52 protein-coding genes, 1 tRNA gene and 1 pseudogene (1 of these 54 running past the window's edge) are annotated in these 56,929 nt (G+C 64.3%); 32 read left to right on the top strand and 22 right to left on the bottom strand.

Annotated elements, in window-relative coordinates; translation table 11 throughout:
- Nucleotides 1–944: the 5' portion of a carboxyl transferase domain-containing protein gene (locus TSA1_RS33980; protein WP_100180117.1), read on the bottom strand. It extends 661 nt beyond the left edge of the window; only the first 944 of its 1,605 coding nucleotides appear in the window; the start codon lies at nucleotides 942–944; the stop codon falls past the left edge of the window.
- 24 nt (nucleotides 945–968) lie between these two features.
- Nucleotides 969–2,141 (bottom strand): isovaleryl-CoA dehydrogenase, encoded by a 1,173-nt coding sequence (locus TSA1_RS33975; protein ID WP_174719194.1) that lies wholly within the window; start codon nucleotides 2,139–2,141, stop codon nucleotides 969–971.
- Between the two features lie 123 nt (nucleotides 2,142–2,264).
- On the opposite strand from TSA1_RS33975, the gene TSA1_RS33970 reads away from it, so the two are divergent.
- Complete coding sequence (locus TSA1_RS33970; protein ID WP_100180116.1) at nucleotides 2,265–3,293, top strand: AraC family transcriptional regulator; 1,029 nt, start codon at nucleotides 2,265–2,267, stop codon at nucleotides 3,291–3,293.
- A gap of 99 nt (nucleotides 3,294–3,392) precedes the next feature.
- Here the strand turns inward: TSA1_RS33970 and TSA1_RS33965 are convergent, their stop codons facing one another.
- The 3 genes from TSA1_RS33965 to TSA1_RS33955 all read right to left on the bottom strand — a co-directional run bounded on the left by TSA1_RS33965 (nucleotide 3,393) and on the right by TSA1_RS33955 (nucleotide 5,244).
- Nucleotides 3,393–3,689, bottom strand: coding sequence for a DUF3551 domain-containing protein (locus tag TSA1_RS33965; protein WP_100180115.1), 297 nt, complete (start codon nucleotides 3,687–3,689; stop codon nucleotides 3,393–3,395).
- Between the two features lie 275 nt (nucleotides 3,690–3,964).
- Nucleotides 3,965–4,456: an Lrp/AsnC family transcriptional regulator gene (locus tag TSA1_RS33960; RefSeq protein WP_100180114.1), complete on the bottom strand. Its 492-nt coding sequence runs from the start codon at nucleotides 4,454–4,456 to the stop codon at nucleotides 3,965–3,967.
- A 98-nt stretch (nucleotides 4,457–4,554) separates the two neighbouring features.
- Entirely contained in the window at nucleotides 4,555–5,244 is a 690-nt protein-coding gene (locus tag TSA1_RS33955; RefSeq protein ID WP_100180113.1) for a hypothetical protein, read from the bottom strand.
- A gap of 317 nt (nucleotides 5,245–5,561) precedes the next feature.
- On the opposite strand from TSA1_RS33955, the gene TSA1_RS33950 reads away from it, so the two are divergent.
- Entirely contained in the window at nucleotides 5,562–6,647 is a 1,086-nt protein-coding gene (locus TSA1_RS33950; protein WP_100174552.1) for an IS5 family transposase, read from the top strand.
- Between the two features lie 104 nt (nucleotides 6,648–6,751).
- Here the strand turns inward: TSA1_RS33950 and TSA1_RS33945 are convergent, their stop codons facing one another.
- Nucleotides 6,752–7,459 carry a GntR family transcriptional regulator gene (locus tag TSA1_RS33945; RefSeq protein ID WP_100180112.1) on the bottom strand — a complete coding sequence of 236 codons (708 nt, stop codon included), beginning with the start codon at nucleotides 7,457–7,459 and terminating at the stop codon, nucleotides 6,752–6,754.
- 252 nt (nucleotides 7,460–7,711) lie between these two features.
- On the opposite strand from TSA1_RS33945, the gene TSA1_RS33940 reads away from it, so the two are divergent.
- From TSA1_RS33940 to TSA1_RS33900, 9 genes and pseudogenes are all read left to right on the top strand, one after another.
- A complete protein-coding gene (locus TSA1_RS33940; protein ID WP_100180111.1) occupies nucleotides 7,712–8,698 on the top strand; it encodes an ABC transporter ATP-binding protein in 987 nt (328 codons plus the stop codon).
- A 43-nt stretch (nucleotides 8,699–8,741) separates the two neighbouring features.
- Nucleotides 8,742–10,031, top strand: a complete 1,290-nt coding sequence (locus tag TSA1_RS33935) for an ABC transporter substrate-binding protein (RefSeq protein ID WP_174719193.1) — start codon at nucleotides 8,742–8,744, stop codon at nucleotides 10,029–10,031.
- Nucleotides 10,032–10,036: 5 nt separating this feature from the next.
- On the top strand, nucleotides 10,037–10,990 hold the full coding sequence (locus TSA1_RS33930; RefSeq protein ID WP_100180109.1) for an ABC transporter permease: 954 nt from the start codon (nucleotides 10,037–10,039) through the stop codon (nucleotides 10,988–10,990).
- 3 nt (nucleotides 10,991–10,993) lie between these two features.
- Entirely contained in the window at nucleotides 10,994–11,872 is an 879-nt protein-coding gene (locus tag TSA1_RS33925; RefSeq protein ID WP_100180108.1) for an ABC transporter permease, read from the top strand.
- A 38-nt stretch (nucleotides 11,873–11,910) separates the two neighbouring features.
- Entirely contained in the window at nucleotides 11,911–12,642 is a 732-nt protein-coding gene (locus tag TSA1_RS33920) for an aspartate/glutamate racemase family protein (protein ID WP_100180107.1), read from the top strand.
- 13 nt (nucleotides 12,643–12,655) lie between these two features.
- Nucleotides 12,656–13,609: an outer membrane protein gene (locus TSA1_RS33915; RefSeq protein WP_245448484.1), complete on the top strand. Its 954-nt coding sequence runs from the start codon at nucleotides 12,656–12,658 to the stop codon at nucleotides 13,607–13,609.
- Nucleotides 13,610–13,625: 16 nt separating this feature from the next.
- A pseudogene (locus TSA1_RS41225) lies at nucleotides 13,626–13,830 on the top strand (aspartate/glutamate racemase family protein); the annotation flags it as partial.
- A gap of 187 nt (nucleotides 13,831–14,017) precedes the next feature.
- A complete protein-coding gene (locus tag TSA1_RS33905; protein ID WP_245448482.1) occupies nucleotides 14,018–14,827 on the top strand; it encodes an outer membrane protein in 810 nt (269 codons plus the stop codon).
- A 267-nt stretch (nucleotides 14,828–15,094) separates the two neighbouring features.
- Nucleotides 15,095–15,589, top strand: a complete 495-nt coding sequence (locus TSA1_RS33900; RefSeq protein WP_100180105.1) for a hypothetical protein — start codon at nucleotides 15,095–15,097, stop codon at nucleotides 15,587–15,589.
- 197 nt (nucleotides 15,590–15,786) lie between these two features.
- On the opposite strand, the gene TSA1_RS33895 is transcribed toward TSA1_RS33900, so the two are convergent.
- Complete coding sequence (locus TSA1_RS33895) at nucleotides 15,787–16,143, bottom strand: hypothetical protein (protein ID WP_100180104.1); 357 nt, start codon at nucleotides 16,141–16,143, stop codon at nucleotides 15,787–15,789.
- Between the two features lie 15 nt (nucleotides 16,144–16,158).
- Here TSA1_RS33895 and TSA1_RS33890 point away from each other — a divergent pair, with 15 nt between their 5' ends.
- Nucleotides 16,159–16,377: a hypothetical protein gene (locus TSA1_RS33890; RefSeq protein ID WP_100180103.1), complete on the top strand. Its 219-nt coding sequence runs from the start codon at nucleotides 16,159–16,161 to the stop codon at nucleotides 16,375–16,377.
- A 28-nt stretch (nucleotides 16,378–16,405) separates the two neighbouring features.
- On the opposite strand, the gene TSA1_RS40185 is transcribed toward TSA1_RS33890, so the two are convergent.
- The 3 genes from TSA1_RS40185 to TSA1_RS33875 form a co-directional block, all read right to left on the bottom strand.
- Entirely contained in the window at nucleotides 16,406–18,100 is a 1,695-nt protein-coding gene (locus TSA1_RS40185; RefSeq protein ID WP_100180102.1) for a PAS-domain containing protein, read from the bottom strand.
- A 128-nt stretch (nucleotides 18,101–18,228) separates the two neighbouring features.
- Nucleotides 18,229–18,759, bottom strand: a complete 531-nt coding sequence (locus TSA1_RS33880; RefSeq protein WP_100180101.1) for a gamma carbonic anhydrase family protein — start codon at nucleotides 18,757–18,759, stop codon at nucleotides 18,229–18,231.
- Between the two features lie 91 nt (nucleotides 18,760–18,850).
- Nucleotides 18,851–19,180 carry a DUF6949 family protein gene (locus TSA1_RS33875; RefSeq protein ID WP_100180100.1) on the bottom strand — a complete coding sequence of 110 codons (330 nt, stop codon included), beginning with the start codon at nucleotides 19,178–19,180 and terminating at the stop codon, nucleotides 18,851–18,853.
- Between the two features lie 222 nt (nucleotides 19,181–19,402).
- Here TSA1_RS33875 and TSA1_RS33870 point away from each other — a divergent pair, with 222 nt between their 5' ends.
- A complete protein-coding gene (locus TSA1_RS33870) occupies nucleotides 19,403–20,110 on the top strand; it encodes a hypothetical protein (protein ID WP_100181485.1) in 708 nt (235 codons plus the stop codon).
- A 336-nt stretch (nucleotides 20,111–20,446) separates the two neighbouring features.
- Here the strand turns inward: TSA1_RS33870 and TSA1_RS33860 are convergent, their stop codons facing one another.
- Together TSA1_RS33860 and cysE are read right to left on the bottom strand one after the other, a co-directional pair.
- Nucleotides 20,447–20,665, bottom strand: coding sequence for a DUF3126 family protein (locus TSA1_RS33860; RefSeq protein WP_007602550.1), 219 nt, complete (start codon nucleotides 20,663–20,665; stop codon nucleotides 20,447–20,449).
- A gap of 123 nt (nucleotides 20,666–20,788) precedes the next feature.
- On the bottom strand, nucleotides 20,789–21,613 hold the full coding sequence (cysE, locus tag TSA1_RS33855) for a serine O-acetyltransferase (RefSeq protein ID WP_100180099.1): 825 nt from the start codon (nucleotides 21,611–21,613) through the stop codon (nucleotides 20,789–20,791).
- A 356-nt stretch (nucleotides 21,614–21,969) separates the two neighbouring features.
- Here cysE and TSA1_RS33850 point away from each other — a divergent pair, with 356 nt between their 5' ends.
- Entirely contained in the window at nucleotides 21,970–23,262 is a 1,293-nt protein-coding gene (locus TSA1_RS33850; protein ID WP_100181484.1) for a hypothetical protein, read from the top strand.
- Nucleotides 23,263–24,028: 766 nt separating this feature from the next.
- A complete protein-coding gene (locus tag TSA1_RS33845; protein ID WP_100180098.1) occupies nucleotides 24,029–24,604 on the top strand; it encodes a hypothetical protein in 576 nt (191 codons plus the stop codon).
- A 163-nt stretch (nucleotides 24,605–24,767) separates the two neighbouring features.
- Here TSA1_RS33845 and TSA1_RS33840 read toward each other — a convergent pair whose 3' ends face one another.
- Nucleotides 24,768–25,181, bottom strand: a complete 414-nt coding sequence (locus TSA1_RS33840; protein WP_100180097.1) for a hypothetical protein — start codon at nucleotides 25,179–25,181, stop codon at nucleotides 24,768–24,770.
- Between the two features lie 108 nt (nucleotides 25,182–25,289).
- On the opposite strand from TSA1_RS33840, the gene TSA1_RS33835 reads away from it, so the two are divergent.
- Entirely contained in the window at nucleotides 25,290–26,225 is a 936-nt protein-coding gene (locus TSA1_RS33835) for a LysR family transcriptional regulator (protein ID WP_100181483.1), read from the top strand.
- 59 nt (nucleotides 26,226–26,284) lie between these two features.
- Here TSA1_RS33835 and TSA1_RS33830 read toward each other — a convergent pair whose 3' ends face one another.
- Entirely contained in the window at nucleotides 26,285–27,040 is a 756-nt protein-coding gene (locus TSA1_RS33830) for an alpha/beta fold hydrolase (RefSeq protein ID WP_100181482.1), read from the bottom strand.
- 137 nt (nucleotides 27,041–27,177) lie between these two features.
- Entirely contained in the window at nucleotides 27,178–28,314 is a 1,137-nt protein-coding gene (locus tag TSA1_RS33825) for a hypothetical protein (RefSeq protein WP_100180096.1), read from the bottom strand.
- Between the two features lie 309 nt (nucleotides 28,315–28,623).
- On the opposite strand from TSA1_RS33825, the gene TSA1_RS33820 reads away from it, so the two are divergent.
- Complete coding sequence (locus TSA1_RS33820) at nucleotides 28,624–28,869, top strand: zinc-finger domain-containing protein (protein WP_007602543.1); 246 nt, start codon at nucleotides 28,624–28,626, stop codon at nucleotides 28,867–28,869.
- 19 nt (nucleotides 28,870–28,888) lie between these two features.
- On the top strand, nucleotides 28,889–30,091 hold the full coding sequence (locus TSA1_RS33815) for an FAD-dependent monooxygenase (protein WP_100180095.1): 1,203 nt from the start codon (nucleotides 28,889–28,891) through the stop codon (nucleotides 30,089–30,091).
- 25 nt (nucleotides 30,092–30,116) lie between these two features.
- On the opposite strand, the gene TSA1_RS33810 is transcribed toward TSA1_RS33815, so the two are convergent.
- Complete coding sequence (locus TSA1_RS33810; protein WP_100180094.1) at nucleotides 30,117–30,536, bottom strand: twin-arginine translocation pathway signal; 420 nt, start codon at nucleotides 30,534–30,536, stop codon at nucleotides 30,117–30,119.
- 172 nt (nucleotides 30,537–30,708) lie between these two features.
- Between TSA1_RS33810 and TSA1_RS33805 the strand changes: the two genes are divergently transcribed.
- The 4 genes from TSA1_RS33805 to TSA1_RS33790 all read left to right on the top strand — a co-directional run bounded on the left by TSA1_RS33805 (nucleotide 30,709) and on the right by TSA1_RS33790 (nucleotide 36,201).
- Nucleotides 30,709–30,797, top strand: a tRNA-Leu gene (locus tag TSA1_RS33805).
- Nucleotides 30,798–30,897: 100 nt separating this feature from the next.
- The gene (locus TSA1_RS33800; RefSeq protein WP_430649786.1) at nucleotides 30,898–31,866 is read left to right on the top strand and encodes an AAA family ATPase; all 969 of its coding nucleotides are present in this window, start codon (nucleotides 30,898–30,900) and stop codon (nucleotides 31,864–31,866) included.
- A gap of 24 nt (nucleotides 31,867–31,890) precedes the next feature.
- Nucleotides 31,891–34,368 carry a S8 family peptidase gene (locus TSA1_RS33795; RefSeq protein WP_100180092.1) on the top strand — a complete coding sequence of 826 codons (2,478 nt, stop codon included), beginning with the start codon at nucleotides 31,891–31,893 and terminating at the stop codon, nucleotides 34,366–34,368.
- 327 nt (nucleotides 34,369–34,695) lie between these two features.
- Nucleotides 34,696–36,201 carry a hypothetical protein gene (locus TSA1_RS33790; RefSeq protein WP_100180091.1) on the top strand — a complete coding sequence of 502 codons (1,506 nt, stop codon included), beginning with the start codon at nucleotides 34,696–34,698 and terminating at the stop codon, nucleotides 36,199–36,201.
- 7 nt (nucleotides 36,202–36,208) lie between these two features.
- Here the strand turns inward: TSA1_RS33790 and TSA1_RS33785 are convergent, their stop codons facing one another.
- From TSA1_RS33785 to TSA1_RS33775, 3 genes are all read right to left on the bottom strand, one after another.
- Nucleotides 36,209–37,537: a hypothetical protein gene (locus tag TSA1_RS33785; protein WP_100180090.1), complete on the bottom strand. Its 1,329-nt coding sequence runs from the start codon at nucleotides 37,535–37,537 to the stop codon at nucleotides 36,209–36,211.
- A complete protein-coding gene (locus TSA1_RS33780; protein WP_245448481.1) occupies nucleotides 37,534–38,850 on the bottom strand; it encodes a hypothetical protein in 1,317 nt (438 codons plus the stop codon). The genes TSA1_RS33785 and TSA1_RS33780 overlap by 4 nt, the downstream gene beginning before the upstream one ends.
- 167 nt (nucleotides 38,851–39,017) lie before the next feature.
- A complete protein-coding gene (locus TSA1_RS33775) occupies nucleotides 39,018–39,797 on the bottom strand; it encodes a crotonase/enoyl-CoA hydratase family protein (RefSeq protein WP_100180088.1) in 780 nt (259 codons plus the stop codon).
- A 91-nt stretch (nucleotides 39,798–39,888) separates the two neighbouring features.
- On the opposite strand from TSA1_RS33775, the gene TSA1_RS33770 reads away from it, so the two are divergent.
- The 3 genes from TSA1_RS33770 to TSA1_RS40180 all read left to right on the top strand — a co-directional run bounded on the left by TSA1_RS33770 (nucleotide 39,889) and on the right by TSA1_RS40180 (nucleotide 42,053).
- Nucleotides 39,889–40,470, top strand: a complete 582-nt coding sequence (locus tag TSA1_RS33770; RefSeq protein ID WP_100180087.1) for a TetR/AcrR family transcriptional regulator — start codon at nucleotides 39,889–39,891, stop codon at nucleotides 40,468–40,470.
- Nucleotides 40,471–40,606: 136 nt separating this feature from the next.
- Nucleotides 40,607–41,857: a multidrug effflux MFS transporter gene (locus TSA1_RS33765; RefSeq protein ID WP_100180086.1), complete on the top strand. Its 1,251-nt coding sequence runs from the start codon at nucleotides 40,607–40,609 to the stop codon at nucleotides 41,855–41,857.
- A 55-nt stretch (nucleotides 41,858–41,912) separates the two neighbouring features.
- Nucleotides 41,913–42,053, top strand: a complete 141-nt coding sequence (locus tag TSA1_RS40180; RefSeq protein ID WP_174719191.1) for a hypothetical protein — start codon at nucleotides 41,913–41,915, stop codon at nucleotides 42,051–42,053.
- A gap of 9 nt (nucleotides 42,054–42,062) precedes the next feature.
- Here the strand turns inward: TSA1_RS40180 and TSA1_RS33760 are convergent, their stop codons facing one another.
- The 3 genes from TSA1_RS33760 to TSA1_RS33750 form a co-directional block, all read right to left on the bottom strand.
- Nucleotides 42,063–43,655, bottom strand: coding sequence for a glycosyltransferase family 39 protein (locus tag TSA1_RS33760; RefSeq protein WP_100181481.1), 1,593 nt, complete (start codon nucleotides 43,653–43,655; stop codon nucleotides 42,063–42,065).
- Between the two features lie 227 nt (nucleotides 43,656–43,882).
- A complete protein-coding gene (locus tag TSA1_RS33755; RefSeq protein ID WP_100180085.1) occupies nucleotides 43,883–45,490 on the bottom strand; it encodes an ABC transporter substrate-binding protein in 1,608 nt (535 codons plus the stop codon).
- A gap of 108 nt (nucleotides 45,491–45,598) precedes the next feature.
- A complete protein-coding gene (locus TSA1_RS33750; RefSeq protein WP_100180084.1) occupies nucleotides 45,599–47,209 on the bottom strand; it encodes an ABC transporter substrate-binding protein in 1,611 nt (536 codons plus the stop codon).
- Nucleotides 47,210–47,479: 270 nt separating this feature from the next.
- Between TSA1_RS33750 and TSA1_RS33745 the strand changes: the two genes are divergently transcribed.
- The 7 genes from TSA1_RS33745 to TSA1_RS33715 all read left to right on the top strand — a co-directional run bounded on the left by TSA1_RS33745 (nucleotide 47,480) and on the right by TSA1_RS33715 (nucleotide 56,838).
- A complete protein-coding gene (locus TSA1_RS33745; RefSeq protein WP_100180083.1) occupies nucleotides 47,480–48,610 on the top strand; it encodes a M20/M25/M40 family metallo-hydrolase in 1,131 nt (376 codons plus the stop codon).
- 230 nt (nucleotides 48,611–48,840) lie between these two features.
- Nucleotides 48,841–49,782, top strand: coding sequence for an ABC transporter permease (locus TSA1_RS33740; protein ID WP_174719190.1), 942 nt, complete (start codon nucleotides 48,841–48,843; stop codon nucleotides 49,780–49,782).
- Between the two features lie 21 nt (nucleotides 49,783–49,803).
- Complete coding sequence (locus TSA1_RS33735; RefSeq protein ID WP_100180082.1) at nucleotides 49,804–50,691, top strand: ABC transporter permease; 888 nt, start codon at nucleotides 49,804–49,806, stop codon at nucleotides 50,689–50,691.
- Between the two features lie 132 nt (nucleotides 50,692–50,823).
- Nucleotides 50,824–52,479, top strand: coding sequence for an ABC transporter ATP-binding protein (locus TSA1_RS33730; protein WP_100181479.1), 1,656 nt, complete (start codon nucleotides 50,824–50,826; stop codon nucleotides 52,477–52,479).
- A gap of 252 nt (nucleotides 52,480–52,731) precedes the next feature.
- Complete coding sequence (locus TSA1_RS33725) at nucleotides 52,732–54,237, top strand: M81 family metallopeptidase (RefSeq protein WP_100180081.1); 1,506 nt, start codon at nucleotides 52,732–52,734, stop codon at nucleotides 54,235–54,237.
- 14 nt (nucleotides 54,238–54,251) lie between these two features.
- On the top strand, nucleotides 54,252–55,424 hold the full coding sequence (locus TSA1_RS33720) for a M20 aminoacylase family protein (protein WP_100180080.1): 1,173 nt from the start codon (nucleotides 54,252–54,254) through the stop codon (nucleotides 55,422–55,424).
- Complete coding sequence (locus TSA1_RS33715) at nucleotides 55,417–56,838, top strand: amidase (protein WP_100180079.1); 1,422 nt, start codon at nucleotides 55,417–55,419, stop codon at nucleotides 56,836–56,838. Before TSA1_RS33720 ends, TSA1_RS33715 begins: the two co-directional genes overlap by 8 nt.
- Nucleotides 56,839–56,929: the final 91 nt, after the last annotated feature.

The following is a 56,929-nucleotide window of genomic DNA, read 5'->3' as shown; positions in this document are numbered from 1 at the left end:
AACTCGGAGCCGTCGACGACGCGGGCGATGATGTCGCGCACGTCGAAGGGCTTGCGACCGTCGACCGGCACCACGCCGTAGATCTCCTCCGCCGCGAACAGCGGATCGCGCGGTGGGTGCATGTTGAGGTTCGGCGCGACCTTCGGCTTCAGCGTGCCGACGATGCGCCGGGCAATGCCGATCGCATGCGCATCGTTCTGGGCGTAGTGGTCCGTGACGCCCGACTGACGCGAATGCACGTCGGCGCCGCCGAGTTCCTCGGCGCTCACGACCTCGCCGGTCGCGGCCTTCACCAGCGGCGGGCCGCCGAGGAAGATGGTGCCCTGGTTACGCACGATAATGCTCTCGTCCGACATCGCGGGGACATAGGCGCCGCCGGCGGTGCAGGAGCCCATCACGATCGCGATCTGCGGAATGCCAGCTGAGGACATCTGCGCCTGGTTGTAGAAGATGCGGCCGAAGTGCCGCTCGTCCGGAAAGATCTCGTCCTGCAGCGGCAGGAAGGCGCCGCCGGAATCGACCATGTAGACGCAGGGAAGGTTGTTCTGCCGCGCGATGTCCTGCGCACGAAGATGCTTCTTCACGGTCATGGGATAGTAAGTGCCGCCCTTGATCGTGGCATCGTTGGCGACGATGACGCATTCGCGGCCCGCGATGCGTCCCACGCCGGTGACGACGCTGGCCGAATGCACGTCGCCGCCATAGAGGCCGTAGGCCGCCAGCGGCGACAGCTCCAGGAACGAGGTGCCGGGATCGACCAGGAGGTCGACGCGCTCGCGCGCCAGCATCTTGCCGCGCGAGGTGTGGCGGTTGCGCGAGGCTTCGCCGCCGCCGCCGGCGACCTGGCTGAGCTTTTCGCGCAAATCGGCGACGAGGCCGCGCATGGCCTCGGAATTGCGCGCGAAATCTGATGACGACGGATCGATGCTGGAATGGAGCGGCATGATGATTCCAATGAGGTGAAGGTTTTACGCCGTCTCGGCCATCAGCTCGCGGCCGATCAGCATACGGCGGACCTCGGAGGTGCCGGCGCCGATCTCGTACAGCTTGGCATCGCGCCAGAGCCGCCCGACCGGGAATTCGGATGTGTAGCCGACGCCGCCCAGCGCCTGGATCGCCTCGCCGGCCATCCACGTCGCCTTCTCCGCGGAATAGAGGATCGCCGCCGCGGCATCCTTGCGCAGGGTGCGCGCGTGATCGGCGCGGTCGCAGGCGCGCCCGACGGCATAGACATAGGCGCGCGTGGCCTGCCAGGTCGCATACATGTCGGCGAGCTTGCCCTGCATCAGCTGGAAATCGCCGATCGGCTGGCCGAACTGCTTGCGCTCGTGCATGTAGGGCACGACAGCGTCCATGCACGCCGCCATGATCCCGAGCGGGCCGCCCGAGAGCACCGCGCGCTCATAGTCGAGGCCGGACATCAGCACCTTGACGCCCTCGCCCACCTTGCCCATCACGTTCTCCTCCGGCACCTCGCACTCGTCGAAGAACAAGGGATAGGTGTTGGAGCCGCGCATGCCGAGCTTGTCGAGATGCTGGCCGTGGGTGAAGCCCTTGAAACCCTTCTCGACCAGGAAGGCGGTCATGCCGCGCGGGCCGGCTTCGGGGTCGGTCTTGGCGTAGACCACCAGCACGTCGGCGTCGCCGCCATTGGTGATCCACATCTTCGAGCCGTTGAGCACGTAGCGATCGCCGCGCTTGTCGGCGCGCAGCTTCATCGAGACCACATCGGAGCCGGCGCCCGGCTCCGACATCGCGAGCGCGCCGACATATTCCCCTGAGATCAGCTTCGGCAGATAGCGCTGGCGCTGCGCGTCATTGCCGTTGCGGCGAATCTGGTTGACGCAGAGGTTGGAATGGGCGCCGTAAGACAGGCCCACGGCGGCCGAGCCGCGCGAGATTTCCTCCATGGCGACGATATGGGCGAGGTAGCCCATGCTCGAGCCGCCATATTGCTCCGGTGCGGTCATGCCGAGCAGACCGAGGTCGCCGAAGCGCTTCCAGAGGTCCGCCGGAAACAGATTGGCCTTCTCGATCTCGGCGGCGCGGGGGGTGATCTCCGCCTCCACGAAGGCGCGGAGCGTATCGCGCAGCATGCCGATGTCTTCGCCCAGATCGAAATCGATGCTCGGGATGTTCAAGGCGATTCCTCCCTATTTTGGGGTCCGAACCTAACGGGCTCGGGGCCCTCTTGCGGTCGAAAAGGTTGCATTTTCCGCCAAACTTGGCGAGGATTTTCCGGAAGGAATTCCCTGGGGTTCGCAATGCCTTTTCAAGTCGCAACCGCGATCCCGCGCCGCGCCGTGACCCCTGCCGCTTTCGTCCGCGGCGTGGTCGCCGCCTATGCGCGCTATGGACTGGACCCGGCTGAAGCCTTGCAGCGGGGCCAAATAGCGCCGGACCTTGTCAATTCTCCGGACGGGCGGGTCACGGCCGCCCAGTTCGAGGCGCTGGCGGGCCACGCCATGCGCGAGCTCGACGACGAGGCGCTCGGCTGGTTCTCGCGGCGCCTGCCCTTCGGCACCTACGGCATGCTGTGCCGCGCCTCGATCACCGCGCCGACGCTGGAGGTCGCACTCAAGCGCTGGTGCCGGCACCACCGCCTGCTCACCGAGGACGTGCGGCTCGATCTCGAGGTCGGCGAGGAGACCGCGACGGTGACCATTCGCGAGCTGCGCGACCTCGGCGCTTTCCGCGAATTCTGCCTGGTCACCCTGCTCCGCTACGTGCTCGGCTTCTCCTGCTGGGCGGTGGATTCCAGGATCGCCCTCCGCGCCGCCGAATTTCCATTCCCCGAGCCCGGCCACGTCTCGGTCTATCCGACCATCTTCTCCCGCACCATCCGCTTCGATGCGGCCGTCGCGGCCATCGTCTTCGACAAGCACTATCTCTCGCTACCGCTCACGCGCAGCGCCATCGATCTCGACAACATGCTCAAGGGCGCGCTCCGGCTGACCGTGCTGCCCTATCGGCGCGACCGGTTGCTGGTCGAGCGGGTCCGCCGCGTGCTGCGCAATGCGCGCGGGCGAAGTCTCGGAGCCGAAGATGTCGCAAGCGAGCTCGCGCTGTCGACGCGCACCATGCACCGGCGCCTGCGCGAGGAGGCCACCTCGCTGCGCGACCTCAAGGAAGAGGCAAAATTCGAACTGGCAAAACAGGAGCTGATGCGCGGCCGCACGCCGATCAAGCGGATCGCCGAGATCGCCGGCTTCCGCAACGAGAAGAGTTTTTCCCGCGCCTTCCGCAGCTGGACGGGCGCGAGCCCCCGCGAGTTTCGAGGGCGGTATCGCTAGTGGAGCGAGTGCCATGAAGCGTCGTGGCCCTCAAACATTTACGGCCTCCGGGATTCCCCCGAAGGCCGTAAAGGTCGAGACCACCAGACTTAACCCTGATCAATTCGAGTTGGTCTGCGCGCCCGGGCGAAGCTTGGCGCGCTGCTGCGAATGCTTCGGCTGATAGGCGAGAGAATCGCTCGCGCTCTTCCCGCCGCTCTGCGCACACATTCCGCCGATACCGCCGGCAGCGGCGCGGCAGGTTTCCATGGTCGGATAGCCGCAGCCGTGAGCAGCCTGCGCGCCGTTGGTGATGCAATAATCTTCCGCTTTCGCAGTCGGTGTCGTCAGCACCAGAAACGCAGACGCAAACAGCGTCGCGGCGGAAACTGCGAACGTCTTCGAAACCGAGGTCATGATGTCTTTTCCTGCTTGAGAAGTCCCACATAGAGCCCCGGACGTACGATGCGCGCCGAGGCCCATACCCCGCATGTAAGCCAATCAATGGAGCCATCAATCACGGCTCAGCGCATTGCAGGAATGTAATAATCACATTTCTCAGTTAGGTAAGTTAATCAGCATTATAGTGCCGACGCGGCGTGCCTGCGCAGCGCGGCCGCTGCCGCTGCCGACGCTCGCCTCCAATTCCTTCGGCAATTGATTCAAATGCACGCCGCTTGCGGCGTGACCCGCTAACCCACGGACGCTGCTGCGACGTCTTGCAACGGCAGCGGCACATCCTTGGCGACCCCCAGCACCGGGAAGCTTCGCACGTTCTTCACGTCGGGCATCGCCGCGAAGTGCAGAAGCTGCTGGCGCATGCTCTCCACGCTCGGCGCCACGCATCTCAGGAGATAGTCGGTGTCGCCGGAAATCCGCCAGCATTGCTGGATGCGCGGGATCGCCGATATCGAGCTCTCGAACGCCTCCAGCACCGGTTGAGCCTGGCTGCCGAGCTCGATCGAAACGAACGAGACGACCTCATAGCCGAGCCGCCGCTCGTCGATGACCGCCCGCACCGCCCGGATCACGCCGCGGCTGAACAGCGATTTCAGCCGCCGCAGGCAGTTCGGCGCGGACACGCCGACGCGCAGCGCCAGCTCGTTGTTGCGAACCCGTCCGTCCTGCTGCAGCTCGGATAAGATCTTCAGATCGACGCTGTCGAGCTGGTCACGCCCGGCCATCCCCCACCTCGCCATGGTCCTGTCATGCGCGGCAGCGAAGCATGGAGCGGAATGGCTGCCAAGGGCTGTCGGCAGCCGCCCGACCGATTGCGGCGAGATCAAAAGCGATTGAAAGGCCTCCGAACGCGGGCCGGCTTGGGAGTGATGGCATCCTTGTCGCCCTCCACGCTCTCGAAGCGACGCAAGATCACCCGCCAATTGTTGTGCTCGTCGCCTCGCAAGTTGAGCGGCGGACACTTCAGCACCGCTTCCATGATTTCGGCAGCCGATCGGAGATACTCGACTGTGTCCCTCCTGTCTTCGAGCATAGGCGGACGTGCGTATGAACCACTGATGCTGAATTCGAACCGGACGGTTATGTCGGGACCTTTCTCGCGAACAGGCATGCAATCGTCAAAGTGCTTTTCGATGGCAGCTTTCATCTCATCACTCAATTTCGGGACAGGGTGGAAGATGAAGGGTTGTGTCTTGTTTCCGTACGCAAACTTCTCCGCCGGATAATATCGATAGGGTTCGCACGCACGAATCCGGTTCATCGCCCCGCGCACGTCTTCCCGGAACTCGTCGTTGTCGACCGGGGCGACCACTTCCGGCTCGCCGACGATCATGCCTTTATCGTCGGTGACCACCCTGATCGTGATGCTATAGGTTTTGGTCGCGTACCTCAGGCACCGATTGAAGCGCGCGGTGTTCGCAGCGATCTCCTCGGGCGTGGGCGGATTGGGCTGAGATACACCGGCGAGCACGGGAGACGAAGCCAAAAGCAAAATCAGAAAAAAGGGTCTCATATATAGCCGTCCGAGATTTAAGTATCTCGGCGAGAATAACTTCCGGTTGTCCGAGGGTCTAGCATAGCGTCAGGCGGCCTGGGCGACGTGACTGGCCTGGCGGTAAGGATGCCACCTCTCACATAGCCGGCGACACTTGAGCGTTTTCGAGCGAAGTGGACACCGGTTCGCGTGAAGAAAACGCGTCAAAACAAGAATCTAGAGCTTCGGTTCTGATTCAATCAGAACCGAAAATGCTCTAGCAGTCTGCTGAAAAACTATCGTTTTTGTCGGAGTTTCGTGATTCACTGATTTGCATTGGATCTCGGAGGCTGGGGATGCGTGGCAAGTTCGAGGATCAGGGTGGACTGTTCTCGTATGTTTTGCCTGAGGCGCTGGTTCCGAAGGACCACCCGTTGCGCAAGATACGAGATCTTGTACGTGCCGTTCTGAGCGATCTGAACCGGACATTGAGCGGGCTGTATTCGAAGGAAGGTCGTCCTTCGATCCCGCCCGAGCAGTTGTTGAGTGCTCTGCTGCTGCAGGCCTTTTATGGCATCCGCTCGGAACGACAGCTGATGGAACAGCTGGACTATAATTTGCTGTATCGTTGGTTCGTGGGGCTTTCGCCGGATGATCCGGTCTGGGACCCGACAACGTTTACGAAGAACCGTGCCCGGTTGGAGAACGGCGAGGTGTTCGCCAAGTTCATGGCGAAGCTTCTGAACCATCCGGATGTGAAGCCCCTGTTGTCGAGCGAGCACTTCTCGGTGGATGGCACGCTGATCGAGGCCTGGGCTTCACAGAAGAGCTTTCGCCCCAAGGACGGCAGCGGCGACGATGATGACGGCGCCAACTTCCATGGCCAGAAGCGCAAGAACGACACCCATGCGAGCACCAGCGACCCTGACAGCCGGCTCTATCGCAAGGCGGCCGGGCGAGAGGCCAGGCTTTGCTATATGGGCCACGCCACCATGGAGAACCGGCACGGGCTGGCGGTAGCCGGCAAGGTCACGCATGCCAATGGTACCGCCGAACGCCGGGCTTCAGAGGCGATGCTGAAGGCGAGACGCAAAGCCGCAGGCCGCCGCATCACCGCCGGTGAGGACAAGGCGTACGATACGGCCGAGCATGTCGACAATCTTCGTGCCATCGGCGTGACGCCGCATGTGACCCAGAACCAGGCCGTCACCAAAACCGGCAAGACCCGCAACAGCGCCATCGACGAGCGCACAACGCGGCACCCGGGCTACAGCATGTCCCAGTCACGGCGGGCGATGGTCGAGTGCATCTTCGGATGGGGCAAGCAGCATGGCACCATGCGCAAGACCAAACATCGGGGCATCGCTCGCGTCGCCGCCGACTTCCTGCTCAATCTGATTGCCTACAACCTCGTCCGGATACCCAAGCTCGTCGCAGGTTGAGGTCGCCGATCGGAGAGGCAATCGCCGCTCCGACATCAAACTTCCGACCAAGGTCCAACCCAAACGCCAATCAACAACGAATTTGCCGGTTTTTCAGCAGACTGCTAGACGCCGAGCACGTCCGCGAGCCGCAGGTCGTCGGCGGCGGGATCCTTCAGGAACAGCTCGGCCTCGATCTCGTTCAGATGCGAGAGCATCAGCGCGCGTGCCCTCGCCTTGTCGCGTTCGCGGATCGAGGTGACGATCTCGGCATGATGATCGGTGCCGCAGGCCGGCGTGTCGTGGCGGCGGTAGAGCAGGATGATCAGCGAGGAGCGCGCGATCAGCTCCTTGAGGAAACCGAGATAGATGCTGTGGCCGCTCATCTCGGCGACGAGCTTGTGAAATTCGCCGGAGAGCCGGACCGAGGCGCGCGCATCGCCGCGCAACTCGGCCTCGCGCTCCTCGGCAAGATGCCGCTGCAGGCGATCGAGCCAGGCCGGCGATGCCGCATCGATGGCGTGATCGACGATGGTGGGCTCGATCAGACGCCGCGCCTCGAACACCTCACGCGCATCCGCCGGTGTCGGACGCGCGACGAAGGCGCCGCGGTTCTTCTCGATGTCGACGATGCCCTCATGCGCGAGCTGCTGCAGCGCGGTGCGGACCAGCGTGCGGCTCGCGCCGTAGATCTCGCCGATCTCGTCCTCGCCGAGCTTGGTGCCCGGCAGCAGGCGATGCTCGAGGATTGCGGCGGTCACCCCCTCCCGGATGCGGCCGACGCGGTCGCTCGCATCTGGCGCGTCGGATTTGGGGCGGGACTTGGCGGCCATGGTGCGTGGGCTCGATCGACGACGCTCGCTTCGAATGTTAGTCGACGAGCTGTATCCAATCACAGGCGAAACTTTATACAATCGTCGCCCGCTTTGTGTGCATAGGATTGTGCGCCTCGCGGGCGGCCCGATCGGCGGGATTCGATCTAACGATCTGACTCCGCTGCACAGTTCCGGAATTTGGCCTCTGGACGGGCGGTTGGCACGGACCTTGCGGAGAGGGACCCAAGCACCGCCCTCCCTGGACACGTCATGGCCACTCCCGCCGCCCTCGAACTGGTCGCCGTCACCAAGCGCTACGACACCACGCTGGCGGTCGACACCGTCAATCTGAAGATCCCGGCCGGCACCTATTGCTGCCTGCTCGGCCCGTCCGGCTGCGGCAAGACCTCGACCCTGCGCATGATCGCGGGCCATGAGGCGGTCAGCGAGGGCGACATCATCCTCGGCAGCCAGAACGTCACCGACCTGCCGCCGGCCGAGCGCGGCACTGCGATGATGTTCCAGTCCTACGCGTTGTTTCCGCATCTGTCCGTGATCGACAACGTCGCCTTCGCCCTGAAGATGCGCGGCATCGACAAGCCGACGCGCCACAAGCGCGCCGGCGAATTGCTGGAGCTGGTGGCGATGAGCCAATATGCGGGCCGGCTGCCCGCGCAGCTCTCCGGCGGCCAGCAGCAGCGCGTCGCGCTGGCGCGTGCGCTGATCACCGAGCCGCAAATCCTTCTGCTCGACGAGCCGCTCTCCGCGCTCGATCCGTTCCTGCGGGTCAAGATGCGCGGCGAGCTCAAGCGGCTGCAGCGCGAGCTCGGCATCAGCTTCATCCAGGTCACCCACGGTCAGGAGGAGGCGATGGCGCTCGCCGACCACATCGTGGTGATGAACCAGGGCAAGATCGAGCAGCAGGGCTCGGCCCGCGACATCTTCCATCATCCCCGCACCGAATTCGTGGCGCGCTTCATCGGCGGCCACAACGTGCTCAGCGACGCCGGCAACCTCATCGCCGTGCGCGCCGATCAGCTCGGCATCGCGCCGTTCGCTGATGGCGCCTTCGGCGCGCCGGCGCTGCTGACCCAGACCGAGTACCAGGGCTCCTACATCGCCGTCTCGCTCACGCTCGACGACGGCACCGCCCTGTTCTCCCACGTTCCCGAAGCCACCTTCGACGTCCACCCGTTCCGTCCGGGCGATCGCGTGCTGGCCACCTGGGATCCCGCCAAGGCGCAACGCCTGCAATAGCGCCGATCGATCACTGGAAATGCGCAACAGAGGAGTGACTGACATGAGCAAGACCACTGGGACGAAAGGCGTCAGCCGCCGTACGCTGCTCAAGGGTACCGCAAGTCTCGCCGGCCTTGCCGCCGGCTCCGGCGCCATCACCGGCTTTCCCTATGTGAAGTCGGCCGATGCGAAGGTGCTGCGCTATCTCGGCACGGCCGTGAACGAGGGCGACGACATCTCCAAGCAGTGCCTGAAGGACACCGGCATCAAGATCGAATACATCACCGCGACCACCGACGACGTCACCAAGCGCGTGATGACCCAGCCGAACTCCTTCGACGTGCTGGACACCGAATATTTCTCGCTGAAGAAGCTGGTGCCGTCGGGCAACATCCTTGCCCTCGACGCCAAGAAGATCAAGGAATTCGACAACATCACGCCCGTCTTCACCAAGGGCATGACGCCCGGCGGCAAGAAGATCGGCGGCCAGGGCACTGCGCCGTGGAAGGTGCTCTATCTCGAGGGCAAGGACTCCAAGAAGTTCGCGACGTCGGCGACCGAGTTCGTCACGCTGATCCCGACCGTCTACAACGCCGACACGCTCGGCATCCGTCCCGACCTGATCAAGCGGCCGATCAACACCTGGGCCGAGCTGCTCAATCCCGAATTCAAGGGCAAGGCCTCGATCCTCAACATCCCCTCGATCGGCATCATGGACGCCGCGATGGTCGTGGAAGCCACCGGCAAGTACAAATATGCCGACAAGGGCAACATGACCAAGGAAGAGATCGATCTCACCATGAAGGTGATGACCGAAGCCAAGAAGGCCGGCCAGTTCCGCGCATTCTGGAAAGACTTCAATGAGAGCGTCAACCTGATGGCCTCGGGTGAAACCGTGATCCAGTCGATGTGGTCGCCGGCGGTGACGAAGGTGCGCTCGATGGGCATTCCCTGCACCTTCCAGCCGCTCAAGGAAGGCTATCGCTCCTGGGCCTCGGGCTTCTGCGTTTCCAAGGGCGTCTCGGGTGCGAAGCTCGACTGGGCCTACGAGTTCGTCAACTGGTTTCTGTCGGGCTATGCCGGCGCCTATCTCAACCGCCAGGGCTACTACTCCGCCGTGCTCTCCACCGCGAAGGCGCATATGGAGCCCTACGAGTGGGCGTACTGGATGGAAGGCAAGCCGGCCGAGAAGGACATCAAGGCACCCGACGGCTCGCTGCTGGAGAAGGCAGGCGCGGTGCGTGACGGCGGCTCCTACGAGGACCGCATGGGCGGCGTCGCCTGCTGGAACGCGGTGATGGACGAGAACGACTACATGGTCCGCAAGTGGAACGAGTTCATCGCGGCGTAGCGAACATGTCGGAAGAAGTCCTGCAACAGGCATCCCCGGGCTTGATCCCGGGGGCGGGCACGGCGCGCGCGGCCAAGCCGACGCGCCTGTCGCCGTCATTCATCTCCTGGCTCCAGGCTGGGCCGATGATGCTGGTGTTTCTCGCCTTCTTCCTGATTCCGCTCGTCTTCGTCGTCATCGTCTCGTTCTGGGACTACAACGAATACCAGCTGCTGCCGGCCTTCTCCGGCCGCGGCTACACCGACACGTTCGAAGGCTGCATCGCGCAACTGCCCGATCTCTGCACGATCGGGCGAACCTATGTGATGACGCTGAAGCTGTGCTTCATGGTCTGGGCAATCACGCTGTTCATCGGCTTCTGGGTCGCCTATTTCCTCGCCTTCCACGTCAAGTCCAAGACCTGGCAGATGGGATTGTCGCTGCTCTGCACGATCCCGTTCTGGACCTCCAACGTGATCCGCATGATCGCCTGGATTCCGCTGCTCGGCCGCAACGGCCTCGTGAACTCAGGCCTGATCAAGACGGGGCTGATCAACCATCCCGTCGAATGGCTGCTGTTCTCCGAATTCTCGGTGGTGCTGGCGCTGGTGCATCTCTTCACCTTCTTCATGGTGGTGCCGATCTTCAATTCGATGATCCGCATCGACAAGTCGCTGATCGAGGCCGCCTATGATGCCGGCGCGACCGGCTTCCAGACCCTCGTCAACGTCATCATTCCCCTGGCCAAGCCCGGCATCGTGATCGGCTCGATCTTCGTCATCACCATCGTGATGGGTGACTTCATCACCATCGGCGTGATGGGCGGCCAGCAGATTGCGGCTGCCGGCAAGATCATCGAGACACGGGTCAACGCGCTGCAGTTTCCGGCAGCGGCGGCCAATGCCGTGATCCTGCTCGTCATCACCTTCCTGATCATCACCATGATGTCGCGCATCGTCGACATCAAGAAGGAGCTCTAGCGCATGAAGGAAGGACGGCCGCGCTCGTTCTACGTGCTCGCGATCTTCTTCGCGGCCTATGTGCTGTTTCTCTACGGGCCGATGATCGCGATCTACGTGTTGTCGTTCCAGGGCCCGCAAGGCGGTCTCACCTTCCCGATGAACGGCGTCTCGACCTTCTGGATCGCAAAGCTGTTCCAGGGCACCGGCATTGTCGACCTCGGCGCCGCCTTCCGCCGCTCGCTGCTGCTCGGGGTGATCGTGATGATCGTTACCGTGGTGCTGTCGGTCGCCGCCGGGATGGCCTTCCGCAGGAAGTTCAGGGCGCAGAGCATCCTGTTCTACTCGGCGATCGCCAGCCTCATCGTTCCCTCGATCATCACCTCGCTCGGCATCTCCCTGGAATTCCGCATCATCGACGACCTGATCAAGGCGCACTGGAACGAGAATTTCGAGACCTCGATGGGCCTGCTGACTTCGGGGCTCGGCGCGCATCTGACCTGGACGCTGCCGTTCGGCCTCCTGATCATGTTCGCGATCTTCAACCGCTTCGACCCACGTCTCGAGGAGGCCGCGCGAGATCTCGGGGCGACGCCGTGGCAGACCTTCCGCCATGTCGTGCTGCCGATCATCCTGCCCTCGGTGATCGGCATCGGCCTGTTCGGCTTCACGCTGTCCTGGGACGAACTCGCGCGCTCCAGCCAGGCGATCGGCGCGGTGAACACGCTGCCGCTGGACCTCCAGGGCCTCACCACCACCGTGACCAACCCCGACATCTACGCGCTCGGCACCGTGATCTCGGCCGTCTCGTTCACGGTGATCGCGCTTGCGCTCGGCACCATCGCCATGCTCAACAAGCGGCAGGCGGCCAAGGGCTCGGATGCCGGCCAGGGACTCGTCTAAAGAACCGACATGTTTGACTAAGGGCTCGTCTGATCGCGATGCGACTTCACGTCGTCAATCCCAACACGACCGCGTCGATGACGGCGAAGATTGCCGCTGCGGCGCGCGCGGTCGCGCTGCCCGGCACTGAGATCGACGCGCGCCAGCCGGCGATGGGCCCGGTTTCGATCGAGGGTTTTTACGACGAAGCGTTCGCCGTGCCCGGCATGCTCGGCTGCATCCGCGATGCCGACCGCGACGGCGCGGCCGCCCACATCATCGCCTGCTTCGACGACACCGGCCTCGACGCCGCGCGCGCTGCTGCCAAGGCGCCGGTGATCGGCATCGGCGAAGCCGGCTTCCATATCGCGAGCCTGGTTGCTGCGCGTTTCGCCGTCGTGACCACGCTGAGCGTCTCCATCGTGCCGATCGAGCACAATCTGAAGAAATATGGCCTCGCCGAGCGCTGCGTCCGCGTCCGCGCCGCAGAGGTCCCGGTGCTCGCGCTCGAGGAGCGCAACACCGATGCGCTCGCAAAAATCTCCGCGGAGATCACCGCTGCAATCCGCGACGACCGCGCCGAGGCCATCGTGCTCGGCTGCGCCGGCATGGCGGACCTCGCAGCCGAACTTGCCGCCACGCACGGCCTACCCGTGATCGACGGCGTTGCCGCAGCGGTGACGCTGGCGGAATCACTGGTGCGGCTGGGGCTGAAGACGTCGCGGCTCGGCCCCTATGCAGCGCCGCGGTCGAAGACGTATTCGGGAATGTTGTCGAGCTACCAACCGTAAGCGTCGCACAGCGGTGCTGCTTCCTGCTGGAAGCGGCGTGCCTTGCCGGCAACATTGGGAACCTTTTTCGGCTGCGAGCTCGGCGCTTATTGCTGCCGATGTCTTGAATTGCGACCTTGCCATCAGCGATTCGCAGATTTGGGCGTGCGCGGAGGGGCTGAACGTGTTGAAATACTTGATCTCGACGGTTGTTGGGACGCTGACATGGGCCACGCTCATGAGTCCGGCCCTGGCGGCTGACCTCCCGGTGAAAGCGCCGCCTGCTGCGGCGACGTCATGGTCTGGATTCTACGTCGGTATTTCGATCGGCGCCCGCTGGGCGGCCGACGACTGGCAGACCAGTGACGTCTCCCCGAACTTTCCCGGCACGATCGTCCCGACGGCGGGCACCGGCGGCGCAATCGACAGCGTCGCGGCCAGGTTCGGGGGCTATCTCGGCTACAACGCTCAAATCTCGACATCCTGGGTCGCTGGCGTCGAGGCTGATTTCGGGTGGGCCGACAACAAGAAGACGATGAATCCTATACCGGGCACAGCTGGGCTCTTCTTCGGCATCCCTTTAGTCGGCCTTCCATCCGGCACCGTGAAGGAAACGTTGGACGGCAGCCTCCGTGGCCGTCTCGGTTATCTCGTTGGGCCCGCCACACTGGTCTACGGCTCTGGCGGCATCGCGTGGCAGCGCCTCGAAGTGAACGCCAATTGCGCTTTGGTTCCCGGAAACCGCTTCTGCTTCGGCAGTGCTTACAATGAAACTTTTGCATCGACCAGAGTCGGCTGGACCCTCGGCGGCGGTGTCGAGCACATGATTGGCGGCAATTGGCTCGCGCGCGTCGATTACCGCTATGCGGATTTCGGAACTTGGAACCACACTTTCTTCGCCCCAGGAATCGGGTTCGACGACCGTTTCACTGCTCACGTCACGGCCCGCACCCACACCGCGACGGTCGGCCTCGCCTACAAGTTCTGAAGCGGCTCACTGACGAGCGGTTGAGATCGCAGCCGCAATCCGCGACGACCGTGCCGAAGCCATCGTGCTCGGCTGCGCCCGCATGGCCGAATTCACCGCCAGACACGGCCTGCCCGTGGTCGACGGCGTCGCTGCAGCGGTGACGGCTCGCCGAATCACTGGTGCGGCTTGAGCTGACGACATCGCGGCTCGGCCCGTATGCGGCGCCGCGGTCGAAGACTTCCGGAATGTTGTCGAGCCTTCGAGTCGTAAGCGTTGCGCAACGGTGCCGCTCCCTGCCGGAAGCGGCGTATCCTATTGGCAACATCGTGAACCTATTGCAGCACCGAGTTCCACAATCGTTGTCGCGCTCGCTTCGACCTGCGAGTCTGCAAGAACTTAGATTCGGGGCGCACGCGGGGGCGGAGCATGACGAAATACTTGATCTCGACGGTTGCCGGGACGCTGGCATGGGCTGCCTTGATGGGCCCGGTGCTGGCGGCCGATTTGCCGGTGAAGGCGCCGCCGGCTGCGGCGACGTCATGGTCTGGATTCTATGCCGGTGTTTCGATCGGCGCGCGCTGGGGAGACAATGACTGGCGGACCAGCGACGTCGCCCCCGGTCTCGGCGTCGGCATCTTCGTTCCAACGGCCGGGACCGGCGGCGCGATGGATAGCGTCGCAGCCCGGTTCGGCGGCTATCTCGGCTACAACGCGCAGATCTCGACGTCCTGGGTCGCCGGCGTCGAAGCAAATTTCGGCTGGGCCGATGCCAGCAAGAGCGCCAATCCAGCACCGGGAATGACAGGTCTTTATTTTGGCGCACCGATCACCATGCTCCCCACCGCCTCGGTGAAGGAAACGTGGGACGGCAACCTCCGCGGCCGGCTCGGCTATCTCGTGACGCCCGCCACGCTGGTCTACGGCACCGGCGGCGTGGCGTGGCAGCGCCTCGAACTTAACGCCACTTGTACCGTGGTTCCGGGAATCAGCTTCTGCACGGGCGCCTCCTACAACGAAACCCATGCGTCAACGCGAATAGGATGGACCATCGGCGGCGGCGTCGAGCAGATGATCGCCGGTCACTGGCTGGTGCGCGCCGACTACAGCTATGCCGCTTTCTCGACGTTCACCCAGACCTTCTTCACTGCGAACGGGATGGCGTTCGACGACCGCTTCACCGCGCATGTGAAGGCCCGCACCCACACCGCGACGGTCGGCCTCGCCTACAAGTTCTGAGACGGAATCACCGACTCGCACTCCGTCGAACCAGCTCGGCATTGCCTGCCTGGACGGGGCCGGCCGCGTACCGCTGCATCGAGATCGATCGGTATCCCAGAACCTTTTTTCGTCGAATTCCGTTCGTTCTTATTGGGCCAGCCTCTTTTTGGTCCCAATTGTTGCCGAACAGTAACACTTTCGGGACCTCCCGGCTGCGCCTTGTTCTGCGTTCTCGTGCTGCCGCTCTTCGCCACTCACCAAGTTTCAATTTGGGTTTTGTCAGCGATGATCGATCTCGCCCAGGACACACCGTCCAACCCCTTGCTTCGCCTTGGCGCCCAGCCGATCGCGCTGACCGCCGCCGCCCTTCTCCTTTTGATCGCAGGCGTGACCTCGATCGCGATCTGGCGCGCCTATACCGGCGCGGCGCCGGAGACCGACCGGGTGGTGGCCTCGCGGCAGCTCCAGGCTCGGACCGCACAAGCCTCCGAGCAGTTGGTCGAGAAAACCAAGGGGCTGGAGGCGACCCAACAGGAATCGATCGACCAGCTCCAGGTGGTGCAGGATCAGCTACAGACCATGAAGCGGCTGATGGCAGCGCAGCAGGCCGACACCAAGCGTTTGTCCGAGCAGGTGGCCTCACTGAACGAATCCATCGATGGCCTCAGGCAATCGTTCGCGAGCGCACGATCGACCGACGTCGAGACTCCCACGGTTACCCGCAGGAAACCGGTGCGGCATCGCGTCCACGCCAGCGCGCGCAAGCGCTCGCGCGGCTGAGCAGCTCATAACGGGACTAATTTTTCCGACATGTGAACTGGATCACATTCGTCCGTATGATTCCGCGCGATGGTTGGCTTACCGGATGGCGTGAGCCGATTTCAATGTCCGGGGCTGGCAAGGTCGTTGACGGTATACTGCGTCAACGGCCTTGTTTTTTGGTCGGTCAGCCTCTCGCCAGGACCTTATTCAAGGAGCTATTCGCAAACGTCCACACGGCGATACCGCCATCCCGCAGGCGTCATGACGCGCTTCCGCACGACGTAGCAGCCGCCATAGCCATCGTTGTAGGCGGGACCATAGTCGTCGGGAACGGCGTAATAGGGGTAGCCATAGCCATAGCCGTAATAGCCGCCGTACAGGCCGGCACCTGCGATGCCCGCCCCGATCGCAACGCCCGGCCAGAAGCCGCCGCCATGCCAGTGGCCGCCATGGCCCCAGCCGCCACCGTGGCCCCAGCCGCCGTGCCCAAAACCTCGTGCCTCGGCCGCCTGCGGCAACGACAGCCCAATCACTGCTACGGCCAGCGCCGCCATCATCATCCTGCGCAACATCACTCGATCCTCCGCGTGGACACGCTCCACGCTCAAAGCGGGGACCAAGCTAACGTCACCAGGGCATTCCGGACAGCCACACTGCCTCACTTCCGCGCGAGCATTCAGCAGCCGCGGCACATTCCGGCCGAGGCCAATCCCCACCACGACGGCAGCGACGACCACGCGCTGTGGGCCGCCGGCCACGAGAAGATCGCCGGCACCATCGAAGCGGGCGAATCCGAAGGCCGCTGACGCGCCGTGCCGCGGCGCGCGCCGACGATTACGCGGCCGCGACCATGGCCTCGGTGCGATCCTCGACCATCGTCACGAACATGTGGGACTCTTCGTTGGCGCCGCCGATCTGCACTCGGCGTGCGGAGATCACGCGACGGCCGCGCGAGGGATTGTCGATGGTGTCGATGATCGGCTCGAGCTGCTGCTTCTGCGCGAGCAGCTGCTGATCGCGCCGCTCGATCAGCGCGGCCGCCTCGGCGGAGAACAATTCCCGCGCGGTCTTGCCGATGATCTCGCCCCGCGACATGCCGATCATCTTCTCGGCGGCCTTGTTGACGAAGACGTAGCGCAGATTGCGCGCGTCCTTGGCGATGATGCCCTCCGCCACGTTCTCGATGATGGTGGCGAGGAAACGCTCCATCCGTTCGAGAAGGCGCTCGCGCTGACGCTGCTCGGTGACGTCCTCCTGCACCGACACCCAGCCGCCACCGTCCATTGGACGCTCGTAAATCCTGATGGTGCGGCCGTCGTTCAGGGCGATCTCGTAGGCGGCCGGCTCGCGCCTGGCGATCCGGCCGAGCACCGCCGCGACGTATTTCGCGACGTCGCCATTGAACAGCCCGGTCTTGACCCGGTGCTGGAGAATTTCCTCGAGGGTCGATCCGGCCTGGATCGTCTCGGGCAGATTGTACATCTGCCGGTAGTTCGAGTTCATCGCGACCACGGTGGCCTTGCCGTCGAGCATGATCAGGCCCTGCGGCATGCTGTTGATCGCCGCCGAAAGCTGCCACTTCTTGGCCTGGTACTTGTCGTTGAACTTGTCGCGCTCGGTCATCGCCGCGTCGCGTGCCTGCGCGGTGCCGAGCTCGAGCTCCTCGAGCTGGAAGATGCGCGCCACGGCGTCGCGGAAATTCTGCACGGCGCGCGCAAGACGTCCGATCTCGTCGTGACGGCCGAGATGCGGCACCTCGCTCTTGACGTCGCCCTGCGCGATCCGGTCGGTCGCCTGCGTGATGTCGGCCAGCGCGCCGACGACGGAGCCCCGCATGACCACGACGTTCAGTCCCGCGAGAATCAGCGCCGCCAGCCCGAGCGCGAACAGATAGGCTGCCGCATAGCGGTTCTCGTTGGCGAGCGCGTCCGCCTCGCGGGCACGCTGCTGGTAGATGCGCTCGAGCGCTTCGACATCGCTGTTGAGCTTGCGGCGCACCGTCCGGTTGGCGTCGTTGTCGCCCCACTCGCGCGCCGCGGCCGGGCTGATCTCCAGACCGCGCCGCACCAACTCCCGGCGAAACTCGATGAACTGCACGATGCGCTGGCGGAACGTGGCGAGTTGTTCGGCATCGTCGTCGCCGACGGTCCGCTCCAGACTCTTCACCGCCTCGGCAAGCTCGCCGTTGCGGCGCATCAGCCCATCGGCGAACTGCTTCGTCGCGCCGCGATCGGCGGACATGTAGATGCCGCGCGACTCCATGACGATGGCGTAGATCAGCGCGTTGATGCGTCCGACATTGATCGCGGCCTCGGCGGCAGAGGCATGCATGTGGCGATACGTCGTCTGCAAGCGCACCGACTGCACCGACATCACCAGGAGGAAAGCGGTGACGATCGCGAGGAAGGCGGCAATGCTATAGACTTTCTCCGCAACGGTCAGCGTATCGGCGCCGCGCGCCAAGCGAACGAACTTCTTCAATAAATTGGTTCCGGCGGCGAGGCCGGATGCCGGTGCCGCTGCATTCATGGCGCAGCTCCCCCTGGTTGAAGACACCCCACGATACCGGTGAGGCGCTAGCGGAGGCTTAAAGTTTCGACCGGTATTCTTACGGCATGGAACCGGGTGTGCGGGACGGGGCAGATACCGCCCGAGCGTCAACCGATCCGCTTCAGGCCCTTTTTGAATCGCGGACCGTTGGCGACATAGAACCTGGCTGCGCTTCCCATCTTCTGCACCTGGGCATCGTCGAGCGTGCGGAGCACGCGCGCAGGCGAGCCGATGATCAGGGAACGTTCGGGAAATTCCTTGCCCTCGGTGATGACGGAGCCGGCGCCGACGATGCTGTTGCGGCCGATCCTGGCGCCGTTCATCACGATCGAGCCCATGCCGACGAGAGCGCCCTCCTCGATGGTGCAGCCGTGCAGGATGACGTTGTGGCCGACCGTGCAGTTCCGGCCGACGTGAAGCGGAAAGCCGAGATCGGTGTGGCAGGTCGAGCCGTCCTGCACATTGGCGCCCTCGCCGATCTCGATCCACTCATTGTCGCCGCGCAGCACCGCGCCGAACCAGACGCTCGCGCCCGGCTTCAGACGCACGCGGCCGATCACGGTCGCAGTCTCGGCGATGAAGTAATTGCCGTCGGCGGGAAGGTCGGGCCCCTGCCCGTCGAGCTCGTAGATCGCCATGGAGGTCTCCTGTCACGTCGACCACAGGCATAGCCAAACCGCAGGCTCGACGCAAAGGGCCGCCGTGGCGGCAGCGGTTAAGGCGCTGGCATCAAGCCAGAACGCCGGCCGCGCGCAGCGTCATCAGGAAGAAGGTGCCGCTCATCATGCTCCAGAAGCCGGCGATGAGGGTCGCCATCATCACGAATTCCACGCGGCGGCTTTCCACCCGCATGCCGCGCAGCGTGTTGCGCATGATGATGAAGGGCGCGGCGAACACCAGGAACGGAACCGCCGCGAAGGTCTTCGGCGCCACGCCGTCCTGCAGCAGACCGAAGCCGGCGGGCCGCTGCGCGAGCGCCTGGTACCCGTTCACGAGCGCGCCCGCGAGCGCGAAACCGATGCAGATCGAGAAGAAGGTATTGAGAGCTTCAGGTGTCATCGGAACGGTCCGCCCTTACGCAACGCCACCGCCTTCCTGTGACAAAAAGGGCTGGTTAACGCTACATTATCCTTAAGGGAAGGTTAACGCCGCCGTCCCGCCCGCGCAGGGCTGTCCCCGCGCCCCGCGGCCGGGAAAGCTGCGCGAAATCGCCGCCGCGTGGCATATTCGCCGCTGATTCGTCGGCCAACGGCCGACGTCCGGCTCGACCTCGCGCAACTCATGACGATGTTTTCGGCAGCTCCCCTCGGATCCCCACGCACGCGCACCCGCGCGCATGTCGTGCCGATCGTGCTCGGCAGCCTGGCGGCGATGAGCGCGGTCGCACTGGTCGCCTATCTGTTGTGGCCGACCTGGGGCTCGGGCGGCGCGAACGCTCCCGACAAGCTGCCGGTCAGCGTCGGCGGCACGCTGTTCAACCTGCCGGTGACGGCGATCCGCATGAAGATCCAGCGTCACTCCGGGCCGCAGGAGCGCATCGATCTCGACTTCCTCTATCCCTCGCTGGAGCCGCCCGGCGCGCCGAAGCACGTCACCGCCGACACCGTGGAGGCGGCGGTGCAATCGATCGACCGCATCTTCCTGTCGATCGCGGCGCATCACGATGCGCTCTCGCCCGAGCAGCGCACAGCCACGATCTATCCGCGCTATCTCGACCAGGCCGCGGCGACGCCCGCGGACGGATTGACGATGCGGATGTTCCGCGCCGATACGCCCTACGGCAACGAGGATCTCTATTCCGCAGCAAGCCCGGCACTGACCGCGCGCTGCACCCGCGATGCCGCGACGCCCGGGATGTGCCTCTCCGAGCGCCGCGTCGGCGGCGCCGACCTCACCTTCCGCTTTCCACGAAGCTGGCTGTCGCAATGGCGCGAGGCGGCGGAGGCGATGGACCGGCTGACGGCGCAGCTGCGCGGACCGAAGGGCTGAGCTGGGCCTCGAGGCCACGCGCTCGATGCAAAAATTGCGAAAACAACCCCATGCACAGTAGCCAAGCGCCTGTGATCGTTCGTATTTTTCGAAGTCGAATCTAGGGCTTTGATGTCGTCATGGGAGCGCAGCGAAGCTGCTGTTCGTCATGAGAAGAGCGCGCCTGATCTTCGGTGCGTGTCCCGGACGCGCTGCAGCGTTCTTACGCTGCTGCGCAGAGCCGGGACCCAGAAGGCGCCGCGCTCCGCCGCCGCATGGGCCCCGGCCCTGCAGCGCACCGCCGAAGAGGCGCTGCGCTGCGTCCGGGGCACGAAGCCGAACGGCCTTGCGTAACTCCTATTCCTGATCGACCAGATCGTCCTCCAGGATCGCCATCTGGAACTGGAACGAGCGATCATCGTCCTCGTCGTCGACGAAGAGCACGCCGATGAATTCCTCGCCGATATAGACTTCGGCGGAATCGTCCTTCTTCGGCCGCGGCACGACGCGGATCTTGGGATTGCCGAATACGCGCTTCAGATACGCATCCAACTTTCTGACTTCTTTGACGTCCACGGCAAGTCTCCGATCGAAAATGGTCGGCGGGTTTTAGGACGAGACGCGACGAACCGCCAGCATGAATTGCCAAAGAATTCGGGGGATGAAAAGGGCCGGAAAACCCGGCCCTTGCACGCGAGCTCAGAGCCCCATCGCGTTGATCATCTGATCCATGGTGCGCGACGGCTCGGCGCAGCCGGCCTCGCCGACGATCTTGGCCGGCACGCCCGCGACCGTGACATTGTGCGGCACGGGCTTGACCACGACCGAGCCGGCGGCGATGCGCGCACAATGGCCAATCTCGATGTTGCCGAGGATCTTTGCACCCGCGCCGATCAAGACGCCGTGTCGGATCTTCGGATGACGATCCTCGTTCTCCTTGCCGGTGCCGCCGAGCGTGACGCCATGCAGGATCGAGACGTCGTCCTCGATCACCGCCGTCTCGCCGCAGACGAAGCCGGTGGCGTGGTCGAGGAAGATGCCTCGGCCGATGCGTGCGGCGGGATTGATGTCGGTCTGGAACACCGCGGAGGCGCGGCTCTGCAGATAATACGAGAAATCCTTGCGGCCCCTCAGCCAGAGCCAGTGCGCGAGGCGATGGGTCTGGATGGCGTGAAAGCCCTTGAAGTAGAGCAAGGGGTCGATGAAGCGCGAGGTGGCGGGATCGCGGTCGTAGACGGCGACGAGATCGGCGCGGAAGGCGTTGCCGATGTCAGGATCGTCGCGCAGCGCGTCCATATAGGCCTGGCGCACCAGGTCGCCCGACAGCGCGGAATGATCGAGCCGCTCGGCGACGCGGTGGACGACCGAATCTTCCAGGCGGCTGTGATGCAGCACCGACGAATAGATGAAGGTCGCAAGCTCCGGCTCGCGACGGACGATGTCCTCCGCTTCGCCCCGGATCCGATCCCAGATCGGATCGAGCGATGCGAGCTTTCCTCCCGGATTGACTTGATGCATTGCCATAGATTTGCTCTTTGGGATTTGCCCTTGCGAATGGGGCTCGTTTGACCGGCCTTATAGCATAGTCTAGGCGACAAAGCCCTATCGGGCTTGCCTGAGAGTGAACAGCACCTTGCGTCGCGAAAGCACGTCAAGATGTTGAAACACCACGGTTTCTTCTGACGCCCCCAAGCGGCGAGGTTGGCTCAAAGTGGTCAGAGTTTTGCCAAATTCAAGCGGGGCGGCTCCAAACTATTGGTGAATTCCGTCTCAACGGTTATTGCGAACAGGGTCCGAGGGACGACGGAGCGGATTTGACCATCACCACCACCGATCATCGGCGCACGCGCGCCGCGAGCCCGCTCTGGCTGCTGGCAGCGATGGCCATGCCGATGCTGATGATCGCGCCGGCGTTCTGGAACGGCTATCCGCTGTTGCAGTGGGACACGGGCGGCTACTTGGCGCGCTGGTACGAGGGCTATCTCGTCCCCAGCCGCTCCACCGTGTTCGGCCTCTATCTGCATCTTGGCGAGAGCTCCGGCTTCTGGATCAACCTCGCAATCCAGTCACTGGCGACGTTGTGGCTGTTGCAGCTGACGCTGCGCGTGCTCGGATTGATGCAGACTTTCCGCTTCGTTGCCATTTGCCTGTCGCTGATCCTGTCGACCGCCCTGCCCTGGCTCGCGAGCATGCTGCTCACCGACATCTTTGCCGGGCTTTCGGTTCTATCGCTGTTCCTGCTGATTGTGGGCGCAAGCCGCACCTCGACGCTGGAGAAGATCGCACTGTTCGTCTTCACCGCCTTCGCCGCGGCAACCCACAGCGCCACGCTCGGCGTGCTGCTCGGCCTCTGCGTCGCGGGCTGGATGGCACGGCCGTTTCTCAAGCAGCGCCTCCCGCTCGCCGGATTGGCGCAGGCCAGCCTCACCATCGTCGCGGGCAGCCTGATGCTGCTCTCGGCGAATTATGCGCTGTCCGGCAAGCTGGCCTGGACGCCCGGCGGCTACGGCGTCGCCTTCGGCCGCATGATGCAGGACGGCATCGTCGCGCGTTACCTCAGCGATCATTGCCCGCGCGAGAGATTCAAGCTCTGTCCCTATCGCAACGAATTGCCGGCGACCGCCGACGAATTCCTGTGGGGCAACAGCATGTTCAACACGCTCGGCCGCTTCGATGGGCTCAACGACGAGATGGGTACCATCGTCGTGGAGTCGCTGAAGGATTATCCGGCCTGGCAGGCCGGCGCGGCGCTGCGGGCGATGGGCCAGCAATTGCTGCATGTCGCGACCGGCGAAGGCACCAATGGCTGGATCCCGCACACCTACGGCATCATCGAGCGCTACGTGCCTTCGCAGGTCGCGCCGATGCGCGCGGCGCGACAGCAGCACTGGGACATCAATTTCGACGACGTCAACTGGCTGCATGTCCCCGTCGCGCTGGCCTCGATGCTGGCGCTGGTGGCACTGCTCGGCCATGCGCTCGCAAACCGCCGGCTGGACGATCTGACGCTGCTGGCAGCGACCGTGACGCTGGCCCTGCTCGGCAACGCCTTCATCTGCGGCGTGATCTCGGGCCCGCACGACCGCTACGGCGCGCGGATGGTGTGGGTCGCGACGTTCGTGGTGCTGATGGCGGCGGCAAGGCGGTTTGGGGAGGACGGCAAGGCCGGGTGAAAGTGGGATGAAGAGGCATCGCTTGGCTTGGCCCGAGAAGCGATCACATTCACCAAAAAGGAACGCTCAGAACTCGGCGTTCAACAGCCTATCAACCTCGCGAAGAATTCGAGTCCTATGACAGCCCTTGGCGGACTCGAGCCGCCCGCTCACACGTCCGCTCGTGATCCGATCCGGACATTACAAAATGCGTGCCCTTAAACGGAGTGGACTGCCGTCGCTGGTTCTCTAAACTGGCACTATGCAGCCAAATAGATCCTTTGCTTCAGTTCAGGAGGAGCTGATATTCAACTTCTCCGCCCGAATACTCGGACCTCATGCGCTGTTTCAACCGGAGAAAACGAGCGCCTCCGAAGAGCCGGCAGATTTAATCTGGTACGCGGATCGGTGCGTCATTCTCATGTACATGAGGCGATCCGTACACGGGTACGACAAGAAGGTAAGGCACAACCTGAGACAGCTTCGACGTTGGCTGGGAAAATGGAGCGCCGGGCGACAGGTTGTCGGCTCTTCTCACGGCGCATCGGGGCAAAGCCGATTTCAAATAGCTTTTTCGGATATCGACCACATAGTGGGCCTTTCCGTCATCGGCGGCGGGGAGACGTGGTGCGAATTTCACAGTGATGAAGTGCAACGCAACAGCCGGCGGAAGCTTGCCGCATGTGCAACTGTGACGGAGAGAGCACTCCTTGAGCTGGCAAGATCAGGTGGCGGCCCCCGAGAGATTGTTTATTGGTTATCGCATTTGCATCAATTTGGGGGTCGCATGAGCGACGGCCGCCTCGTCGGCGCGATGCACCTTCAACAAAGCCAGGAGATGGCCTTGGTGCGATTTGCGTTGAGCAACGTGGATCCGCTCATGCGGCTACCTTCGCGAGTGTCGGAGCATGACGTGCTTCCGTTTCTCAAGAGTATGGAGACCTACGTTCAGGCGTCATTTAGCGCCATCCGAGGTCATGATATGGACAGAGAAGAAGTCGGCCGCATTTCAGTCGACCTCACATTCGCTGACCTCTACTGGTTCGGTTTGGTAAGCCAAGTGCTTGCGAGCAAGGTGCCCCCACCGGGAGAATATGGACCGCTTATTCTTGCTTCAATGCGGAAGTCTGGGATGTACCAGCTCCGTTATGCTGTCGCGGCAAACTCTAAAGTTCTTGCTCAACGTATGGAAGAGATGACAAAAGTCTTCGGTAACTCAGCTGGTCTATCACTCATTCACTCGTTGGACGTGGGGAGATCAAGCCCATGGGGGATGATGTTGTTGCATCCCCGAGTAGGGAAGAGCCACCTTCGTGCCGAGATTGTCGATCTTGCGCATTCAGTCCTCGCTGCGAAGACCTGAAGGGAGTGGATGAGCCCGTAGGATGGGTAGAGCGGCAGCGAAACCCATCACTCCGTTCGTCGCTGACGAAGCATGATGGGTTTCGCAAGGGCTCAACCCATCCTACGCGTCCTGAAGCTAAAGCTCAGTCAAGGCGAAGGCGGCGGCCATCGCCTCAACGCGTTCACATCGTCTTGGCGAGCGCGAACAGCCGGAAATCCTCGAGCGCCGCGTGTCGATGCGGGGCGACTTCGCGCTGGTAAGTCTCGGTCTCGACGATCGAGCGGAAGGTGGCGAAATCGCCGTATTCATTGATCGCCGCTTCGTCCCAGCGCTCAACTGGCGAGCCGACGAGGCTCGCAAGCACCGGGACGGAAAACATCCGCACCAGCGGCTTCCCGGCCGCGAGACGCCGGAATGCCGGCCTGTAGCGTTCATTAAAGGCTTCGCGGCCCGAGCAGGGCGCGGCGTCGAATCCGTCCTCGTAATGCGCCTGGGCGCGATAGCGCAGCAGATTGAGCATGTAGATCGGCTGTCCCGGTGGGATCGCTCGCTCGGCGGCATCGAGGGCTTGCTGGGTGATTTCGATGAGGTTCATGGGACTTCCCGCGTTTCCAGCGCCGCAGAATGCGCCACTGACGCTCCCGATTTAGCCGTCAGGGAATGCCTCTTGTAGTGACTGCGCAGCCATGACTATGTGGACTATATGTCCACAACCACTTTACCTCCCGACCTCTCGCGTCTCCTCGCCTTCGTCCGCGTCGTCGAGGCGGGCTCCTTCGCTGAAGCCGCGCGGCGGGCGGGGACGACCACCTCGGCGATGTCCAAGGCGGTCGCCCGCTTCGAAAAGGCTCACGGGTTGCGGCTTTTGCATCGCTCCACCCATTCGCTGGCGCTGACCGAAGAGGGCGACAGGCTGATGGCGGCTGGACGCGCGTTGGTCGAAAGTCTCGCCCGTGTCCAATCCGCGCTCGGCGAAGTCGCGCGCGACGATGGCGGACGGGTGCGCGTGACCGCCCCCGCCTCGTTCGCGCGCGCCTGCATCCTGCCGCGACTGCCGGCGTTCCTGCGGGAACGGCCGGAAATCGAGATCGAGGTCAAATTCCGCAACGAGATTCTCGATCTCGCGGCGGAAGGCGTCGACATCGCGATCCGCTCAGGGCCCCTCGACCGCGCGCCCGGCCATCAGGCGCGGCGGCTTTGCACGTTCTCCTGGATCGCTTGCGCCTCGCCTGCCTATTTGAAGGCGCGCGGCGCGCCAACGACTCCTGACGAGCTTTCCGCGCACGACCATGTCGGCTTCCGCAATCCCGCGACCGGTCAGATCCTCACCTGGCGCTTCGCCGACCCGCGCAGCAAAGCACCCGTTCGCGTCACGCCCAAGCCCAAGCACATTTGCGACGACGCGCACGCTTCGCTCGCCTTGATCGCGAATGGGTTTGGGATCGGCTGGGGACCGACGTGGCTCGTCAACGAAGACCTTCGCGCCGGCCGGCTGGTCGAAGTGCTGGCGCCCTGGCGCGCGTCGGGAGAACCCCTGTGGATGCTGCGCCCCTCCGGCCGCCGCCCGCCCCTGCGCACACAGCGCGTCATGTCGTTCCTCGCCACGCTACCCGCCGCGTTCAGCGACAAGGCGGTGTGAGGCAGCGGGCGACAGCGAAATCAGATGAGTAGCGACGAGCCTCTTGGCTCTTTGCCGCCTCACCCCCGCCGCGACAGGAAGTCCAGCACGCCTGATTTGTAGACCTTGTCGCCGACCGCGCGCATGTGGTCGCGGTTCGGGATGTCGAGCACTTCGGAGCCGGGGATGATTTCGCCGAGCGCGCTCGCGCTTCCGGCGACATCGTCGGTCGAGCCGACCGCGATCAGCACGGGCACGTCGATGCGTGCGGCTTCGTCCCTGGTCATGAGGTCGCGCGTGCCGCGCAGGCAGGCGGCAAGCGCTTTGCGGTCGGAGCGGGTCTGGTCGGCGAACGCACGAAAGGTTCGGCCGACGGGATCGGTGACGTCGTCGAGCGCAGGTGCCTCCAGCGCCTCGGCGACGTTCTCGCCGGGGCCGGTGCCCTCGATCAGGCCGCCGATGCCGATGCCGCCGAGGATCGCCGAGCGCAGGCGCTGCGGCTCGTTGAGAGAGAGCCAGGCCGTCATCCGCCCACCCATCGAATAGCCCATGATGTCGGCCTGCGGGATGGCGAGATGATCCATCAGCGCGAGCACGTCGCCGGCCATCACGGGAATCGAATATTGCGCGGGATCGTAGAGCTTTGCGCTTTCGCCATGGCCGCGATTGTCGAGCGCGATGACGCGGCGGCCGTTCTTGCGCAGCTCCGAGACCCAGGTCGGATAGACCCAGTTCACGTTCTTGCTGGAGGCAAAGCCGTGCACCAGGATGATCGGCTCGCCCTCGCCTTCGTCGAGATAGGCAATTTCAACGGCGCCGTTGTGAAAGCTCGGCATCATCAGTTCCGTGAGGTCTTGTGGGGGATGGGTCGATCTTAGAGCACGATCCGGAAAACAGTGCAGCGGTTTTCCGGCAACATCATGCTCAAACAATAGCCCAAAGCGACGACGATGTGACCCGGTCCGCCCGCGGGTCAGGCGGGGACGGCCGCATCCGCCAGAGCGGCCTCGGCTGCGATCCGCGCCCGGCGGAGCCGCCGCGCTCTCTTGCGATCGCACCAGGCCTGGGTCAAGCGTTCGGTGGTCGCCTTGATCGAGGATAACAGGCCGAACAGCGTCAGCGCCGCGCCGAACAGCGCCATCGCCAGATCGAACATGCCTCCGACGAGCAGCAGCGCGCCGCGTCCGAGCAGCTTCATGATCGCGCGCGTCTTGCTTCCTTGCGCTTCCGCAAGCCGCGCCGCGCGTGCAACGTCCTTCGGACCTTCGGCGATGCGCAAGCTATCCATCGCCCCGCGCGTGCCGGTCTTCTCGGCGACCCGCGTCACGTCCTTGCCGAGCCGCACCAGCGCCCCGGCCTTCTCGGCGCGGAACGCGGCCTTGATCGCGCCCACCGTCTCGCCCGGGCGGAACACCGAACCCTTGGCGACCGCATTCTGGAGCATCGGCGCGTCGACGACCTCGCGCGCGGAACGGCCGGCCCAGACCGCGAGCCCTTCGCCGAGCCGACCGACTTTCCGCGCATCCTTTACCAGCGTCAGTCCGGCGCGCACGGGCGCCGCGCCACCGACGGAGACGTAGGTCGCCGCGGTCACGGCAAGGCCTGCGGCCGCAAGGCCGAGCACGAGGCGGTCGGTGTCCTCGCCCATGGCCAGATGCTTGCCCTCGCGCACCACGTCGCGGATGTCGCCGATCACGAAGAGATCGCCGGCCACCGTGCCCGAGAGGCTCGCGACATCGTCCGCATTGCCGGTGACGAGGCCGGTGGCGAACCGCTTGGCGAAGTGCGAGGTGGACGCTTCGGCCTTGACCGCGTCGCCGACGCGGGCAAGGAGGTCGTCGGGCAGCGCGATGTTGCGGTCACGCGCCAGCGCGACAAAGCTGTCGGCGAGATCGGCATCGCCGGCGGCGAGCGCGGCCTCGATATTGTCCTGAATCAGGCGGTCATTCTGCCGCAGCAATGAATCGAGCTTGAGCTCGGAGAGCGCCGCCGGATCATCCCGGGCGGCGAGGATCGCGCCGGCCTCGCGAGCATGCGGCGCCACCTGCGCGAGCAGGAAGCTGCACGCCGCAATACCGGTCAACGCTGTGCTGATTCGCAGCCACTTCATGTGGAAAACCCGGGCAGTCCCTCGGACCGTTTGCGCCTGATGATTCGTCTTTCGTCGCAAATTCGCTTCTCCGAGAGACATAGTATGCCAAAATTGCGACACAACGTCCCCGACGAAAGAAGGGCTTCTCTCAGGCCTCAAGATTGTGTCGAATTTGCATGAGCAAATGAGCATGGGGCAATTGCGGACCTTTCGGTTCCGCTGGACTAGCAATCATCTGCACCCGCCAGTATGGTCCGCGGCGCCCCAAAGATGCCGCGTCAGTTCGTGATTGTGTCTGCCGCCATTGCCACTCCAGGATGAGTTACGATGTCCGACCATGTCGTCCCGCACTTCCATAACGATGCCGGTGTCCCCGTCATCGAGATCGGCTCGCAAGAGTTCATGTGCGTGGGCGCCAACCCTCCGTTCGATCATCCGCACGTCTTCCTCGACCTCGGCAACGACAACGAGATCATCTGCCCCTATTGCTCGACGCTGTACCGTTTCGCGGCCGACCTGAAGGCGGGCGAAGCCCGTCCGCCGGAATGCGTCCTGAAGGACAAGGTGGCCTGACCGCCTCCACCGGTCAGGGGTGGCGCTCTCCCGAACGATTGTCATCGCCGGTGCCGGCATCGGTGGACTGACGGCTGCGCTCGCGCTCGCAGCCCGGGGCTTCCGCATCGTCGTGCTGGAAAAGGCCGAGCGCCTCGAGGAAGTCGGCGCCGGACTGCAACTCTCCCCCAATGCCAGCCGCGTGCTGGTCGAACTTGGCCTCACCGAGCGCCTCAAGCTGCGCGCCGTCGTCCCGGAGGCGGTCTCGATCATGAGCGCGCGGGCCGGTGGCGAGCTCCTGCGCATGCCGCTCGGTGAAGCAGCCTCGCTGCGGGCCGGCGCACCCTATTGGGTGGTGCATCGCGCCGACCTGCAATCGGCGCTGGCCGGCGCCGTTGCCGAGCATCCCGACGTCGACCTGAAACTGGGCGCGACCTTCGAGGACGTCGCGCCTCATGCCAAGGGCCTGACGGTCGTCCATCGCAGCGGCACGATCCGCCGCAGCGATCTCGCCAGCGCGCTGATCGGCGCCGACGGAATCTGGTCGACGGTGCGCCAGCATCTGTTTCCCGAGGTGCAGCCGCGCTTCTCCGGCCTGATCGCCTGGCGCGGCACGCTGGACGCCACGCAGCTGCCGAAGGACTATACCGCGCGCCGGGTTCAGCTCTGGATGGGACCGAATGCCCATCTCGTCGCCTATCCGATCGCGGGCGGACGGCAGATCAACGTGGTCGCGGTGTTGCCGGGCACCTGGAACAGGCCAGGCTGGAGCACGCCGGGCGACCCGCTGGAAGTGATGGACGCCTTCGCCGCACCGCGCTGGCCGGCCTCGGCCCGCATGATGCTCGCCACGGTCGACAGCTGGCGGAAATGGGCGCTGTTCGGCGTGCCGGACGGCTGTCCCTGGAGCAAGGGGCCGGTGGCGCTGCTCGGCGATGCCGTGCACGCGATGCTGCCCTTCGCAGCGCAAGGAGCGGGCATGGCGATCGAGGACGCCGCCGTGCTCGCCCGGCATTTGAGCCTTGACGCCGCCGAGAGCAGCGCGGGCATCTCGGCCGCGCTGACGCAATATGGCCGCGCGCGCCAGGCGCGGGTGCGGCGGGTGCAGCGGACCGCGCGGCAGCAGGGCCGCATCTATCACCTGAGCGGACCGTTTGCGGTCGCGCGCGACCTTGCGATCCGCGCGCTCGGCCCGGACCGCATGCTGGCGCGGCAGGACTGGATCTACGGCTGGCGGCCCTGAGACCAAGCGCCGCCGGCGCCGCGCTTCAGCGGGCCGCTCTGCCGGATTTCGATGCGGGCTTGGCTGCGGCGGGTGACGGCGCAGGCGGCGTCGCCTCAGGCGGCGTTTCCCGGCACCTGTTGCGGCGCCAGGCGTCCTCGGCCAATTGCGACGACCCACGCGCGGCGACATAATCGTTGCGATAGGCGAGCTCGGACACCACGGCGCCACCGGCTCCGGTCTCGGCCTTCTCCATCAGCGCCCGCAACTCATCGGTGCGCTTGGCGAGCGTCTTGCGCTCGGCCTCCAGCTGCTTGCAGTCGTACAATTCGTATTTGGCGGGATCGGCAAAAGCCGGCGCGATCGTCTCGCTCATGCCGGCGCAGCCGGACAGCGCGGCGCCGGCCACAAGCAGCGCGAGGAGCGCACCAAAGCCGCGCAGGGAAGAGGAGAACGAAGCAGACATGCCGGATGAATAGTCCCGTTGGATTGAGAATGCCTAAAGCAACTCCCGGTGTCCGGATTGAGGCTTTGCCTTGTGCGCCCGGCTCGCTTAAGGAAGAACGTCCCCGGCAGACGCAAAGCACCAATTCCAGACGCCCGGGGATGGACTTAAGTGTTTGATCTCGTTGGATCAAGCGGGCATGGCGGAATTGGTAGACGCAAGGGACTTAAAATCCCTCGGTGCGCAAGCGCTGTGCCGGTTCGACCCCGGCTGCCCGCACCATCTAACTTTAAAGTTGATGAAAGAGATCTCCTCTATCATGCAGTTAATTCTATACTAGAGTGACGCCGAGGCTTATCAAACCATGCCAAGCGCGGACCAAGTGAAGGCTCTGATCTCCTCCCTGACGGAGGGCGACGAAGCGCATTTCTATTCTGTTGCGATGCAAATCGCAGCGCATGAAGCACGTCTCGGACACGGCAAGCTCGCCGAGGAAATCCGTGCACTCATCGACAAGGCCAAGTCCCGAGTCACGACGCCGTCGAAGCAGCCAATCCCGTTGGCTCGTCCTCGCGGCGAGGCAGCAGAGCTTCTCTCGGCCTCTTATCCGAGCGCCCACCTGAAGGACCTTGTGCTCGGTACACGTACCAAGAAAAAGCTTGAACGGGTCATCCGCGAACAACGCGCCGTCTCTCTTATTCGGAGCAGCGGCCTCTCGCCCCGGCGCAAGTTGCTGCTGATCGGGCCGCCCGGCACCGGTAAAACCCTCACCGCTTCCGCACTTGCCGGCGAACTTGGCTTGCCGCTCTTTGTCGTCCGCCTGGATAGCTTGATCACGAAGTTCATGGGCGAGACGGCCGCCAAGCTACGGTTGATTTTTGAAACGCTCAATCAAACCCGCGGCGTCTACCTGTTCGATGAATTCGACAGCATCGGCTCAACCCGCGGCCTCGCCAACGACGTTGGCGAGATACGCCGCGTCCTGAACAGCTTTCTGCAGATGGTCGAACAAGACCATTCGGATAGTCTTGTGGTCGCGGCAACCAATCACGTTCGCATTCTCGATCGCGCCCTCTTTCGACGTTTCGACGACGTGATCGAATACGATCTTCCCGACCGTACGCGCATCATTGAGACCTTGAAGGTCAAATTGGGAGGCTTCGCTCCGGCCAAGCTCCAATGGCCGAAAATTGCAACGGCGGCCCAAGGCCTCAATTTCGCGGACATCACCCGCGCTTGCGAAGATGCGATCAAAGACGCGATCATTCACGATCGAACGTCCGTGACGCATGCAGAACTCATTCATTCCATTTCAGACCGAAAGATCGCCGTTACGCACAAAAGCAAATGATACCCTCGTGCCGATAGGGGCGGCATGGCTTTACGTCCTCATCTCTTCGTTCCAACCACAGACGAGACCACTCGTTTCACGAGCCCCAGTACCGGGCCGCGCGAACGCTTCAACGTGCCCGCGCGCGATCGGGCCGCGCATGCCCAAACGTTGGTCGAGCAACTTGAGGCCGTCGCACCTCAAGCGATAGCGCGCGCCAAAGAGCAACGCGCGCTGGGGCTCGATGCCGGCCTTGGTATCTATCTACGTTTTGATAGCGAGCCGAATTTCCCGCTCAAATTTGAGAGCCTTGATGTCACGCGAAGCGGCATTCAGCTCTGCAACGTTCGGACCTTGCCCGACAACACGATGCAGGCCACAGTGTTTGTGCCCGAGAACAAGCTCGAACTCTTTCTTCGCAAAATTGAAGCCTATCGCGACGAGAACACGACTCCGCGGGCCGAAGGCGGCATCGCCCGTCCCAAGAACCAGGATCTCGTCGAGAGCATCAGCCATATTCAGCTTGCGGCGCTCGAAGCCTTGTGGACCGAAGAGACCTTGCCGTTTCCCGATCAAGAGGCGCCGGTCACTTGGGAGGTTTGGTTGCGCCGCGAGCCGCGGGTCGATCACCTCGCACGCCTGCGCGGGTACGCTGAACACTTCAATCTCGCGGTCGGCGACCAGGTGCTTACTTTCGTCGATCGCATCGTGGTTCTTGTCCGCGGCACTGCCCACGACCTCGCACGATCCGTCGACATCCTCGGTATGATCGCGGAAATCCGTCTGCCCAAGGTGACGGCGGAATTCTTTACCGCAATGACTTCGATCGACCAGCAAGCATGGATCGATGATCTTTCGGCGCGCCTGGTGCCGCCGGGAGCAAACACATCCTATGTTTGCTTGCTCGATACAGGCGTTAACCGGGGTCACCCACTCCTTACTCCGCTCGTCGCACAGACAGACCTCCACACATATAAGCCGGCTTGGAATGTGGACGACCGTTACGGCCACGGTACCGAGATGGCGGGCCTCGCCTCGTTTGGCGACCTCACGGACGTGCTCGCCGCGCAAGGACAGGTCAATTGCACTCACCGCATCGAATCCGTCAAACTTATCAATCCCGATGACCCTCACGATTCCACACTCTATGGAGCCGTGACTGCCGAAAGCATCTCCCGCGTGGAAGTTACGGCGGCGCGCAACCGCGTCTTCTGCATGTCCATTACCTCAACCGATGGACGCGACCGCGGGCGGCCCTCTGCCTGGTCCGCAAGGGTCGATGAACTTGCCGCCGGCCTCGACGGCGGTCCGAAGCGTCTCTTCGTCATCTCGGCCGGCAATACCGTGGCCGATCAGCGCCGCCATTACCCGGCCTCGAACTTTACCGACAGCATCCACGATCCGGCGCAATCGTGGAACGCGCTTACTATCGGCGGATACACCGACAAGGTTGCCATCGACGGCACCAAGTGGCCCCAATGGCAACCGCTTGCTCCGCGCGGCGATCTCGCAGCTTCGAGCTGCACATCAGCGACGTGGTCACGATGGCCGTTCAAACCCGATATTGTCATGGAAGCTGGCAACCTCGCTTCCAATCCGACCATCGTCGATCCCGCCGATCTCGACGATCTTCAACTACTAACCACGGCGCATAATTTCGCGACGCGGCTGGGTCTTATCACCTTCGGCGACACCAGCGCCGCCGCCGCGCTCGCAAGCCGCTACGCCGCTATGCTGTGGAGCAAGTATCCCTCCATGCGCCCCGAAACTGTCAGGGCGCTCATGGTCCACTTCGCCGAATGGACCCCGGCGATGCGGGCGCGCTTCGTCAATGACGACGGCCGGCCAGACTACAAGACGTTGCTGCGCTGCTGTGGCTACGGCGTCCCCAACCTCCCGCGCCTGCTCTCCAGCGTCGACAACCGTCTGACGCTGATTGCCGAAAGCGAGCTCGAACCGTTCTTCAAGGATGGCAGCGACATTAAGACGCGCGAAATGCGCCCGCACGCGCTTCCCTGGCCGATCGATGTGCTAAGCGACCTCGGTAACACCGAGGTCGTCATGCGCGTGACGCTTTCTTACTTCATCGAACCCAGCCCCGGCGGCCGCGGCTGGACACCCCGCTACGGCTATCAATCGCATGGCCTGCGCTTCGCGGTTCGCAACCCGCTCGAAAGCACCGCCGATTTTGAGCGCCGCATCAATAAATTCGCGCGGGACGATGAGTATAAGGCCCCGGGCCTCAGCGATCCCGGCTGGCGGTTTGGCCGCCTCAGCGGCCTTACGTCCGTTGGCTCCCTTCATTCGGATGTCTGGCACGGCACCGCCGCTGCCCTTGCGGCACGCAGACATCTCGCGGTTTACCCGACCATGGGCTGGTGGAACAAGCGTCCCCACCTCGAAGCTTGGGATAGGACGGCGCACTATTCGCTTGTCGTCACAATTGAGACACCGGGCATCGAGACCGATATCTACACGCCGGTCGCCACTCAAATCGGTGTGCCGGTGGAGATTGAAATCTAACTGCGGTCGACCGGCCAGGTTAGTTTGCTGAACTGCCACTCAAGAATCGACATTCGGGAACCTGGGCACCGCCCCGCTCTCGGCAGCCGAAACCTCACGCGGACACGACCGAGGTATTCAGGAGCAGGCCGGCGGTCCATGATCCACTTTACGCAATCATCTGTTTACCGACACGCCCCTTCCGAACCCGGAATCCTAGCGCCGCAGCCTGCCTTTACTTCACTTTAGATCGTCTTCCCCTAGAGCAAATAAGTCTGCGCGCCCATTGTCGTGGACATCGGGGAAACTCGGGACTTGAGGCGGCTGGCTGCGATGGTGAGAGCTCCGATGGACGCGCGCGAGGATTGGTCCCGGCCCGGGATTGGCGACGCACCCGCAGCGTCCGGCGGTTACCTCGACGGGGTCGCGGTCTACATCTTCCTGATCGCCTTCCTCACCGTGTTCTACCTGTCGAACGGACCGCTTCTGCTCGCCCATTACGATCTCGGCTGGCACCTCGCCGCCGGCGATTTGATCAGGCAGCGGGGCGACGTGCCATTCCAGGATCCGTGGGCGTTCACCCTCGGCGACAGGCAATGGTACAATCTGTCCTGGCTCTGGGACGTGATGGCGAGCGTGCTGTATCAGCACACGGGCCTTGCCGGGATCGTGCTCATGGTCGTCGCCTGCGGCGCGATCATCGCCGGTTATCTGACCTTCTGCGGCCTGAGCAGCGGTGCATCGGCTCCGGCGGTTTGCATCGCGGTGTTCGCCGCATGCCTGCTCTATCCCTGCTACGAAGCCTCCCCCAACATGTATCTGGCGGCTTCGCCGAACGTCGCGACCATGCTGTTCGCGGTCGTGTTCTACGGCGAATGCCTGCGTCGGCGGAACTGGTTCCTGTTGCCGCCGATAATGGTCGCCTGGGTCAATCTGCATGGCGGCTTCATGCTCGCCTTTCCGATCCTCGGCGTGTTCGCCGGCATCGCACTGCTGCGGCGGGACTGGGTCAACTTCCGGAATTACGTCCTGGCGGGCGTCGGATGCGTCATCGCGATCTTCGTCAATCCGCTGGGATGGCACGTCTATGACGGCGTGAGGGCGACGCTCGGTCATTTCATCCAGGCCGATATCGGCGAGTGGCGCTCCTACTTCTTCAACATGGAACTGCCGGGAAGCTTGCCCGGCATCGTCTATGCGCTGACATTCGTTGCGCTGGAGCTGCGATACCGAAACTCAACGCGCGTTCCGCTCGAGGCGCGCGTGCTCGCGTGGCTGTTCCTGTGTCTCGGTCTCTATCAGTTCAGATACACCGCATTCTTCTTCATCTTCTCCAGCGTCCCGATGGCGCTTCACATCGACCGGCTGCTGCCGAAGCGTCTTGCGAGCGTCGAGGTCCGGCGCGCGATGCTGGCGGCAGGCGTCGTCGGCGTCCTGCTGCTGCCATTTGCATTCATGCAGGTGCGCCCGGCTCTGGCCCTGCCCGACATGCTGTCGGAAGACGATGCCCGCTATCTCGAGGCGCACGCCTCGCACGCGCATCTGTTGAACCACTGGAACGTCGGCGGGCTCCTGATCTTCAGGACGGGCGGATCGGTGCCCGTCTTCGTCGACGGCCGGGCGGCGACTGCCTATCCGGACGAATTGCTGCGCGACTATCACAAGCTGGTTCGCTGGGACATCGAGCCGGCCAACTGGGACGAGGTGATCGACAAGTACAAGATCGACGCGGTGCTCTGGGTCAGGGCCCATGATCCGCTGCGGCAGTTTCTGGTCGGCGAGAGAGGCTGGAAAGAAGAGTACACCGGCGCGTATGTCAGCCTCTACACAAGGCAAGACGCCTCTTCCCGATAAGATGAGATCAGGTCTGCCCAGGCTTGACCGATGATGCCGCATCGCTCGAAGGTTCGCGCGGCAGCAGCAGCCAGAAGCAGATCAGCGCAAAGGTGAGCTGGCCGAAGCCGCTCACGAAGATGCCCGAGACCGACGCCAGGGTCGGGATGGCGACCGCGATTCCGAGCACGGCCGCCATCAGGACGGCCGGCAGATCGACGACGAGGACGGCGGCATAGAGCGCCACCTCGAAGAAGGCATATTCCTTCAGCCTGGGCGCGCAGAGATAAAGCGCATACATCGCGAGCACGGTGATGCGCATCGCATGTCCGGGATGGCTGGCGAGCCAGTCGTCGAGCACCCGAAGCGGCGAAGCCTTGCGCGCCGGGCGCCACGCCCCGATCATGCGCCACACCGAGATCGCCAGCGGCGCGAGCACCAGCGCGAGCGCGAACAGGCCGTAAATCATCGCGACGACCGGCTTGCTGCCGGCAAGCCCGACGCTGTCGGCAAGCGTCAGCGCGAGGAAGAGCAGCGACGGATTGACCTCGTTGCCCGGCGAATGCTGTCCGGGGATCTGGCCGAAGATCGCGCTCAACCAGCTCTTGAACAGGTCGGGGTAGACCGCCAGCGAGGCCAGGATCGGGAGGGCGAACATGCCGGAAGCGACGGCGATCAGCACAAGCTTGCGAGCTCTCGGCTGCGGCAGGAAATAGAGCGCGGCAAGAACCGGGAAGAAAACCAGCTTGAACGAGGTGACGAGCCCGAGCAGCGCCGCGCCTGCGAGCTGCGGTGCCAGACTCGCGCCGGCGCCGTGGACGGGCCGCGCGGGGCGCAGCAGCAAGGCGAGCGATGCGGCCGTCAGCAGGCCGCTCAGGGCTGCGAAATTGCCGGTGGCGACGATCCATTCGAAGCCGAGGAAGCCGCCAAACGCGCACAGCACCCGTAGCGCGACGTCCCTCGCGCCCGGCCGGGACTTGCCGAGGCCGGGCAGCAGCAGCGCAGAGATCAGCGTGAGCAGGAGAAAGATCGGCTTGTGGTGCGCAACGAGAAAGCCGCCGGCGCAAATCGGGCGGAAGGCATCGAGCGTCACCGGAAGATAGGGATAAGAGAGCTTGGTGTCCTTCAGGTTCCTGACGAAATAGGGATCGAGCCCCTGGACATGGGCATCGACGGCCGCGCAGTTCACCCGCGCATCCCAGCCGAACGTCCCGTCCATGCCCATGTCGATGGCGACGAGCGTTGCGACCAGCACGGCCAATGCCAGGATGAAGCGGGTCATCCAATTGCTCGCCGGCACTCCAGTGGCAAAGGCCATTGGTTTTCCGCCTTCCGCGGACGCGGTGATATCAGTCATGGGCTCGCGCCCTCCATCTCGAGGCGTTTTGGCTCCGCGCGAAAATCCAGCAGCAGGATCCAGAAGCAGATCAGCGCGGCGACGAGGAGGACAAAAGTCCCCTCGAGCGTCGTCCGTGTCAGCGAGATCAGCGCGGGAGCGATCAGCCCGATGCCGAGAAAGGCGGCGAGCGGGCGGGCCGGCAGGTCGACGACGAGAATGGCGGCATAGAGCGCGAGCTCGAAGAAGGCGTATTCCTTCAGCCTGGGCGAGCAGAGATAGAGCGCAAACATGGCCAGCACCGCGATCCGCATGGCCGCGCGAGGATGATCCATCAGCCAGCGGTCCAGCTGCGACCAACGCGATCCCGCTTCCCTCGCCGGCCGGCTCGCAGCCACGCGCAGGACGGACAAGGCGAACGGGACGAGCACGAGCGCGAACGCGGCGAGCGCATAGGTCGCGAGCACGGCCGGCCTGCTCTCGATGCCGGCATGATGCATCAGATTCTGCGCGAGCAGCAGCAGCGATGGATTGATCTCCACGAGATCGACGGCGTGCTGGCCCGGAATTCGTCCCCCGATCGCAAGCAGCCAGCTCGCGAACAGATCGGGATAGAACAGCCGCGATATCACGATCGGCAAGACGAAGCTGAATGCCGCCACCGCGATCAGCAGCAGCTTGCGGCCGCGTGGCAGCGGCAGAAGATAGAGCGCAGCCGGCACCAGGAAGAACACCAGCTTGAACGACATCACGAGGCCGAGCAGCGCGGCGCCGGCGAGGCGCAAGGCAAGGCCCGGCTCTTCCGGCACGCCGGCGGTCGGCGCTCGAAGCAGGAGCATCAACGCGATCGCGGTCAGCACACCGCTCAGGATCGCGAAATTGCCCGAGACGTGCACCCATTCGAAACCGACGAAGGCACCGAGCACGCACAGCACCCTCAGCGCAACGTCGCGCGCACGCGGGCGCGTTCGGCCGAGCCCGGGCAGGAGCAGCCCGCAGAGCACGGCGAGGACGAAATAGAGGCCCATGTAATGATCGACGAGAAGGCCACCCGCGCAAAGCGGGCGGAACACGTCGAGCGTCACCGGCAAATAGGGATAGGAGAAATTGGTGCCCTTCAGGTTCTTGACGAAGTAGGGATCGAGCCCCGCTTGGTGCGCATCGACCGCCGCGCAATTGACGAGAAGATCCCAGCCATATCTCAGGTCGAGCAAGGCATAGTCGGCGAGATTGCCGAATACGAACAGCGCGGTCAGCGCGATCAGGCAGGACAGCCAGATCCCTCGCCTCGCAGCCGGGGCCGAGGGTCCCAACCATCGTGCTGCATCGGTCACGTCGGACACCGCGAAAATACCTGTCTTCCTGGGTTCCCTGGCGCACTGCGCGGCGCGGGTCAGGCCACAATGGACAGGATGGGTTGCGGATTCATCTCCCCGACGCGCCGTGCCCGCTCTTATGGTGAATCCCTGGTTGCCGGCTTCGCGAAAGTTCCGGCAGCCCCCTACCGCGACGCGCGGGCGGCCAGCCAGGCATCGAGCGCCTCGCTTGTGTCCGCCGTCGCGGCCATGCGCGCGAACTGCTCGCTCTCGATGGCAAGGCCCTCCGCGATCGAGACGTTGAGGCCCCGCGTGGCGGCCGTGATCACGCGGGCGACCGCCAGCTGCGAATGCCGCGAGATCCGATCCGCCAGGGCGAAGGCGGCGTCGAGAAGCTGCGCATGCGGCACGATGCGGTTGACCAATCCCATCTCCAGGGCTCGCTGTGGTGAAAAGGAATCTCCGGTCAGCAGGTGCTCAAGCGCCCGCTTCCGGCCCGCGAGCCGCGGCAGCCGCTGGGTGCCGCCGAAAGTCGGCGTGATGCCGATCGCGATCTCGGGCTTGGCGAAGGTCGCCCGCTCGCTGGCGACGGCCAGATGCACGGCCTCCGTGATCTCGCAGCCGCCACCGAAGGCGATGCCGTTGACCGCGGCGATGATCGGCTTCGGAAAGGCCTCCATGCGCGCCGTCATCGCCTGCCCGCGTCGCACGAAGTCCTTCACGGCAACGTCCGGTCCGCGCCTCACGCTCTCGGAGAATTCGGCGATGTCGGCGCCTGCCGAGAAGGCGCGATCGCCCGCTCCGGTCAGGACCACCGCGCGAACATTCGCATCGTCCTCGATGCGGTCGAGGATCGCCATCAGACGGTCGATGAGAGCGTAGCTCAGCGCGTTGAGCTTGCCCGGGCGGTTGAACGTCAACAGCGCGGTGGCGCCCCGTGTTTCCCAAAGGATCAGATCGGACAAGTCTTAGGCTCCTTCCAGGTCGAACATTCGAAGGGAAGTCAGCCACACCGGCTTCATTGTGTATACTCACTAGGCAGTATACATTGGAGCAATGTCGGAGAGAGGTGACACCACGCGCGAGCAGATCGTCATTGCGGCGACGCGCCTGTTCTATGGCGAGGGCATCCGGGCGGTCAGCATGGACGCGGTCGCCGAGAAGGCCGGCGTCACCAAGAAGACGCTCTATTATCACTTCACCAGCAAGGACGAGCTCGTCGCAGAGACCATCGCAGCGCGCGACCAGCCGACGCTGGAGCTCTATATGCGATGGTTCGCCGAGACCGACGGCACTATCGCCGACAAGGTCCACGGTCTCTTCGTCAAGCTCGGACGCTCCGTGAACACGCCGCGCTGGCGCGGCTGCGGCTTCCTGCGGACGATCGCCGAGCTCGCCAACACGCCGGCACATCCGGCCGTCAAGGCCGGCGCGGCGCACAAGAAACGCTTCGAGGCATGGCTCGAAACGGAGCTGCGCGATCGCGGCATTGCCGGGGCGGAGGCGCTGGCCCGCCAGCTCGTGATCCTGCTCGACGGCGCCACCACCGTGATGCTGATCCATCGGGATCTCGACTATGTCGACACCGCCGGACGATTGGCGCGCGGCCTGGTCGAGACGGCCCGCAAGCGCGGCTGATTGGGGAGATGGGCCGCCCCCCGGTCCGCCACTTCACCAATTCTTGTCCGCCCGCCTGCCAGCCATCCCGAAACATGGGTTGTGCAATGCAGCATGGACGATGGATAAAGCCGCTCGATTTCAGAAGGTGAGCTGCTTGTCCGACGTCAATGCCGATTCCTGGGTGTCCTCCGGGCACCGTCCCATGGGTTTTCCAGAATTCGTCATCGTGATCGCGTCCATCATGGCGCTGAATCCGCTTGCGATGGACATGATGCTGCCGGCGCTGCCCAATATCGGGGCGGCCTTCAAGATTCCCGTCGCCAACCATCTTCAGCTGGTGCTGTCGACCTTCCTGATCGGCTTCGGCGCCGGCCAGTTCGTCATGGGCCCGCTGTCGGACCGCTTCGGCCGCCGGCCCGTGCTGCTCGGCGGCATGGCGGTTTATGCGGTGGCGAGCGTGCTGGCGGTCGCGGCGCCCTCGTTCGAGACGCTGCTGCTGGCGCGCGCACTGCAAGGGCTCGGCACCTCGGCGACGCGCGTGATCGCGACCTCGATCGTGCGCGACTGCTATGTCGGCCGCCGCATGGCGAGCGTGATGTCGCTCGCCATGATGGTGTTCATCGCGGTGCCCGTGATCGCCCCCTCGTTCGGACAGGCCGTGCTGCTGGTGACGGCCTGGCGCGGCATCTTCGTGGTGCTCATGCTGTACGGCCTGCTCGCGCTTGCATGGTGCGTGCTGCGGCTGCCTGAAACCCTCCCTCCGTCCGGGCGCCGGTCGCTGGCGCCCGCCGACGTGCTCGCGGCGTTCCGACAGACCGTGACCAATCGCCAGACCATCGGCTATGCCACCGCCGCCGGCAGCGTCATTGGCGCGCTGTTCGCCTATGTCTTCTGCGCCCAGCAGGTCTTCACCGGCATCTATCATCTCGGCCATTATTTCCCGCTCGCCTTCGCCGCGATCGCGGCCGGCACGGCGGTGGCCGGCTTCCTCAATGCGAGGCTGGTCGGGACGCTCGGCATGCGCGTGATCTCGCATGGTGCGCTGACGCTCTACACGATCGTCGCCGCCGTGATGCTGCTGACGGAAATTCTCGGCGTGCTGCCGCTTGCCCTGTTCATGGTGCTCTCGGCGCTGATGATGTTCTCGTTCGGCATGATGGTTGCCAACTTCACTGCGCTCGCGATGGAGCCACAGGGCCGCATCGCCGGCACGGCTTCCTCGCTCTACGGCTCGATCACGACGTTGATCGGGATCGTGGTCGGCATGGCCATCGGACAGAGCTTCGACGGCACGCTGTTGCCGTTCTCGGTCGGCTTCTTCCTGTCGACGATCGCCGCGCTCGCGATCGTGCTGGTGGTGGAGAAAGGACGGCTGTTCAAGCCGCATCATCGTCCCATCGATTGAGGAACTTCCCGGCGGCCGCGATGTTGTCGTGCAGCAATTTTGAAGGGCCGCTGCGATGGAACTGGAACACCGCGAAGATCACGCCGACGTCGAGCCGCAGACGGCGGAACGTTCCGAGCCGGGCCTCGGACAGGCTGCGCTGACCACGCCTTTCGCGAGCGAGGGGCTGGAGCAGGTACGCGACAGCCACTGCTGAGCACGACGTCTACTCGGTCCCCCGCCGGTTGGCGCTGAATTCATCCGCAGTGCTGGCCGGCCCCTTGCTGTCCTGCGGCGGCACCATCAGCACGACCACCTCCCGGGAAAGACCCGGGCGGCCCCACAGCGACGCCTGCACGATAAACTCGCGCCTGACGACAGGTCCGACGCGGAGCGACACCCAATCCATCCATTGGATGCAAATTTCCTGGTCACGGAAACAGAGTGCGGCAAGGCCGCGCTCGAGCGCGGCCTTGCGCGGCAAGCCTAACGTATCTTCGAACTCGAAGGGCCCCGCATTGTTCGGATGGTCCGGGCTGTAGAACGCGGTGGCGTAAGCCAGCGAACCATCACCACCCACCGCAATCAGCGGCTCGCCGGTCAGCTCCCGCCATTGGCGCGTCACTTCGCGGGCCGCCTGCGCGTAGAGATTCCGCCCTTCCTCGTAACCCTGATCGTTGCGATGGACGGCATGAATCGGGGCTGCGACCAGGACAGCGGCCAGCGCGACGCCGGCCACGATCACCGTGACGTTGACGGTGTAGAAGCGCTCGATCGGGTAGCGCGCGCCACAGATCACTGGAATGACGAACAGGAACAGCCCCTGCAGTGCCCACAGGGACGGCAGATCCGAGCCCATCGCGAGCGACGTCAGCACCGGCAGCACGATCGTGCCGATCGCAACGTAGAACAGCAGCCGCAGGCCCGGGCTCATGGCCGCGAAGTCGGCCGGCAGCTGCTTCAGCCGCGTGCCGGCGATCAGCACCCACAGCACGGCCGACACGCCCATGGCCGCCACCAGACCCAACACAAAAGTTCTGGCCTCAATGAGCGAGCTCGCAGCAATGCCATTGGCGTGAGCCAACGCATAGGTGAAGGACGAGGCGCCGGTCGTCGCCAGCCAATGGATGTGCGGTGACAGCGCGGCGAGCCCGACAACGATCGATATCCAGGGCGAGGCGGAGGTGAAATAGGCGCGCCGCGCCGGATGCGCCAGCGCGGCAAAGGCGAAGCTCGCGACGAGGAAAATCGAGTAATATTTGCCGACCATCGCCAGCGCCGTCGTGCATCCCACCGCAATCGCCCACAGCGAACCGCGGGTCTCGAACGCGCGCAGGAAGCACCAGGTCGCCAGCGGCCAGATCGCGAGCTGCACGGCATTGGCGTTGAAGCGCTGGGCGTGGAATTGATAGGCGGGCGTCAGCATCAGGAGCAGCAGCACCAGGACGCGCTTGTGACCGGTGACGAACTGCCGCGCGATCAGATCGACGAAGAACAGTGCGAGCCCCGCATTGGCCATCGCCATCAATTGCAGCGACCAGTCGCTGGTCGGAAAGACCGAGGTCCACGCTGCCGCGACCCACCCCATCAACGGTGGATGCTTGGCATAGCCCCAGGCAAAATCCCGCCCCAGCGCCCAGGCCTCGAGCGTATCAGGGTGCAGGCCGCCGCCGGCATAGGCGATCACAAGATAAAGCGTCCAGACCGCGACGAAGCAGGCGATGAGAAGCGGCACGGCCCACCCCGCCTCGACGCAGTCGAGCCAACGGAGGAAAGGCCGGCGCCATCGTGCCGGTGCGCGATCGGACCGTTCGGCCATCGCCTGAAGTGCAAAATCGATCGGCACGGGGATAAAGGGGACAAGGAAAGTGATGCGTGAAGACGGCACATCTATTTCAGGATTGAAACAAATAGCAATGATTGGAAACTGGAAAGGTTAAAGGCTCCACGGCTTCTCGTCCGATGCCGGACCGGCAAAGGACAGCGGCGCCGCTGTGAGAGCGGCGCCGCATGGCGAACATAGCGAAGGGCGGGAGGTGTGCCCCCCTACTCCGATTTGTCGATGTTCCAGAATACCGGCGTTGCGGGGCCGTCCAGCACGCCGGTCAGCGATTTGCGCCAGGCGGTCGGCACCTGATACTGGCCGAGTGGCATGTAGAGCACCTGATCGTAGGCCTCCTTCTGGATCTCGGTCGCGATCTTCTTTCGCTCCTCGAGCGAGGCGGCGCGAACGAAGGCGTCCTTGAGCTGCTCGATCTTGGCATCCTCCGGCCAGCCGAACCAGCCGCCCTTCTTGCCCTGCCCGCCGACGGCGACGTTGGTGATCGGATTGTCCGCGTCGGCGCTGACCCAGTTGGTGACGAACATGTTCCAGCCGCCCTCCTTCGGGGGCTTCTGGCTGGCGCGCCGGCTCACCACGGTCTGCCAGTCAGTCGCCTGCAGGTCGACCTTGAAGCCGGCTTCGCGCAGTTGCTGCGCGACGACGATGGGTTGCGCCTTCAGCGTCAGCACGTCGCCCGGCGCCATCAGCACGACAGGTGTGCCGTCGTAACCGGACTCGGCCAGCGCCTTCCGGGCCGCGGCCATGTCGCCGCCCTTCGCCAGCGTCTCACCGCCGACCTCCGTCGCGAACGGCGTGTCGCAGATGAAAGCCGCCGCGCAGGTCTTGTAATATTTGGGATCGCCGATCAGCGCATCGAGCACGTCCTTCTGCTTGACCGCCAGAAACGCCGCGCGGCGAACCTTGACGTTGTCGAAGGGCGGATGAAGGAAGTTCATCCGTGCGCCGGTCTGGAATCCGAACTTGTTCAGGATCTCGAGCTTGAGTCCCTTATCGGCCTCGATGGCGGGCACCATCTCGATGGCGGGATTTTCCATGAAATCGACGTCGCCCGACTGCAGCGCGTTCAGCGCGGTCTGCGCGTCCGGCATCGTGATCCATTCGACCCGATCGACCTTCACCACCTTGCCGCCGGAGGTCCAGCTCGCCGGCTCCTTGCGCGGCACGTAATCGGTGTTCTTGACATAGATCGCCTTCACGCCGGGTTGGAATTCCGACGCCACGAACTTGAAGGGACCGGAGCCGATCTGCTCGGGGATCTGCTTGTCGACCGGCGTCTCGGCGAGACGCTTCGGCATCATGAAAGCAACACGCGAGGACGGCTTGCCAATCGATTCCAGCACCAGCGCGTAAGGCTCCTTCAGCTTCAGCGTGATGGTTTTGGGGTCGGTCGCCTCGATGCTCGCGGTGAAATCCATGAGCTTCTGGCCCATGCCGTCGACCGCCGCCCAGCGCTTCAGCGAAGCGACGCAGTCTTCCGCCGTCACCGGCGCGCCGTCATGCCACTTCAGCCCGTCGCGCAGGGTGAAGGTGTAGGTCAGCTTGTCGTCGGAGATTGTCCAGTCCGCCATCTGCGGCTGGACCTTGAAATTCGAATCGGTCGCGATGAGTGTGTCGTAGACCATGTAGCCGTGGTCACGTGTGATGTAGGCCGTGGTGAAGATCGGATCGAGGATCCGCAGATCCGAATGCATCACCGCGCTGATGGTCTTGCCTGCGGCAAGGACCGGCGAGGCCAGTGCCGAAAGCGCCACGGCCGAAAGCGCGAGTTTGGAGGCGAACGCGAGACGCCCCCGACGCATGAATTGGAACATTGACGTTCTCCTGGCGACCGGCTGGCGGGCGGCGCCGCCGGTGACGACGGCGCCGCGTATGGTTTGGCGTGGAAGGCGCGCGAGGCGCCTTCCTTGTGACGATTGGTCTTACTCCGACTTGTCGACGTTCCAGAACAGCGGCGTCGCTGGGCCGTCGAGCACGCCGGCCAGCGATTTGCGCCAGCCGCTCGGCGTCTGGTACTGCCCGAGCGGGATATAGATCACCTGCTCATAGGCTTCCTTCTGGATGTCGGCGGCGATCTTCTTCTGCTCGTCGAGCGAGGACGCACGGACGAAGGCGTCCTTGAGCTGCTCGATCTTGGGATCGTCTGCCCAGCCGAACCAGCCGCCCTTCTTGCCCTGGCCGCCGATCGAGAGATTGGCGATCGGGTTCGACACGTCGGGCGCGACCCAGTTGGTGAAGAACATGTTCCAGCCGCCCTCCTTCGGAGGCTTCTGGCTGGCGCGGCGGCTCACCACCGTCTGCCAGTCGGTCGCCTGCAGGTCGACCTTGAAGCCGGCCTCACGCAGCAGCTGGGCGGCAACGATCGGTTGCGCCTTGAGCGTCGTGACGTCGCCGGGCGCCATGATCACGATCGGGGTGCCGTCATAGCCGGACTCGGCCAGCGCCTTCTTGGCTTCGGCCATGCCATTGCCCTTCGTCAGCGTCTCGGCGCCGACCTCGGTCGCAAAGGGCGTATCGCAGATGAAGAACGCGCCGCAGATCTTCTGATACTTGGGATTGCCGACCAGCGCGTCGAGCACGTCCTTCTGGTTCATGGCCAGCAAGGCAGCACGTCGCACCTTCACGTTGTCAAACGGCGGATAAAGGAAGTTCATCCGGCCGAGCGTCTGATAGCCGAACTTGTTCAGGACCTCGATGGTGAGTTCCTTGTTCGTTTCCAGCACCGGCATCATGTCGTACGGCAGGTTCTCCATGAAGTCGATGTCGCCCGACTGCAGCGCGTTCACCGCGGTCTGCGAGTCCGGCATGGTGATCCATTCGACGCGGTCGACCTTCACCACCTTGCCGCCGGAGGTCCAGCTCGCCGGCTCCTTGCGCGGCACGTAATCGGTGTTCTTGACGTAAACCGCCTTCACGCCCGGCTGGAATTCGCCCTGCACGAACTTGAACGGACCCGAACCGATCTGCTCGGGAATCTGCTTGTCCGGCGGCGTCTCGGCGAGGCGCTTAGGCATCATGAAGGCGACGCGCGAGGACGGCTTGCCGATGGAGTCGAGCACGAGACCGTAGGGCTCCTTCAGCTTCAGCGTGATGGTCTTGGCGTCGGTCGCCTCGATGCTCGCGGTGAAGTCCATCAGCTTCTGGCCCATGCCGTCGACGGCGGCCCAGCGCTTCAGCGAGGCGACGCAGTCTTCCGCCGTCACCGGCGCGCCGTCATGCCACTTCAGACCGTCGCGCAGGGTGAAGGTGTAGGTGAGCTTGTCGTCGGAGATCTTCCAGTCCGCCATCTGCGGCTGGATCTTGAAGCTCGAATCAGGAGCCACCAGGGTGTCGTAGACCATGTAGCCGTGGTCACGCGTGATGTAGGCCGTGGTGAAGATCGGATCGATGATGCGCAGATCCGAATGCATCACCGCCGTGATGGTCTTGCCGGCCGCAAGCACCGGCGCGGCGAACGCCGTCGAAAGCGCGACGACAGACAGCGCAAGTTTGGAGGCGAACGCGCGAGGCCCCCGGCGCATGAAGTGCAACATAAAAAGTTTCTCCTGACGTGAAACTGTTCAAAGGCGGGTTATTGATTGTGCATGTGGTTCGTTCCTTGGGCGAACTAACCTCATGCAATGCCTTTATCTTTTCGAGACTTGCAGACAGTGCCGAGCGCGTCAATCCGGTTTCGCTGCAAGCCCTGTCGGCGCGGCCACGGGCTCCACAAGGATCGGTTTGGCTCTACAACACTCTCCGCTCGTCTCGCCCCACGGCGATGCAATGCGCATTCCATCTTTCGAAGCTTGAGAGACATTCAGATGAATCCAGCCAATCTTCCCTTCGATTCCGAGGCCATGCTCGAAGGCCTGCGCACCTGGGTGGAATGCGAGAGCCCGACCTGGGATGCCGATGCCGTCAACCGCATGCTCGATATCGCGGCGCGGGATATGGCGATCATGGGTGCGACGATCGAGCGCATCGCCGGCCGGCAGGGCTTCGGCGGCGTGATCCGCGCGCGCTTTCCGCATCCGAAGCAGGGCGAGCCCGGCATCCTGATCGCCGGTCACATGGATACCGTCCACCCGGTCGGCACCATCGAGAAGCTGAAATGGCGCCGCGAGGGCAACAAATGCTACGGCCCCGGCATCTACGACATGAAGGGCGGCAATTACCTCTCGCTGGAAGCGATCCGGCAGCTGGCGCGCGCATCCTTCACTACCCCGCTGCCGATCACCGTGCTGTTCACGCCGGACGAGGAAGTCGGCACGCCCTCGACGCGCGACATCATCGAGGCGGAGGCGGCGCGCAACAAATATGTGCTGGTGCCCGAGCCCGGCCGCGCCGATAACGGCGTCACCACCGGACGCTACGCCATCGCACGCTTCAATCTCGAGGCGACGGGCCGGCCGAGCCACGCCGGCGCGACGCTGTCGGCGGGCCGCTCGGCAATCCGCGAGATGGCGCGGCAGATCCTCGCCATCGACGCCATGACGACAGAGGACTGCACCTTCTCGGTCGGCGTTGTGCACGGCGGGCAATGGGTCAATTGCGTTGCCACGACCGCCACCGGCGAAGCGCTCTCCATGGCCAAGCGGCAGGCCGATCTCGACCGCGGCGTCGAGCGGATGCTGGCGCTGTCAGGCACGACCAACGATGTCGCCTTCAAGGTGACGCGCGGGGTGACGCGGCCGGTGTGGGAGCCGGATGCCGGCACGATGGCGCTGTATGAAAAGGCGCGCGGCATTGCCAAATCTCTTGGCGCGGAATTGCCGCACGCCAGTTCGGGCGGCGGCTCCGACGGCAACTTCACCGGCGCGATGGGCATCCCGACGCTCGACGGCCTGGGCGTGCGCGGCGCCAATGGCCACACGCTGGAGGAGTATATCGAGGTCGAGAGTCTGGTCGAGCGCGGCCGGCTGATGGCGGGGCTGCTGGCGACCCTGGAGTGATTTTGAGTTTTGGGGCGATCCGAAGGGACCGAACCCGGAATCTCGGGATTCCGGCTTCGCGTCTTCGAAACGCCCCGGAATGACAGGCTCGAACCAGCCTTCGCGGCAGCGACTGACCGCACTGCAAAAACTGTGGCCCTCATGGCACGGGAATTGCTGAAATGTTAGGCTGGTGGCAGAACAGTCCCTCGCGGCTGCCGCCGATTTGACTCTAATTAGACGGATCCAACTTGCTCGGATATCTCCTTCGCCGAATCTTCGCCGCCGTGCCCGTCATGGGCGTCGTCGCGCTGTTCGTCTTCCTCCTGCTCCGCCTCACCCCCGGCGATCCCGCCGCGATCCTCGCCGGCGACAATGCGACCCCGGAACGGCTGGAGCGCATCCGCACCTCGCTCGGCCTCAACGAGCCCCTGATCGTGCAGTTCATCACCTGGGTGAACAAGCTGCTGCACGGCGATCTCGGGACCTCGCTGATCTCCAACCTGCCCGTCATGAAGATGATCGGCCAGCGCGTCGAGCCCTCGATCTCGATCGCGCTGTGCACCATCATCCTTGCCGTGATCGTGGCGGTGCCGCTGGGCGTGATCGCGGCATGGAAGCACGGTACCTGGATCGACCGCTTCGTGATGGGGCTTTCCGTGCTCGGCTTTTCGGTGCCGGTGTTCGTGGTCGGCTATGTCCTGATCGAGGTGTTCGCGCTCGAGCTGCGCTGGGTTCCGGTGCAGGGTTTCAAGAGCATCAGCGCCGGCTTCGGTCCGTTCTTCGAACGCATGATCCTGCCGACCTGTGCCCTCTCCTTCATCTACATCGCGCTGATCGCGCGCATGACGCGTGCGGCGATGCTGGACGTGCTCGGCGAGGACTACGTCCGCACCGCGCGCGCCAAGGGCATCAACGAGGTCGCCGTCATGATGCGCCATGCGCTGCGCAACGCCGCCGTGCCCGTGATCACCGTGATCGGCACCGGCTTTGCGCTGCTGATCTCCGGCGTCGTCGTCACCGAGAGCGTATTCAACATTCCCGGCATCGGCCGCCTCACCGTGGATGCGGTGCTGGCGCGCGACTATCCGGTGATCCAGGCGATGATCCTGCTGACGTCGCTGGTCTATGTCGTCGTCAATCTCCTGATCGACGTCGCCTACACACTGCTCGATCCCCGGATCCGGTACTGAGGCAAGGATTTAACAACAAACATGTCGGTCGATACCCTTCCCCAGTCCTCCATTCCGATCACGACGCCGCTGCGGCCGCGTTTCGGGTTCCTCACCTCGACGCCGATCATCGCCACGGCGACGGTCCTGCTCGGGCTGATCCTGCTGATCTCGATCATCGCGCCGCTGATCGCGCCGCACGATCCGATTCAGCTCGCGCCGTCGCAGCGATTGAAGCCTTCCTCGGCGCAATTCCTGCTCGGCACTGACGCCTATGGTCGCGATCTGTTGTCGCGCGTGGTCTATGGCGGCCGCATCTCGCTCCTGATCGGCATCGGCTCGGCGATCCTTTCGATCGCCATCGGGCTCGCGATCGGCCTCGTCTCCGGCTTCTTCAAGCTGGTCGATGCCGTGATGATGCGCATCATGGACGGCCTGATGGCGATGCCGAGCATCCTGCTCGCGATCGCCGTGGTCTCGCTCTCCGGTGCCAGCATCTGGACCGTGCTGATCGCGATCACCATTCCGGAGATTCCGCGCGTCGCTCGCCTCGTACGCTCCGTGGTGCTGTCGGCGCGCGAGGAGCCTTATGTGGAGGCCGCGATCTCGGTCGGCTCGTCCTTGCCGAAGATCATGTGGCGGCATCTGATGCCGAACACGGTCGCCCCGCTGATCGTCCAGGGCACCTATATCTGCGCCAGCGCCATTCTCACCGAGGCCATCCTCTCCTTCCTCGGCGCAGGCATCTCGCCGGAGACGCCGACCTGGGGCAACATCATGGCCGAGGGCCGCCAGTACTTCCAGATCAAGCCGTCGCTGATCTTCTGGCCGGGCCTCCTGCTCTCGATCGCCATCCTCAGCATCAATCTGATCGGCGACGCCGCCCGCGACGCTCTCGATCCCCGCATGAAGCAGCGGGAGGGCAAGTGAAGCAATTCGCCTTGTCATTCCGGGGCGCGCCTCTTGGCGCGAACCCGGAATCCATTTCACCACATGTGCTGCGGCCCGATGGATTCCGGGCTCGCGACTTTGTCGCGCCCCGGAATGACGGAGAGATTTGACGTGACCAACACCATCCTCGACATCAACAACCTCGTCGTGTCCGTCGGCAAGAAACCGGGCGGGCACAAGATCATCGACGGCATCTCGATCCAGGTGCGCGAGCGCGAGACGCTGTGCCTCGTCGGCGAAAGCGGCTCGGGCAAGTCGGTGACCTCGCTCACCACGATGGGCCTGTTGCCGAAAGGTACGCTGGTGCCGACCGGCGGCAGCGTCAAGCTGGTCGGCGAGGAGATCCTCACCGCGACCGACCGCCGCCTGCGGCAACTGCGCGCAACGCAAATGGCGATGATCTTCCAGGAGCCGATGACCGCGCTCAATCCGGTGGTGCCGGTCGGCCGCCAGATCGACGAGGTGCTGCGCGCACACACCAAGCTCGATGCCAGGGCGCGCAAGAAGCGCATTCTCGACATGATGGAGCAGGTCCACCTGCCCCAGGTCGAGCGCATCTTCGCCTCCTATCCGCACCGCCTCTCCGGCGGCCAGCGCCAGCGCATCATGATCGCGATGGCGCTGGTGCTGGAGCCGAAGCTGCTGATCGCCGACGAGCCGACCACCGCGCTCGACGTCACCACGCAGAAGCAGATCCTGTCCCTGATCAGAGAACTTCAGCGCGATCACGGCACGGCCGTGCTGTTCATCACCCATGACATGGGCGTGGTCGCCGAGATCGCCGACCGCGTCGCGGTGATGCGGCAGGGGCGCCTGGTCGAGACCGGTCCGCTCGACACCGTGCTGCGCAACCCCACCATGGAATATACCCGCAACCTGCTCGCTGCGGTGCCGAGCCTGGTGCCGCGGCCGCCGCGCGAGGAAAGCCGCGAGCCCGTCGTGCTCGAGGCCAACGAGCTCAGCAAGGTCTACAAGGAGCGCGCCTTCTTCGGCAAAGGCCGCGAGGTCGTTGCCGCCGACAAGGTCACGCTCACCTTGCGCAAGGGCCGCACGCTCGGCATCGTCGGCGAGAGCGGCTCGGGCAAATCCACCGTGGCGCGCTGCATCGTCCGCCTGATCGACCCGACCTCCGGCGGCGTACGCCTCGCCGGACGCGAGATCGCCGACATCTCGCGTCGCCTGTTGCAGCCGCACCGGCAGAAGATCCAGATCGTGTTCCAGGATCCCTACCGTTCGCTCAACCCGCGCGTCACCGTCGGCGAGAGCATCGCGGAAGGCCCGATCAACTACGGCGTCGCGCATGCAGATGCGATCAAACGCGCGCGCGAGCTGCTCGAGCTGGTCGGCCTGCCCGCCGATGCCGTCTCGCGCTATCCGCACCAGTTCTCCGGCGGCCAGCGCCAGCGCATCGCCATTGCCCGCGCGCTCGCGCTCGATCCCGACGTGCTGGTCGCGGACGAAGCGGTCTCCGCGCTCGACGTCTCGGTGCAGGCGCAGGTGCTGGACCTGCTCGACGAGATCCAGAATCGGCTCGGCATCGCGATCCTGTTCATCACCCACGATTTGCGTGTCGCCGCGCAAATCTGCGACGAGGTCGTGGTGATGCAGCACGGCCGCGTCGTCGAACAAGGCCCCGCCGCCGAGGTGCTGACGCATCCGAAGGAGGCCTACACCAAGGCGCTCCTGGACGCGGCTCCCGGACGCAACTGGGACTTTGCGAACTTCCGGCCGGTGGCGGAGGGCGTGGGGGCGAGCGCGAGCGCGTAAATCTCTCCGCCGTCATTCCGGGGCATCGCGAAGCGATGAGCCCGGAATCCATTTGGCCGCGGACTCTGTCGCACAATGGATTCCGGGTTCGCGCCCAAGCGGGCGCGCCCCGGAATGACGACGGAGGATGGATCGCATCCGCAGCATTCCCAAAACGATCTGACCCTATGCACGGCGCGATGGCCTCTCGCCTTGCTCCCACCTCAAGGCCAAGGCTAACTTCGCGCACCTTCCAGCGCTGGACTTGAATTGATGACACGTATCGCCGTCGGCGGCTTCCTGCACGAGACCAACACTTTCGCTCCCACCAAGGCGACCTTCGCCGATTTCCAGCATGGCGGCGGCTGGCCGGCGATGACCGAAGGGGCCGACGTTCTCAAGGTGATGCGGCGCATCAATGTCGGCCTCGCCGGTTTCGTCGACAGTGCCGAAGCCAAGGGCTGGGAACTGGTTCCGACGATCGCCTGCGGTGCAAGCCCGTCGGCACATGTCACGGAGGATGCCTTCGAGCGCATCGTCAAGGTGATGGTCGACGGCATCAAGGCCGCCGGCCCCATCGACGCCGTCTATCTCGACCTGCACGGCGCCATGGTGACCGAGCATCTCGACGACGGCGAAGGCGAGATCCTGGCGCGCGTGCGCCGCGTCATCGGCAAGGATGTTCCGCTGGTCACCAGCCTCGATCTCCACGCCAACGTCACGCCCGAGATGATGGACCATGCGGACGCGCTGATCGCCTACCGCACCTATCCGCATGTCGACATGGCCGAGACCGGCCGCGCCTCCGCGCGACATCTCGCTCTGTTGCTGAAGACCAAGCAACGCTTCGCCAAGGCGTTCCGGCAATTGCCGTTCCTGATTCCGATCAGCTGGCAATGCACCAACGACCAGCCCACCAAGGGTATCTACGAGAAGCTCGCCGCGCTGGAGAGCGATGCGGTTCCGACGCTATCTTTTGCGCCCGGATTCCCCGCCGCCGACTTCCGCGACTGCGGCCCGAGCGTGTTCGCCTATGGCCGGACGCAGGAGGACGCCGATCGTGCGGCCGATGCGATCGTCAAGCTGATCGAGAGCCACGAGGACGATTTCGACGGCAAGATCTGGTCGCCCGACGACGGCGTGCGCCACGCCATGGAACTTGCGAAGGGCGCGAGCAAGCCGATCATCATTGCCGACACCCAGGACAACCCGGGCGCCGGCGGCGATTCCGACACGACAGGCATGCTGCGCGCGCTGGTGCGCAACAAGGCGAGTGCGGCGACCGGCGCGATCTACGATCCGGAATCGGCCAAGGCCGCCCATGCGGCCGGCGTCGGCGCCACCGTCACGCTGTCACTCGGCGGCAAGTCCGGCATCCCCGGCGACGAACCCTACACCGAGACCTTTGTCGTCGAGAAATTGTCCGACGGCCGCTTCATCGCACCCGGCCCCTACTATGGCGGCCGCGAGATGGAGATGGGTCCCTCCGCAGCCTTGCGCATCGGCGATGTCCGCGTCGTCGTCTCCTCGCACAAGGCCCAGCTCGCCGACCAGGCGATGTACCGCTATGTCGGCATCGAGCCGACCAGGGAGAAGATCCTGGTGAACAAGAGCTCGGTGCATTTCCGCGCCGATTTCGAGCCGATCGCGGAGAAGCTGATGATCTGCGCCGCGCCCGGCGCGATGCCGGCCGACACCGCCTCGCTGCCCTGGACGCGGCTGCGTCCGGGCATCCGCATCAAGCCGAACGGCCCCGTCTTCAATCCCCCTTCCCGCTAACCGGACAGGAACACATGCCCACACTCGAGCGCATCGACGGCTTTGCCGACGAACTCACTGCCATCAGGCGCGACCTTCATGCCCATCCCGAGATCGGCTTCGAGGAAGTGCGCACCTCCGGCATCGTCGCGGACAAGTTGGCGAGCTGGGGCATCGAGGTGCATCGCGGTCTCGGCGGCACCGGCGTGATCGGCGTCATCAAGGGCAAGGGCTCGGGCGGCAAGCGCATTGGCCTGCGTGCCGACATGGACGCGCTGCCGATGGAGGAGAACACCAACCTGAAATGGAGCTCCAAGATCCCCGGCCGCTTCCACGGCTGCGGCCATGACGGCCACACCACCATGCTGCTCGGCACCGCGCGCTACCTCGCCGAAACCCGGAATTTCGACGGCACCGTGCACCTGATCTTCCAGCCGGCCGAGGAAGGCCTCGGCGGCGCCCGCGCCATGATCAAGGACGGGCTGTTCGAGAAATTTCCCTGCGACGAGCTCTACGGCCTGCACAACGCGCCCGACCTGAACCACGGCGAGATCGCGATCCTGCCCGGCCCCGCAATGGCCAGCGCCGACTTCTTCGACCTGCGCATCACCGGCTACGGCGCACATGGCGCCATGCCCGAGCGCTCCAAGGACGCGGTGGTCATCGCGACCACGCTGGCGCAGGCGATCCAGACCATCGTCAGCCGCAATGTCGAGCCGCTCCAGGCTGCCGTGATCTCGATTACGCAGATCCATGCCGGCTCGGCCTACAACGTCATCCCGGGCGACGCGCATCTTTGCGGCACCATCCGCACCTTCTCGAAGGAGGTCCGCACTCTGGTCGCGGAACGCATCCGCACCATCTGCGCCGGCATCGCGAGTGCCTACGAATGCGTGATCGACGTCGACATCCGCGACACCTTCGGCGTGCTGATCAACCAGGTCGAGCAGTCCAAGGTGGTCGAGGAGGTCGCGCGCACGATCGTCGACCCCGCCAACGTCATCACCCGCGCCCAGCCGAAGATGGGCAGCGAGGATTTCGCCGACATGCTGGAGACCATTCCCGGCGCCTATTTCTGGGTCGGCCATGACGGCTCGGTGCCGGTGCACAATCCCGGCTTCGTGCTCGACGACAAGATCCTGCCGATCGGCGCCAGCATGTTCGCCCGCATCATCGAGACCCGGATGCCGGTCGGCGCTCATGCCTAAGAGGAGCGCTGAAGAGGCGGTCACCTCGCTGCACGATCTGTCCGCGGTCGATCTGATCGCGGGCTATCGCGCCAAGCAATTCTCGCCCAGCGAGGTGCTGGAGGATTTGCTGTCGCACGTCGCGGCGTGGGAACCGCATCTGAAGGCGCTCTATGCATTCGATCCCGACAGCGCGCGCGAGGCCGCCAAGGCCTCGACCGCGCGCTGGACCGGCGGCGAGCCGTCCGGCGCGCTCGACGGCGTGCCTGTGACGGTGAAGGACAACATCGCGACCAAGGGCGTGCCGGTGCCGCTGGGCGCCGCCAGCGTCAAGCTGGTGCCGGCCGAGAAGGATGCCCCGCCTGCCGCGCGCCTGCGTGAAGCCGGTGCCATCATCTTCGCCAAGACCACCATGCCCGATTACGGCATGCTGTCCTCCGGACTCTCCAGCTTTCACGCGCTCGCGCGCAACCCCTGGGACCTCTCCAAGAATCCCGGCGGCTCCAGCGCGGGCGCAGGCGCGGCAGCGGCGGCCGGCTATGGCCCCTTGCATCTCGGCACCGATATCGGCGGCTCGGTCCGCCTCCCCGCGGGCTGGTGCGGTCTCGTCGGTTTGAAGCCGAGCTTCGGCCGCGTGCCGATCGATCCCACCTATGTCGGCCGCGTCGCCGGTCCCATGACCCGCACGGTCGACGATTGCGCGCTGATGATGAGCGTAATCGCAAAGCCCGACCGGCGCGACGGCATGAGCCTGCCCGCCGAGCCGCTCAACTGGAAGGGACTGGAGAAATCGCCGCGAAAACTGCGCATCGGTTTGATGCTCGATGCCGGCGTCGGCCTGCCGGCGGAAAGGGCTGTCCGCGACGTCGCGGTGAAAGCCGCAAAGGCGTTCGAATCCGCAGGCGCCGTCGTCACCGAGGTCGACGGCATTTTGACCCGCGAGATGCTCGACGGTCTCGACAATTTCTGGCGCGCGCGGATGTGGGACGATCTGTCGAAGCTGACGCCGGCCGAACAGGCCAAGGTGCTGCCCTACATCTTCAAATGGGGCGCATCGGGCGCAAAGCTGTCGGGTGTGGACGTCATCCGCGGCTTCAACCAGACCATGGCGATCCGCGCGGCCGCGTCAAAGCTGTTCTGCGAGCTCGACTATGTGATCTCGCCGACCGCGCCGAACGTGAACTATCCGGCGGAGTGGGCCTCGCCGACCAACGATCCCATGCGGCCGTTCGAGCACATCTGCTATACCGTGCCGTGGAATATGTCGGAGAACCCCGCGGTCTCCCTCAACGGCGGCTTCGATTCCAAGGGCTTTCCGATCGGCGTGCAGATCGTCGGCCGCCGCTTCGACGATATCGGCGTGCTCGGCATGGCCAAGGCGTTCGAGGCCCTGCGTGGCCCGCAGCGGCCCTGGCCGAAGCCGCCGGCGAAGTAGCTCGATCATTCCGGAGGCGTGCCCTTTGGGCGCAAGCCCGAATGACTTGGGACCGGCATCATGCGTGAGCCTCTTGCTTACCCTCCCCTGG

The sequence above is a fragment of the Bradyrhizobium nitroreducens genome (assembly GCF_002776695.1).
GTDB classification, from domain to species: Bacteria; Pseudomonadota; Alphaproteobacteria; order Rhizobiales; family Xanthobacteraceae; genus Bradyrhizobium; species Bradyrhizobium nitroreducens.
Note: the sequence above shows the minus strand (reverse complement) of the source record. Positions and strands in the feature narration are given on the sequence as shown.

Bases quoted from the DNA above. Each gene is read 5' to 3' on its own strand.
- TSA1_RS33950 (WP_100174552.1), top strand. From the start codon at position 5,562: ATGCGTGGCAAGTTCGAGGATCAGGGTGGACTGTTCTCGTATGTTTTG.
- TSA1_RS33965 (WP_100180115.1), bottom strand. From the start codon at position 3,689: ATGACCTCGGTTTCGAAGACGTTCGCAGTTTCCGCCGCGACGCTGTTT.
- TSA1_RS33750 (WP_100180084.1), bottom strand. From the start codon at position 47,209: ATGTTGCACTTCATGCGCCGGGGGCCTCGCGCGTTCGCCTCCAAACTT.
- TSA1_RS33770 (WP_100180087.1), top strand. From the start codon at position 39,889: ATGTCGGAGAGAGGTGACACCACGCGCGAGCAGATCGTCATTGCGGCG.
- TSA1_RS40185 (WP_100180102.1), bottom strand. From the start codon at position 18,100: ATGAATGCAGCGGCACCGGCATCCGGCCTCGCCGCCGGAACCAATTTA.
- TSA1_RS33715 (WP_100180079.1), top strand. From the start codon at position 55,417: ATGCCTAAGAGGAGCGCTGAAGAGGCGGTCACCTCGCTGCACGATCTG.
- TSA1_RS33820 (WP_007602543.1), top strand. From the start codon at position 28,624: ATGTCCGACCATGTCGTCCCGCACTTCCATAACGATGCCGGTGTCCCC.
- TSA1_RS33925 (WP_100180108.1), top strand. From the start codon at position 10,994: ATGAAGGAAGGACGGCCGCGCTCGTTCTACGTGCTCGCGATCTTCTTC.
- TSA1_RS33785 (WP_100180090.1), bottom strand. From the start codon at position 37,537: ATGACTGATATCACCGCGTCCGCGGAAGGCGGAAAACCAATGGCCTTT.
- TSA1_RS33760 (WP_100181481.1), bottom strand. From the start codon at position 43,655: ATGGCCGAACGGTCCGATCGCGCACCGGCACGATGGCGCCGGCCTTTC.
- TSA1_RS33720 (WP_100180080.1), top strand. From the start codon at position 54,252: ATGCCCACACTCGAGCGCATCGACGGCTTTGCCGACGAACTCACTGCC.
- cysE (WP_100180099.1), bottom strand. From the start codon at position 21,613: ATGGCAATGCATCAAGTCAATCCGGGAGGAAAGCTCGCATCGCTCGAT.
- TSA1_RS33755 (WP_100180085.1), bottom strand. From the start codon at position 45,490: ATGTTCCAATTCATGCGTCGGGGGCGTCTCGCGTTCGCCTCCAAACTC.
- TSA1_RS33970 (WP_100180116.1), top strand. From the start codon at position 2,265: ATGCCTTTTCAAGTCGCAACCGCGATCCCGCGCCGCGCCGTGACCCCT.
- TSA1_RS33935 (WP_174719193.1), top strand. From the start codon at position 8,742: ATGAGCAAGACCACTGGGACGAAAGGCGTCAGCCGCCGTACGCTGCTC.
- TSA1_RS33905 (WP_245448482.1), top strand. From the start codon at position 14,018: ATGACGAAATACTTGATCTCGACGGTTGCCGGGACGCTGGCATGGGCT.
- TSA1_RS33955 (WP_100180113.1), bottom strand. From the start codon at position 5,244: ATGAGACCCTTTTTTCTGATTTTGCTTTTGGCTTCGTCTCCCGTGCTC.
- TSA1_RS33825 (WP_100180096.1), bottom strand. From the start codon at position 28,314: ATGAAGTGGCTGCGAATCAGCACAGCGTTGACCGGTATTGCGGCGTGC.
- TSA1_RS33920 (WP_100180107.1), top strand. From the start codon at position 11,911: ATGCGACTTCACGTCGTCAATCCCAACACGACCGCGTCGATGACGGCG.
- TSA1_RS33960 (WP_100180114.1), bottom strand. From the start codon at position 4,456: ATGGCCGGGCGTGACCAGCTCGACAGCGTCGATCTGAAGATCTTATCC.
- TSA1_RS33795 (WP_100180092.1), top strand. From the start codon at position 31,891: ATGGCTTTACGTCCTCATCTCTTCGTTCCAACCACAGACGAGACCACT.
- TSA1_RS40180 (WP_174719191.1), top strand. From the start codon at position 41,913: ATGGAACTGGAACACCGCGAAGATCACGCCGACGTCGAGCCGCAGACG.
- TSA1_RS33940 (WP_100180111.1), top strand. From the start codon at position 7,712: ATGGCCACTCCCGCCGCCCTCGAACTGGTCGCCGTCACCAAGCGCTAC.
- TSA1_RS33870 (WP_100181485.1), top strand. From the start codon at position 19,403: ATGACGATGTTTTCGGCAGCTCCCCTCGGATCCCCACGCACGCGCACC.
- TSA1_RS33900 (WP_100180105.1), top strand. From the start codon at position 15,095: ATGATCGATCTCGCCCAGGACACACCGTCCAACCCCTTGCTTCGCCTT.
- TSA1_RS33895 (WP_100180104.1), bottom strand. From the start codon at position 16,143: ATGTTGCGCAGGATGATGATGGCGGCGCTGGCCGTAGCAGTGATTGGG.
- TSA1_RS33725 (WP_100180081.1), top strand. From the start codon at position 52,732: ATGACACGTATCGCCGTCGGCGGCTTCCTGCACGAGACCAACACTTTC.
- TSA1_RS33945 (WP_100180112.1), bottom strand. From the start codon at position 7,459: ATGGCCGCCAAGTCCCGCCCCAAATCCGACGCGCCAGATGCGAGCGAC.
- TSA1_RS33880 (WP_100180101.1), bottom strand. From the start codon at position 18,759: ATGGCGATCTACGAGCTCGACGGGCAGGGGCCCGACCTTCCCGCCGAC.
- TSA1_RS33835 (WP_100181483.1), top strand. From the start codon at position 25,290: ATGTCCACAACCACTTTACCTCCCGACCTCTCGCGTCTCCTCGCCTTC.
- TSA1_RS33845 (WP_100180098.1), top strand. From the start codon at position 24,029: ATGAGCGACGGCCGCCTCGTCGGCGCGATGCACCTTCAACAAAGCCAG.
- TSA1_RS33735 (WP_100180082.1), top strand. From the start codon at position 49,804: ATGTCGGTCGATACCCTTCCCCAGTCCTCCATTCCGATCACGACGCCG.
- TSA1_RS33790 (WP_100180091.1), top strand. From the start codon at position 34,696: ATGGACGCGCGCGAGGATTGGTCCCGGCCCGGGATTGGCGACGCACCC.
- TSA1_RS33840 (WP_100180097.1), bottom strand. From the start codon at position 25,181: ATGAACCTCATCGAAATCACCCAGCAAGCCCTCGATGCCGCCGAGCGA.
- TSA1_RS33745 (WP_100180083.1), top strand. From the start codon at position 47,480: ATGAATCCAGCCAATCTTCCCTTCGATTCCGAGGCCATGCTCGAAGGC.
- TSA1_RS33830 (WP_100181482.1), bottom strand. From the start codon at position 27,040: ATGCCGAGCTTTCACAACGGCGCCGTTGAAATTGCCTATCTCGACGAA.
- TSA1_RS33930 (WP_100180109.1), top strand. From the start codon at position 10,037: ATGTCGGAAGAAGTCCTGCAACAGGCATCCCCGGGCTTGATCCCGGGG.
- TSA1_RS33875 (WP_100180100.1), bottom strand. From the start codon at position 19,180: ATGACACCTGAAGCTCTCAATACCTTCTTCTCGATCTGCATCGGTTTC.
- TSA1_RS33850 (WP_100181484.1), top strand. From the start codon at position 21,970: ATGGCCATGCCGATGCTGATGATCGCGCCGGCGTTCTGGAACGGCTAT.
- TSA1_RS33810 (WP_100180094.1), bottom strand. From the start codon at position 30,536: ATGTCTGCTTCGTTCTCCTCTTCCCTGCGCGGCTTTGGTGCGCTCCTC.